Source organism: Planotetraspora phitsanulokensis (genome assembly GCF_016863295.1).
In the GTDB taxonomy this organism is placed as follows: Bacteria; Actinomycetota; Actinomycetes; order Streptosporangiales; family Streptosporangiaceae; genus Planotetraspora; species Planotetraspora phitsanulokensis.
Genome location: NZ_BOOP01000001.1, coordinates 171,240 through 227,809 on the forward strand (window position 1 = coordinate 171,240; position 56,570 = coordinate 227,809).

A 56,570-nucleotide genomic window follows, 5' to 3' on the forward strand; every position below is an offset into this window, starting at 1 on the left:
GGCGAAGTCGTCGTCGGGCACGGAGGACCCTCTGCCCGCGTCGTGCTCGACGAGGACCTGATGGCCCTTCCGTGCGAACTCGTGGACTCCCGCTGGTGTGAGCGCGACCCGGTACTCGTGGGTCTTGATCTCGCGGGGAACTCCGACCTTCATCCCTTCACTCTGGTTGGCCGCAAACGTCTACGTCAGGCGGCAACGCGCAAGCATTTGGCAGACATTCACGACAAATTGTCAATTGTTCCTGCAACTTACCTCGACATGATTGTCCGATTACCTGGCATTGGCATACCTGGGTAGGCTCTGCGATCGATGGCTGGGATCGAGGTAGGGATGCAGAACGCGGCCGTACCGGGTGACGGGCAGGCCGGTCCGCCGACTGGCGACGCCGGATCGTTCGAGGTGCCGGGCGGATCCGGATCCCCGGCCTCCGGGTCGACGGCGTCTTCCGGGTCCACGGCGTCTTCCGGAGCCGTGGCGTCTCCCGGGTCCACAAGGCCCGCCGAGTCCGGTGGGCAAGGGGCCGGCGCCGATGAGTCCCCGCGGCGCGAGCGCGACGGCGAGGCGCCGGGCGGCAGGCCTGCGGAGGGTTCCACCCCCGATGGACCGGGCGTGGCGAACCACGCGAACTCGAACACGTCGACGGCGGCGGGGCGCGAGGAATCGAAGAACGACGCGACCTCAGGCGAAGGCAATGGTGGCGGCGGTCGCCCCGCTGAAAACGGCCGACCGGGCGACCAGCTCGCCGAGAGCGGTCAATCGAGTGACAGTGGTCAATCAGGTGACAGCGGTCGGCCCGGTGGATCGGAAAGTGCCGGAGAGCCCGCAGAGGCCGTCGAGAAGCGCGGCAGATGGCGCGGTCGCCGTGGCAGTGGCCGCAATAAATCAGGCGATAACGCATCAATCCCCGACAAATCCGATAAACGGAAATGGGGACGCCGCAGGTCAGGCCCCGCCACGCCGGGCGTAGGCACAGGTGCGGCGGGTACGAGCGCCACAGGTGCTGCCGCGGGTGAGGCGACCACCGCCGCGCTGCCGTCGGTACCGAACGCCGCCCTGCAGCAGGCACCGTTCCCGGGGGTTCCCCTCCAGGGCGTCCCCCTTCAGCCGGCTCCCCTTCAGACACCGGATCCCCACGCGACGCGCCGGACGACGGTCATCCTCGTCATCGTCCTCATCGTGGTCCTCGCGCTGAGCGTCGTTCTCGGCGCGATCGCGGTCCTGAGCACCCAGAACCCCGACGCCCCTCCGCTGTCCGGGACGCCCGTCCTGAAGCTGAGCTCCCCGGTGCACTTCGCGCCGGTGACCGGCGTCCACGCGGCGCCCTGCGACGGCATGGAGGCCGTGCCCGACAACACCGGCACCACGTGTTACCAACTCGACCCCGGTGTGACGGTCACGACCGTGCAGAAGGTCGGATCCGTGGCCGAGCAGGACGGCACCTACTCCATCCGCCTGGTGTTGTCCCCGGTCAGCCGTCAGCAGATCGCCGATCTCACCCGCGAGACCGTGAGGCAGCAGCTGGCCATCGTCGTGGGGGACCAGGTGGTCGCGGCGCCCCGCGTCGCGCAGGCGATCACCCAGGACAGCCTCAGCATCGCCGGCTTCGACAAGGCGCAGGCGGACGCGCTCATGGCGCTGCTGTCAGGGCCCTCGTCCGGCCAGAGCCCCGCAGGCACCTCGCCGTCGCCGGGTCAGCCCACTCAGCCGGGGCAGCCCGGCCAACCCACTCAGCCGGGCCAGACGACCCCCGGAGCGCCGCTCCCTGGCCAGACCGGATCGTTCACGGACCCCGGCACGACGACGTTCACCACGCCGCCGGCGACCCCGCAGAGCTTCACCACACAGCCGGCTTCCAACGGGACGACGCCGGGGTCCGTGCGCTTCGCCGACTGCAGGCAGGCCAACGACAACGGCTACGGCCCGTACACCAGAGGCGTCCACCCGGAGTACTACTGGTACGTCGACGCCGACAACGACGGCGTCGCCTGCGACCCGGGCGACCTCGGCTGACCCGCGGGCCCCTAACGGCCCGGCGACCCCTCGACCCCAAGCGCCGCCCTCAGGCCCGAACCCGAGGCGTCCTCCGGCCGACCCTGAAGCGTCCTCAGCGGGCCGCCGGCACGAGCGCGATGTCCTCCGGGCGGATCGGGACGCGGGGCAGGTCCAGCCCCGTCGCCGCCCGCACGGCCGCGGCCACAGCGGGCGTCGAGGACAACGTCGGCGGCTCGCCCGCCCCGCGCAGGCCGTACGGGGCGTGCGGGTCGGGGTTCTCCAGGATCGACAGCCGCATGGGCGGCATGTCGAGGATGGTCGGGATCAGGTAGTCGGTGAACGAGGGGTTGAGCACCTTGCCATCCCTGACCTGGATCTCCTCCATGAGCGCCAGGCCGAGGCCCTGCGCGGTGCCTCCGTGGATCTGCCCTTCGAGAGCCAGGGGGTTGAGGATCCGCCCGACGTCCTGGACGGCCGCGAGTTCGACGACCTTGACCAGGCCCAGTTCGACGTCCACGTCGACGACGGCCCGGTGGACGCACAGCGCGAGCTGCACGTGCGAGTTCCCCTGCCCGGTGAGCGGGTCCATGGGGGACGTGGGCCGGTGGCGGTACTCCCGCGTCTCCTCGACCGGGCCGAACCGCTCCAGCAGCTCCTCGAGGGAGAGCCCGGGATGGGCGGCGCGCATCCGGTCGAGGCGTTCCCGCACGGCCTCGCAGGTGACCTTGACCGCGCCGCCCGTGACGTAGGACTGGCGGGACGCCGACGAGGAGCCCGCCGAGCCGACCGTGGTGTCGGCAGGAGCGACGGTCACCGTGTCGATGCCGAGCTCGGTGCGGGCGATCTGCGCCTTGACGGTGACGAGTCCCTGGCCCACCTCGGCGGCCGCGGTGTGCACCAGCACGTGCGGCTCACCCCCGAGGAGCTCCACGCGGACCCGGGCCGTCGAGTAGTCGTCGAAGCCCTCGGAGAAGCAGATGTTCTTGATCCCGACGCCGTACCCCACGCCCCGCCGCACGCCCTCGCCGTGCGTGGTCTGGGCGACGCCTCCGGGGAGGGACCGCAGGTCACTGACCGCCGGGGGCTCCCCGGGGCCCGGCATGGCGGCGAGCTGCCTCAGCATGTCGGCCAGGGGCGCGGGAGTGTCGATGATCTGGCCGGTGGCGAGTCTCGACCCCTGGGACACCGCGTTGCGGATCCTGATCTCGACGGGGGACAGGCCGCAGGCCTCGGCCAGCCGGTCCATCTGTGACTCGTACGCGTAGCACGCCTGCACGGCGCCGAACCCGCGCATGGCGCCGCAGGGCGGGTTGTTCGTGTACACGCCGTACGCGTCGATCATGATGTTGTCCACCTCGTACGGCCCGACGCCCAGAGAGGCGGCGTTGCCGACGACGGCGGGTGACGACGAGCAGTACGCCCCGCCGTCGAGGACGATCTCCGCCTTGACGTAGACGAGCCGGCCGTCGGCGGTCGCGCCGTGCTCGTACCGCATGCGCGCGGGATGGCGGTGCACATGCCCGAAGAACGACTCCTCGCGGCCGTACACGATCTTGACGGGCTTCCCGGTCCTGAGGGCCAGCATCGACGCGTGGATCTGCATCGACAGGTCCTCGCGGGCGCCGAACGCGCCGCCTACCCCGGCGAGCGACAGGCGCACCTTCTCCTTGGGCAGCGCGAGGCAGGGGGCGACCTGGTCCTGGTCGACGTGCAGCCACTGGGTGGCGATGTAGAGGTCCACGCCGCCGTCCTCGTCCGGTACGGCCAGGCCGGACTCGGGGCCGAGGAAGGCCTGGTCCTGCATGCCCACCTCGTACTCGCCCGTCACGACGACCGGCGCCTCGAAGGCCGACCCGACCCGGACGGGCTGGTGCCGCACGAGGTTGCCGTGGGGGTGGACGGGCGGGCAGGAGGGGTCGAAGGCGGCCCTGTGGGCGTCGACGACCGCCTCGCGGACCTCGTAGTCGACGACGATGGCGGCGGCGGCCCGGCGGGCGGTCTCCGGATGGTCGGCCGCCACGATCGCCACGGGCTCGCCCTGGTAGCGGACCTGGTCGATCGCGAGCACGGGCTGGTCCCTGTGGTCCAGGCCGTAGAACTTGTCGCCCGGCACGTCCTCGTGGGTCAGCACCGCGAACACTCCCGGCATGGCCAGCGCGGGGCCCACGTCGACGGAGCGGATCCACGCCGACGGATGCGGGCTGCGGAGCGTCGCCCCCCAGAGCATGCCGTCCAGCCACAGGTCCGAGGAGTACGCGAACTCCCCGGTCACCTTGAGCGTCCCGTCGGGCCGCAGCACGCTCTCGCCGACTCCCGAGCGAGATCCTGTCCTGATGACGGTCACAAGACGAAGTACATCAACCCAGGTCATCGAGGGCCTAGAGCCGGTGACATGAAACCGGAGCGCGGCAGATGCCGGTAATTGTAGGTTTCTCCAAATACGCTGTTTCATATGTTGCTGAGGGATTTGCTCGCCATGCCGGAGCTCCGGCTCAGCCTCCTCGTGGGCGAGTCGAGCCTCGACAGGGAGATCTCGGGCGCCCTCGTCACCGACCTGCCCGACCCGGGGCGGTATCTGGACGGCGGCGAGCTGGTGCTCACCGGCCTGATGTGGCGTCAGGGTCCCGCGGACTCCCCGGGGTTCGTCGACGTGCTGGTGCGCGCAGGGGTCTCCGCCCTGGGAGCGGGCGACGCCCGCCTCGGCCACATCCCGGATGACCTCGTCACCGCCTGCCGTGACAGGGGGCTTCCCCTCTTCAAGGTGCCCGTGGAGGTGTCCTTCGGCGCGGTGACGGAGATCGTGGGCACGGGACTCGCCACCGCCCAGGCGAGGGACCTGCGCGGGGCGCTCGGCCGGCGCCGCCGCATCGTGGCCGCGGTCGCCGAGGGGGCGGGCCTGGACGAGCTGGTCGCGCTCACGTCGGCCGAGCTGGGCGTCTCCGCCGCCGTGATCTCCGCGGCCGGGTCGGTCGTCGCCGGCGACCTCACCGAGGCCCATGCCGTACGGCTCGCACGCGACTTCCTCGGCGCGGAACGGCTACCCACGGTGATCACACGACCGGGGGAGGAGATCCGCACGCTCTTCGCGGTGGACCGTTCCCACCGCGCGTCCGGATGGGCCCTCGTGTGCCGGGGCGAGGTCGACGCGGAGACGGGCTTCGAGCTGGCCTCGTGCGTCGCGATGGAGCGCACGCGGATGGAGGAGGGCCGCCGGGTCGAACGGCGTCTGGCGGAGCAGCTCGTCGCCCTCGCCGGGTCGGGGGATGCGGACCCGTCCGAGTTGTCGGCGCGCCTGCGCACCTGCGGGATCGACACCGCCGAGCCGTACATCGTGGTGTCGGCGACGGCGGCGAGACGAGGGGCCGCCGACGGTCCCGGCCTTTCCGCACTCGGCGGACGGGTGCTGGAGGAGCTGCTCGATCGCCGGGTGGTCGCCGCCGCCGGCGAGGACGGGGCACTCTGCCTGGTCCCGCTCCGCGAGGAGACGGCGGAGGCCGTCGCCGCACGGTTGCGGCACCGGGTGGAGCTCCTCGCGGACGGACTGCCGGGCACCAGGGTGTCCATCGGCGTCAGCGGAGCCGTCGCGGGCGCCTCGGCCATCCGCGGTGGAACGGAGGAGGCCGGGCACGCGCGACGGATCGCCGACGCTCGTGGTGGGGGGGTGGTCACCAGCGACGAGATCTACACTCACGCCCTGCTGCTGGCGACGATGCCCGGGGACGTCCGCGCGTCATTCTCGCGGCGGCTGCTCGGGCCTTTGCTCGATTACGACCGTGCGCACCAGGCCGACCTGGTGCGCACGCTGAGTGTCTTCCTTGACTCCACAGGGTCGTGGAACGCGTGTGCGGAGCGCCTCCACGTCCATGTGAACACGGTTCGCTATCGGATTCGCCGGATCGAGGAACTGACCGGTAAGGATCTCACCAGCATGGCCGACCGGGTCGACCTGTTCCTCGCTCTACGCGCCGCCTGGTGATCTGTCAGGCGTCTGACGGAGTGTCACGCTTTGTAACAACTCAGCAGCACCAGACGTAGAAGATGGGCTTAGATGCAGACGTCTCTGCACTTGCGGCCGTAGCATTTCCTCCGACAGCCACGCTGGCTGCGAAAAGTACGGCTAGCAGAGAGACGATGAGGCGGGGGCGCATTGGTCGGCTCCTGTCGGTAATCGTCTAGCAGCGACATTCTTTCAGGGAGCGCCTGTGACCAGTCAAGATCTCGTCGGTCAGCGAATCAAGGCGATCCGTCGTCAGCGTGGTCTCTCCCAGGCTCAGCTGGCGCATCCTGAATTGTCGGACAGCTATGTGTCTCTTATCGAGAGTGGCAAGCGTACGCCCACCCCCGCGGTGCTGGAACTACTGGCCCAGAAGCTCGACTGCTCGCTCACCTATCTGATCAACGGCGTCACCGCCGAGCAGATGGAGGAGCTCCAGATGGGACTGCGGTTCGCGCAGCTCGCGCTGGAGAACGGCGAGGTCGACGAGGCGAGGCGGCGCTACGCGGACCTCCTCGCCGACAACAGCATCGCCGGGCTCTCCCAGCTCCGGCTGGACGCCGAGTACGGCTACGCGCGGGCCAGCGAGGCGAGCGGGGACCTCAGCGAGGCGATCACCGTGCTCAACCGCCTGATGGACGCCGAGGAGACCGCGGGCGCCACGGACCGGCGCGTCGCGATCGCCGTCGCCCTCAGCCGTTGCTACCGCGAGCGGGGCGACCTCGGGCTCGCCGTCGCGGTGGGGGAGAAGATCCTCGGCGACGCCGACCGCCCCGCGTGGACGGACGGCCTGGTGGAGCTCGGCGCGACCCTGCTCGCCGCCTACGGCGTGCGCGGCGACCTCCTGCGGGCGAGCCAGTTCGCGAACGAGTTGCTCGGCGCCGCGGACTCGCTCGGCACGCCCCGCGCGGTGGTCGCGGCGAACTGGAACGCCGCGAAGGTGGCCGAGCTCACCGGCCGGGGACAGGAGGCGATCGCGCTCGCCGAGCGGGCGCTCGCCATCCAGTCGGAGACCGGGGAGCCCCGCAACCTCTCGCGTCTGCGGCTCGCGTACGCCCTCATGCTCTTCAGCGTGCGGCCCGACGACGTGGAGCAGACCCGCGAGCTCCTCGTCCGCACGCATCGCGAACTCGCCGAGTCGGCGGCCAGCAAGGCGGACGTCGCCCGCTGCGCCGCGCTCCTCGCTCGCGCCGAACTGGCGCTCGGGCACCCGGAGCAGGCCGTGGAGCAGGCGCGGGCGGCGCAGGCCCTGCTCGACGACTCCATGCCCGAGCTCCGCGCCGAGGCCTACCTCGTGCTGGGCCAGGCCTACCGGCACCTCGGCCGCGAAGAAGAGGCGGAGACCGAGATCATCGCCGCGAGCACGTGGCTGGCGCAGGCGATTCCGTCCAGGACGGCGGCGTACGGCTGGCTGGAGGCGGGCGACGCGCACTATCAGATGGACGATCTCGAGGGCACCGTGGACGCCTACCGGAAGGCGCTCGCCTGCGCGGGCCTGTGAACTTCGGCTCACCTGCGCGCGCGGGGGCGTCCACACAGGATGGTATGGGCGCCCCGGGCCCCGCCGGCCGCTGAGATCGCCCGGGGTCGCGGGATCGGGGTGTGGACCGGCCACCCTCGTCGGTAGCCTTGGGGCTGTCATGAAAAGATCCCCGATTGCCGTAATGGCCGCGTTGCTGGTGACCGTCGTGCTGAGTCTGGGCCTGGCGGCTCCCGCTCAGGCGCACACCACGCTGAAGAGCAGCACACCGGCGAAGAACGCCGAGGTCGAGGGCCTCCGCAAGGTGACCCTCGAGTTCTCCGAGTCGGTGCGCTTCCCGACCCTGCTGGTACGCGGTGCGGGCGGCAAGCGCTACGAGAGCGGCCAGCCCGTCGTCAACGGGGTGAAGGTGAGCGTGGGCGTCGACGCGTCGATCCCCGCCGGCGCGTACACCATCGCCTGGCGGGTCGTCTCCGAGGACGGCCACCCGCTGACCGGGGAGATCCCCTTCACAGTGGCCGGCGAGTCGTCCCCGCCCGCCACGCGGACCCCGTCCGCGACGCCCACTCCCGCCGCGTCCGACACGGCGACCACGTCCGCCGCCCCCGCGCCGGCCGTCGCCGCCAGCCCCGCCGCGGACACTCAGCAGGACAAGCCGCTGATCCCCGGCTGGGTCTGGGTTGTCCTTTTCGGCGTCGGGGGGATCTTCCTCGGCATGTACATCAGCATGCGGAAGAAGAAGTGAACAGGACACTGCGGCTGACCGTCGCCGCCCTCTGCGCCGCGGCGGGAGCCCTCGTCATCGGGATGGTCGTAGGAGGCGCCGCCACCCCCCGCCTCATCCCGGGCCTGCCCGACCAGGGCACGCTGACGCGCTGGATGCTGCCCTTCTCGAAGCTGGGGATGGACGTCGCCGGCGTGCTGACCGTGGGCCTGCTGGCCATCGGCGCGGTCCTGCTGCCCAGTGACAAGGGCCTGCTCGGCAAGTCCGCGCAGGGGTATGTGAAGGCCGCCTCGTGGGCCGCGGTCGTCTGGGCCGTCGCCGCGGCCTCCGCGCTGGTCTTCAGCCTGTCGGAGACGCTGGGCGCGCCGGTGGGGGAGATCCTCGGCGGCAACGAGCTGACCAGCTACGCGAGCCAGGTTCCCCAGGGCATCGCGCTGACGCTTGTGGTGCTGTTCGCCGTCGCGATCGCCCTGTTCGCCCGTGGCGCGATCACCGCCGGATCCGCGGGGGGGCTGCTGGTCTTCGCCCTCGCGACGCTGCTGCCGCCCGCGCTGACCGGGCACTCGTCCTCCTCGCCCAACCACGGCCTGGCGACCACCTCGGTGGCCTTCCACCTGCTCTTCCTGGCGTTGTGGGTCGGCGGGCTCGGCATGCTCTGCGTCCACGCCCTGCGCGGCGAGCGTCAGCTCGACGTCGCCGCCGCCCGGTTCTCCCGCATGGCGTTGTGGTGCTTCGTCGGGGTGGGGATCTCGGGCGTCGCGAGCGTGCTCGCCCGCCTGTCGTCCATCGACCAGCTGTACACCTCGGCCTACGGGCTCATGCTGCTCGCCAAGACCGCCGCCTTCGTCGTCCTCGGGGTGATCGGCTGGCGCCACCGCGAGCGCACGCTGCCCCGGCTCGCATCGGGGGAGTCGCGGTCGTTCCTGCGCCTGACCCTCGGCGAGGTCGTGCTCATGACGGCCACCGTCGGGATCGCCGTGGCGCTGTCGCGCACCGCGCCGCCGCCGGCGAACGTCCCGATCGACCGGGCCTTCGACCTGCTCGGCTACCTGATGCCGCCCCCGGTCTCGCTGGCGAACCTGGTCACCCTGTGGTGGTTCGACCTGTTCTTCGCCGCGATCGCCGTCACGCTGGCGGGCCTGTACGCCGTCGGCGTGGTCCGGCTGCGCCGGCGGGGCGACTCATGGCCGTGGGGCCGGGTCGTCCTGTGGTTCACGGGCGTCGTCATCCTGGTCCTGGCGACGCAGAGCGGGATCGCGCGCTACGCGCCGGTCCTGTTCAGCGTCCACATGACCGAGCACATGATCCTTTCCATGCTGGTGCCGATCTTCCTGGTGCTGGGCGCCCCGGTCACCCTTGCGCTGCGCGCGCTCAAGCCGGCCGCACGGCGCGGCGACCGCGGGCCACGCGAATGGATCACGGTGATCCTGCACAGCCGGGTCATGAAGGTCGTCGCCCATCCGGCCATCGCCACGGCGATCTTCATCGTGTCGACGTACGCCCTGTACTTCACGCCGCTGTTCGCCTCCGCCATGGAGGAGCACATCGGGCACATCGCGATGACGCTGCACTTCCTGCTCAGCGGCTGCCTGTTCTTCTACGTGATCATCGGGGTCGATCCCGGGCCGCACAAGCTGCCGCATGTCGCCCGCCTGGTGCTCCTCCTGGTGACGATGCCGTTCCACGCCTTCTTCGGGGTCGCGCTGATGAGCATGGGCACGGTGCTCGCCTCCGACTGGTACGACCAGCTGGGCCGTACCTGGGGGGCGTCGTCGCTGTCCGACCAGGTCACCGGTGGGGGGATCGCCTGGTCCTTCGGCGAGGTCCCGACGATCATCGTGCTGCTCGCACTGGCGATCCAGTGGTGGCGCGACGACGACCGCATGGCCCGCCGCGAGGACAGGCGGGCCGACGCGGTCGCCGCGAAGACCGGCGGCACCGGGAACGCCGAGCTGGACGCCTACAACGACTACCTCGCCAAGCTGAACCAGCGGGACGCGGCCGCCGAGTAGCCCCCGGGAGCGGGCCGGGTCAGGGGAGCGTCAGGATCTCGTGGCCCGACTCGGTGACCACGATCGTGTGCTCGAACTGGGCGGTCCGCCTGCGGTCCTTGGTCACCGCGGTCCAGCCGTCGGGCCAGATGTCGTACTCGATCGTGCCGAGGGTGAGCATCGGCTCGATCGTGAACGTCATCCCGGGCACCAGGGTGACCGACAGCGACGGATCGTCGTAGTGGGGGACGATCAGGCCGGAGTGGAACGACGTCGAGATGCCGTGGCCGGTGAAGTCGCGGACGACGCCGTAGCCGAAGCGCCTGGCGTAGGCCTCGATCACGCGGCCCACGATGTTGAGCTGCCGCCCCGGGGCGACGGCCTTGATGGCCCGCATGGTGGCCTCGTGGGTGCGCTCGACCAGCAGGCGCGACTCCTCGTCGACGTCGCCCACGAGGAACGTCGCGTCGGTGTCCCCGTGCACCCCGCCGATGAACGCGGTGATGTCGACGTTGACGATGTCGCCGTCCCGCAGGACGGTGTCGTCCGGGATGCCGTGGCAGATGACCTCGTTGATCGAGGTGCACAGCGACTTGGGATAGCCCCGGTAGCCGAGGGTGGACGGGTAGGCGTCGTGGTCGCAGAGGAACTCGTGGCCGATCCGGTCCAGTTCGTCGGTGGTCACACCGGGCGCGACGTGCTTGCCGACCTCTTCCAGGGCCTGGGCGGCGATCCGGCCGGCGACGCGCATCTTCTCGATGGTCTCGGGGGTCTGCACATCCGAGCCGCCCTTCCTGGGCTCGGCTCTTCCCACGTACTCCGGGCGCTTGATGTGGGCGGGAACCTTGCGCGTGGGCGAGATTCGCCCGGGCCGGAGCAGCGTCGTCATGCCGCCAAGTCTAGTTGCGCTTCCACGGGGCACGATTAGCACGTGAGCGATCAATGGTGGTTCTGTCTCAAGCACATGCGCGTCGAGGGGGAGAAGGGATGCCCCAACAAGGACCGGCTCGGCCCCTACGAGTCCAAGGAGGCGGCTGAGCACGCCCTCCAGACCGCGTCCGAGCGGAACGAGGCCTGGAGGAAGCAGGACAAGGAGTGGGACGACGACTGACCGCCCGGGCCGACCGCGGTCAGGGCGCCGGCTCCAGCAGCGGGTGTCCCGGCTCCGCGGCCGGCTCGGGTTCGGGGGACCCCTTCCTGCGCGCGACCGCCCTGGCGGCGACGAGCCTGCCGAGGGTCACCACGCCGATGCCGCTCCAGACCATGTTGAGGATGGCGGACGGCCACGCCGAGTGGAAGCCGCTGTTGATCATCAGGGTGGCGGCGCCGCCGAAATTCAGGGCCTGGTACGGCAGGCCGTCGCCGGACATCTTCCCGGCCGACACCATCGCGTAGCCGTACAGCAGGGCGACGGCGCCGATGGTGCCGATGATGGTGATGAAAGTGGACATATGGTGCTACTCGCTATCAGTTACGTGGTTAATGCATCAATGATCCCGTTTGCTAGCAATGAAGTTCAAGTGAAGAAATCTTAAGTTGGGCGTAAGCTCTGCTGTATGGAAATCGACCCCCGGCGTCTGCGGATCCTGCACGAGGTGTCCCGCAGAGGCGGGGTCATGAAGGCGGCGGAGGCCCTCCATCTCACGCCCTCGGCGGTGTCCCAGCAGCTCGCGCAGCTCGAGCGGGAGGTCGGCCTCGCGCTGGTCGACCGGTCGCAGCGCCGGGCGACGCTGACCCCGGCCGGCCGGGTGCTCGCGGCCTACGCCGAGCGGATCGAGGAGCAGCTCGTCGAGGCCAGGCAGGAGCTCAACCGGTTCACCGAGCGGCTGTCCGGCCCCGTCACGGTCGCCGCCTTCCCCACGGTGATCCGCCACCTGCTCGTCTCCGCTCTGCGCACGCTGGCCGTACGGCATCCGCGCATCACCCCGGTCATCCACGAGCTGTTCGGCCCGGTCGCCGTGCAGGAGCTTCGCCTGGGCGGCGTCGACCTCGTCGTCACCGAGCGGGACATGAGCCAGCCAGCCGCGTCCCTGCCCTCGATGTCACGGCACCGGCTGTACGACGACGAGTACCGCATCGTCGCCCCGCCCGGCTGGGACGCCATTCCGGAGAGCGTCGACGACCTGGCCGGCCTGCCGTGGGTCGCTGGTGTGGCGGACCAGGCCTGCGGGCAGGCGCTGGAACGCCTGGCGCAGCTCCACGGGTTCGAACCCCGGCGGGTCCACGTCATCGCCGAGTTCCCCCCGACCCTCGGGCTCGTGTCGGCCGGTCACGGGGTGGCGATCGTGCCGTCCCTCGCCCTGCTCGACGTGCCTCCCGGCGAGGTCGTGGTGACCGAGATCCACGGGGTCGGCTCACGCCGGATCGAGGCGCTCACCCGCGTGAGCCGTACGACGTCGGGAGAGCCCGACCCGGTCCAGGGCGCCGTCATCGACGTCCTGCGCGAGGCCGCCGACGAGGTGGCCAAGCGCGTCGGAGAGCTCAGCCGGCCTCCGGAGCCGCGTGCGGGTTAGGCGATGGTCCCGCCTCAGCGCACCAGGTGCTGCACCAGATCCAGCAGCGTCCACTCTGGGCAGGTCGGCACCTGCACCTCGAGGCTGGGCGCGGAGGCGACCGCGGCCCGGAACGCGACCGACCGCTCGTCGATCAGCCGCAGCAGAACGGGGAGCTCCAGAGTCTTTGCCACGCTGACTGTCTAGCACCGTGCTCCGACAACGGGACAGCGATTTTCACAGCAGACGCGGCGGGCGCCGCGGCACTGGCCGCGCCCTCGGATGACGCGGTGTCCTCATTTTCGAACGATCAGTAAAGCGTGCGCCGGTCAGCAGCGCGCCGGTCAGGTCGTGGGGTCAGTCGCTCACCCGCGGGCCGGTGACCCGTTCGGCGAAACGGGCGAGCCGTTCGCGCAGCCCGGGGCGCCGGACGTCGCCGGCCGCCGAGCTCACCAGATGTTGCGCGGCGTCGAAGCTCACGAGCGCGTCATCGGGACGTACGGCTATCGCGTCGTGCGCCAGCGACTCGAGTTCGGGGTCGCCCCCGTCGACGGCGAGGATCGTGACACCGGTGCGCCGGGCGTCGTCGACCCGTTCGAGCAACGTGTCGGGTGCGCGCTGTTCCGCGATGACGAACAGGGTCTCGCCCCGGCCGGCCTCGCGGAGCCGGTCCATTCCCACCCGCAGATGGGCGGGCGCGGTCTCCGGCGGGGCCCAGCGGAGCAGGGTGGGGGTCAGCTGGGCGAGCCCCGACAACCGTGCCTCGTCGGACAGGTGCGCGGTCACGTGCCACGGCTCGTCGTCGGGGGTGCCGACGACGAGCAGCCCGCCGGGGGAGCGGGTGGTCCTGAGGGCCATGCCGAGCTGCCGGGTCTGCTCGAGCCACTCCGTCGAGGCGAGTATCTCGCGGAGCAGGCTCACCGACGCGGTGTCCATCCCGCAATGGTGCCTGACACCCGCCGGTGAAGTCCCGCGAATCAGGTCCTTGACAGCCCGTTACTCACGGGTAACGATCTGCCCACGGCGCCGTTCTTGGAAATTGATCCAATAGGCGAAGGGCAGCTCGATGAACCTGCGCGTTCGCGCCACCATGTCCATGATCGGGGCATTTCTCCTGCTGCCCGTGCTGGGCGGGACCGCACAGTCGACCACGGCCGGCGAACTCGTCGAGGCGAGTCCCACGACGGTCTACCTCGCGCCGGGAAGGCTCCTCGAGGTGCCCGTCAAGGCGTGGCACCTCCGTTATCGGTCGACGTCGGCGACGGGTACGGCGAACGTGGTGTCGGGCACGCTGCTCGTCCCCAGGACGCCCTATCCGTTCGGCAGGCGGCCCATCGCCGGGTACGCCGTGGGCACCCACGGCCTCGGCGACCGGTGCGCCCCGTCGAACGCGATGGCCCAGGGCACCGAGGCCGAACTGGCGATCATGAGCCTGATGCTGCTCAAGGGCTGGGCCGTCGCCGTGACCGACTACGAGGGTCTCGGCACGCCGGGAGATCACACGTACATGGCCGGCCTCTCGCAGGGCCACGCCGTGCTGGACTCGATCAGGGCGGCCACGCGCGTGGGCGAGGCGAAACTCTCCACCGAGGCTCCCGTCGTGGTGATGGGCTACTCGCAGGGCGGCTCGTCGGCCGCGTGGGCGGCGCAACTCCAGCCGTCGTACGCGCCCGAACTACGGCTCAAGGGGGTCGCGGCGGGCGGCGTGCCGGCCGACCTGCAGGCGGTCGCCGACAACCTCGACGGGACCTCCGACTTCGGCCTCGCGGCGGCGGCGGGACTGGGCCTGGACGCGGCCTACCCCGAGTTGTCGCTGGCGAGCCACCTGACCCCCGAAGGCTCGGCGCTGTTCACCGGCGCCCGCGACGACTGCGTCGCGGAGTTGCGGTCCGCGCTCTCCGGGCGGCGCCTGAGCGAGCTCACCACGGCCGACGTGATGCACCTGCCGGAGTGGCAGGCCCGACTGCGGGAGAACCGTCTCGGCGCGACCACCCCGCGCGTGCCGATGTACCTCTATCACGCGAAGGGCGACGAGATCATCCCGTACGGTGTGGGCGCGACGCTGAGGAAGGAGTACTGCGCCCAGGGCGCCAAGGTGCTCTGGACCGGCCTGCCGGCGGGAAGCCACGTCCTCGGCGCGGTCGAGGGAGGCCCGCTCGCCGTCGGGTGGCTGGCCGGCCGTGTCATCGGGCTCCCCGTCGTGAGCAACTGCTGAATTCCGGGAGGCCCGCGTCCGGCGCCCCGCCCACGCGGACGGCGCCGGACGCGGACCCGGCGGCTCAGGGGGTCGTCGCGGGCTGGCATGATCTGTCCCATGGCTGAGCGCACCGATTCCCCGCAGGCCCTTCCCGAGGTCTCCGCACTGTCGATCGGCATCCTGGGCGGCACGGGAGACCAGGGCAGAGGCCTGGCCCGCCGGTTCGCCCTCGCCGGGCACACGGTGCTGATCGGCTCCCGCAGCGCCCAGCGCGCGCAGGAGGCGGCCGAGGGCGTGGGCGCGCGGGGCGCGGAGAACGCGGTGGTCGCGGCGGAGGCCGACGTCGTGATCGTCGCGGTTCCGTGGGAGGGCCACAAGCAGTTGCTCGAGTCGCTCAGAGAGCCTCTCGACGGCAAGATCGTCGTGGACTGCGTGAACCCGCTCGGCTTCGACAAGCAGGGCGCCTACGCCCTGCCCGTGGAGGAGGGGAGCGCCGCACAGCAGGCGGCCGCCGTCCTCACCGGAAGCCGGGTCGTCGCCGCGTTCCACCACGTGTCGGCGGTGCTCCTGCTCGACCCCTCGGTGGACGAGGTCGACCTCGACGTGCTGGTGCTGGGCGACGACCGTGAGGCCACCGACGTCGTCCAGGCGCTGGCCTCCCGCATCGCCGGAGCGCGTGGCGTGTACGCAGGCCGGCTCCGCAACGCCGGGCAGGTCGAGGCGATGACGGCCAACCTGATCTCGATCAACCGCCGCTACAAGGTCCACGCGGGCCTGCGGGTCACGGACGTGTAGCACCGCGAGATGCCCATGACGGGCATCCGGCATTCACCCGATCTTCACCGGGAGTACGTAGGCGTTCATTACTTTCAGGCCCTATTGCCGAGTCTGAAAGGCATCAAGTGATACGTCCTTTGTCTGCCGGTCTGGCGCTCGCCGCGGCCCTTGTCATCCCCGCTACGGCGGCCACGGCCTCCACGCACCCCCACGGGGCCCACGACCCCAAGGGCCCGGTCGTCGTCTCCGACGTGACGATCCCCGCCCCCGCCCTCAAGCAGGTCCAGCGCTCGATCGCCGACGACCACGGCATCAAGCTCGGCGGCGTGGGCAGCGGGCTGTTCCCCGGCGACAAGCCGGGCGAGTTCTGGATGGTCACGGACCGCGGCCCGAACGGCCAGCCCACCGTCAACGGCGTGAAGGTCCGGACGTTCCCCGTGCCCGAGTTCGCCCCGGCGATCCTCAACGTCACCGTGAAGCACGGTAAGGCCGCGATCAAGGACTACCTGCCGATCGTGGGCGCGCACGGCAAGCCCGTGACGGGAATGTCCAACCAGAACGTCCACGACGAGACCCCGTTCACGTGGGACGGCCTGACGCAGCTGCCGTTCAACCCCAGCGGGCTCGACACCGAGGACCTGGTCCGCACCCGTGACGGCGACTTCTGGCTCGTCGACGAGTACAGCCCCTCACTGCTGCGCGTGTCGCGGACCGGCCGCGTCCTGGAGCGGTACGTGCCCAAGGGCCTGGGCCTCAAGGGCGCCGACTACCCCGTCATCGACACGCTGCCCGCGATCCTGGCCTCGCGTCAGCAGAACCGCGGCTTCGAGGGCCTGACCATGTCCTCCGACGAGCGCACGCTGTACCTCGCCGTGCAGAGCCCGCTCGCCAACCCCGACACGGCGACGGCCAAGACCTCCAAGATCTCCCGCATCCTCACCTTCGACCTGCGCTCGCGCAAGATCACGGGCGAGTACGCCTACAAGTTCGAGGACGTCACGACCTTCGACCCGAAGGTGAACGGCGACCAGAGCCAGATGAAGATCTCCGGTCTGGCCTACGCGGGCCGCGACCGCCTGCTCGTCGACGAGCGTACGGACAACGTCACGCGGGTCTACCAGATCAACCTGTCCCGGGCGAGCAACCTGCTCACGGGCGCGTACGACGACCCGAAGACCACGCCCTCCCTTGAGGCGCTGACCGACCTGTCCGCCGTCAGGCTTCCGGCCAAGTCGCTCGTCCTCGAGCCGAACGCCCTGGTCCCGTCGCTGCCCGGCAAGATCGAGGGCCTCGCCGTGCTCGACCGGTGGACCGTCGCGGTGGCCAACGACAACGACTTCGGCCTCGGCGACTTCGGTCCGGACGGCAAGCTGATCGACACGGGCGTGCCCAGCAGGCTCGTCACCATCAAGCTCGCCAAGCCGCTCGACCTGCACTGATCCGCCGGACGGCCGCCGGGTCCCCCGCAGGGCCGGCGGCCGTCCGCGTTCTTCATCCGGTGGCGGAGGCCACCAGCCAGTCGGCCACCTCGCCCGGAGCGCACACCTGGTGCAGGTGCTCACCCGGGATCCGGGCGACGGGCCAGCCGCGCTCCGCCGCCTCGGCCGCGATCGCGGCGTACGCGTCGCCGAACCACAGGTAGGCGCTTGTGAGGTGGTCCCAGCGTGAGGGCACGGGGATCTCCTCCAGGTAGTAGGCGAGCGGCAGCCGGGGCTGCTCGGTCACGACGACCCGCCGCGTGGCCTCGTCGGGGAACATCGCGGCCACGTCCTCCTCGGCCCACCAGTCCGTCCAGCGGGGCAGGACCCCTGACTCGTCCGTCATCGACCGCAGGAACGGCACGAACTCCGGCTCGGCCGCGGTGACCGTCCCCTGCCGTGGGGGCAGGGCAGCGTCGACGAACAGGCAGGTGGAGATCCGCCCGCGCAACGCGTCCGCGATGAGAGGGGCGAACAGGCCGGCGTTGCTGTGCGCCACGACCGTGACGGGCCCCTCGGGCGGCGCCGAGGCGACCGCCTCGTCCACCACACGCGGCCAGTACGGCCCCGGTCCTGCGGTCACGTCGACGAGCGAGGGCACCACGGCCCTGTGTCCCCGCGCGCGCAGCACCTCGGCCACGGGCGTCCATGTCGCGGGACCGACGGAGGGACTGTGGACGAGCAGGAAGGTGATGTCCATCACCACATTTTCGTCACCGTCGCGGGAGGGCGGCGTCGCGTGCGCTGCGGGCGTAACCCCCGATCCGGAGCCGCGATCAGCCCGTGCCCGAGGTCCCGCCGGCCTCGGGGGCGCTGAGGGGCGTGCGGCCGGCCCTACCGGCGGCGCCTCGACGTGGCCAATTCCACCGGATTGGATCTGACAATTTCCGCCCTCCTGGGTCATTCTGGTCGCTATGAGCTCTCTTCACCCGGAAACGCGAGTGGTCCACCTTCCCCTGCCGAAGCTGAACGGCAGCAGGCCGATTTCGGTGCCGATCTACCAGACCTCCGGGTTCGTCTTCGACGACCCTGCCGTCTTCGCCGACGGGATGGGCCGCCCCGACGGCGCCTTCGTCTACGGGCGGTTGTCGAACCCGACCGTCCGCTCGCTCGAGGAGGCCGTCGCCGGGCTCGAGGGCGGCGTGGGCGCGGTGGCGACCGGCTCCGGGATGGGCGCCATCAACACGGTTCTGCTGGGGCTGCTCCGGTCGGGCGACCACGTGATCGCCCAGACGGCGCTCTACGGCGGCACCGCCACCGTGTTCAAGGACCTGGAGGCGAGGTACGGCATCGCGGTCACCTATGTGCACGAAGCCGACCCCGCCGCGGTGCGCGCCGCGGTGCGGCCCGAGACGAAGCTGCTCTATCTCGAGACGATCGCCAACCCGATGACGCAGGTCGCCGACCTTCCGGGGATGAGCGCCGCCGCGCGGGAGGCCGGCCTGGTCACCGTCGTGGACAACACCTTCGCCTCGCCCCTGTTGTGCCGCCCGATCGAACTGGGCGCGGACGTGGTCGTGCACTCCACCACCAAGTACCTGTCCGGGCACACCGACGTTCTGGGCGGGATCGCGGTCGCCGCCACCGAAGAGTTGCACCGCAGGATCTGGACGCACTCGGTCGAACTGGGCGCGACCGCCGACCCGTTCGCCGCGTGGCTGACGCTGCGCGGCATGCAGACGCTGCCGCTGCGGATGGAACGCCACTGCTCCAACACCCGGCTGCTCGCGACCAGGCTCGCCGAGCACCCCGCCGTCGCCGCCGTGCACTGGCCGGGGCTGCCGTCGCACCCCTCCCACGAAGTGGCGGCCAAGCTGATGCCCGAGTTCGGCGGCGTCTTCTCCTTCGACCTGAAGGGCGGCCGGCCCGCCGGAGAGGCCTTCATGAAGGCCGTGCGGGTGGCGCTGCTGGCCCCGTCGCTCGGCGGCGTGGAGACGCTGATCCTGCACCCGGCCACCACCTCCCACCGGGGCCTCGACGTGGCGGGTCTGGCCGCCGCGGGCATCGGCGAGGGCACGGTCCGGGTGGCGGTCGGCATCGAGCACCCCGAGGACCTGTGGGCCGACTTCGAGCAGGCTCTCGACGGCCTGCCGCAGTGACCTGAGCGCGGATGTGGCGAGTCCCGGCGGCTTGGTGCTTCACTGACAGGCCGGCCGGGAGCGAAGTCCCGTACTGCGGTCCCCAGTGCCGTCGTACCCCGCCGGGGGGGATCGCGAGAAATGAGGAGACACCCATGACCGTCGTGCGACAGGACGTGGAGCGGGCCGCGGGGCGCATCGCCCCGCACGTCCGCAGGACGCCCCTTCTCCAGGCGGAGTCCCACCTCGTCCTGAAGCTCGAGAGCACGCAGCACTCGGGCTCCTTCAAGGCGCGCGGCGCGTTCAACCGCATCCTGGCGGCGGGGGAGGCCGCCGCGCTTCCCGCCGTCGGCGTCATCGCCGCGTCCGGCGGGAACCACGGCCTGGCCGTGGCGTACGCCGCCCGCGCCCTGGGCGTGCGGGCGGAGATCTTCGTGCCGGAGGTCAGCGCCCCGGTGAAGGTCGAGGGCCTGCGCCTGCTGGGCGCCCACGTCACCCAGGTGGGGGCGATCTACTCCGAGGCGTACGAGGCCTCGCAGAAGCGCGTGGCCGAGACCGGCGCGCTGGAGATCCACGCCTACGACCAGCCTGACGTGGTGGCGGGTGCGGGCACGGTCGCCGCCGAGTTGCTCGAGCAGGCCGACGTCGACACCGTCCTCGTGGCGGTCGGCGGGGGAGGCCTGGTCGCGGGGGTCGTGGCGGCGGTGGACGGCCGGGCCGAGGTCGTCGCGGTCGAGCCCGAGCGCATCCCCACACTGCACGCCGCCCTGGAGGCGGGCGAACCGGTCCAGGTGAGCGTGAGCGGTGTGGGCGCCGACGCGCTCGGGGCGAGCAGGGTTGGGCAGGTGGCCTTCGACACCGTCGCCGGACGGGTCTCCAGCGTTCTGGTGTCCGACGACGCCATCGTCGAGGCCCGCCGCGTGCTGTGGCGGGAGTCCCGGGTGGCGGCCGAATACGCCGGGGCGGCGGCGCTCGCCGCGCTGAGGTCCGGCGTGTACGTGCCGGCCGCGGGCGAGAGGGTCGCGGTCATCGTGTGCGGAGCCAACACCGACCCGGCGACGCTGGCCGGCTGACCGCACACGGATGCCCCGGGCACGGATGCCCGGGGCACGTGAGCGGGCCGCGGAGCCCTCCTCAGGCCACGTATGCGGTGGGGGAGGGCGGGGTCAGCGGTAGCTGTGCTCCGGCGCGGGGAACACGCCGGTGGACACCTCGTCGGCGAAGCTGCGCACCGCGCGCTCCATCTCGCCGGCCAGGTCGAAGTACTTCTTGACGAACTTCGCGGGGTGGGACGTGAGCCCCATGAGGTCCTGCCAGACGAGGACCTGCGCGTCGGTGCCGGGGCCGGCCCCGATGCCGATGGTGGGGATGCTCAGCGAGGCGGTGACCCGCTCGGCGAGTTCGCTCGGCACGCACTCCAGCACGACCGAGAACGCGCCCGCGTGCTCCAGCGCCTTGGCGTCGGCCATCAGCTCGTCGCCCGCCTGGCCGCGTCCCTGGACGCGATAACCCCCGAGCACGTTCACCGATTGCGGGGTCAGGCCGAGGTGGGCCATGACCGGGATCCCGGCCGACACGAGCATCTCCACCTGGGGGAGCACCCGGTGGCCGCCCTCGAGTTTCACGGCGTGCGCCCCCGACTCCTTCATGAAGCGGGCGGCCGTCTCCAAGGCCTGCTGCGGCGAGGCCTGGTAGGAGCCGAACGGCAGGTCGGCGACCACCATCGCCCGTGACGACCCGCGGACCACGGCGGCGGTGAGCGGGAGCAGGTCGTCGACCGTGACGGGCAGCGTCGAGTCGTAGCCGTACACCACCATGGCGGCCGAGTCGCCGACGAGCAGCACGGGGATGCCCGCGTCGTCGAAGACCCTGGCGGTCATGGCGTCGTACGCGGTGACCATCGGCCACCTCTCGTGCCGCTCCTTGGCGGCCGCGATGTCCCGGACGGTGACTCTGCGGCCGGACGATCCGCCGTAGAGCATGCCGGCCGAGCCGGACGCGGATGGGTTGCTGGGTACAGCGGAAACAGAGGACATGGCTACCTCCAAGGCCTCGTGGCGCCCCTATGGCGTCCCCGGACAGTCAGATCATCGCATGTCGCCTCTGCCTGGAACACCCCCGGCCGTACCGGTAATCCCGCGCTCGTCCGGGCCCCTGCCGGGCCGCCGCCGAGCCCGATCGTCGACCGGGTGTCCGGTCAGGGATCCGGTGTCGGAAATGTCGGGGGTGCAGTGCACAATGCCATGCGGAGGTAATCAACCAAGATGGCGATTGAACCTTACCGGCGGGTGCTGGCCCTGCCGGGCGTGCGTGCGTTGATGCTGGTGGGCCTGGTGGCCAGGATCCCGCTCACCGGCACGGGAATCACGCTGACGCTGCACGTGGTCAACAGCCTGCACCTCGGTTTCCTCGAGGCGGGGCTCGTCGGCGCGGCGAGCATGATCGGCTCCGCGGTCGGCTCCCCCCTCGCGGGGCGCATCGTCGACAGGCGGGGGCTGCGGCCGGTCATCGCCGTCACCACGGTCATCCAGTTGTGCTTCTGGTGCGTCGCGCCGTCGCTGCCCTACCACGCGCTGCTCGCGGGAGCGGCGGTCGCGGGGGTGTTCAGCCAGCCGGTCTTCGGGGCGATCAGGCAGTGTGTGGCGGCCATGGTCCCGGCGGAGGACCACAGGACCGGGTTCGCCCTGGACTCGATGGCCGTCGAGTTGTCCTTCATGGTCGGCCCCGCCCTCGCGGCCGCCGCGGTGACCTCCTTCTCCAGCACCGCCACGATGTACGCGGTGGGGGTCGGGCTGGTCGGCTCGGGGGTCGCGCTGTTCCTGCTCGACCCGCCGACGCGGTCGCCCGAGGAGGCGGACAGGGAGACGAAGGGGTCGGTGCCGTACCGGCAATGGGTCGGGTCGGGCCTGATCACGCTGCTGGTGATGGTGTCGGCGTTGACGTTCGTCCTCACCGCGACCGAGCTTTCGCTGGTCGCGACCATGCAGGAAAGCGGCGCCACCTCGTGGACGGGGCTGGTCATCGCCCTGTGGTGTGGCTACTCCCTGGTCGGCGGCTTCGTCTACGGCGGGCTGTCCCGGGGCCTTTCGCCGCTGGGCCTGATCGGCGGCCTGTGCGCGCTGACCGCGCCTCTCGGGCTCGTCGGAGGCGGGTGGTGGTGGTTGTGCCTCGCGCTGATCCCGGCCGGGTTCCTGTGCGCGCCCGCCCTGTCCGCCAGCGTCGACGCGGTCAACCGGCGTGTGCCCGCCACGGCCCGCGGCGAGGCGATGGGCCTCCACGGCACCGCGCTGACCGTCGGCGTCGCCTGCGCGGGGCCGATCGCGGGCGCCATCGTCGACGCCTACGGCCCGGGCTGGGCCTTCGCCGCCTCCGGCTCGGCCGGAGCCGTGCTGGTTCTCGCCGCACTGCCGTTCTGGCGTGATTCCGGCCACACCGCGACGGAGCCGATGCCCGCCTGACCAGGGGGTCCCCGTGTGGGCTGCCCCGCCAGATCCATAATATGAAACGACACCGTTGCGTATCGAAATAAACAACGCTACGCTGCCGTTGCGAAACTCTAGCGTATCGAAAATCTCAATGGGGGATCAGTGGACGCACACGCGGGGCATCCGCGTCGCTGGCAGATCCTCGGCGTGATGGTCTTCAGCCTTCTGGCCGTGGTTCTGGACAACACCATTCTCAACGTGGCGATCAAGACGATCGCCGACCCGGTCCAGGGCCTGGGTGCGACCCAGAGCCAGCTGGAATGGGCGATGAACTCCTACACCCTGGTCTTCGCCGGCCTGCTGTTCACCTTCGGAGTGCTCGGCGACCGGTTCGGCCGTAAGAAGATGCTGCTGATCGGCATGGTGCTGTTCGGCCTGGCATCGCTCGCCAGCGCGTACGCGCAGGACCCGACGCAGCTGATCGGCGCGCGGGCGCTCATGGGCCTCGGCGGCGCGGCCATCATGCCGGCGACCCTGGCGATCATCTCGAACGTCTTCCCCATTCACGAGCGCGGCAAGGCGATCGGCATCTGGGCGGGCGGCGTCGGCATCGCGGTCGCGATCGGCCCGATCACCGGCGGCATCCTGCTCGCGCACTTCTGGTGGGGTTCGGTCTTCCTGGTCAACGTTCCCATCGTGCTGATCGCCCTGGTGCTCAACACCGTGATCGTCCCGGACTCCAAGGACCCGAACAGGGGCGGCCTCGACCCCGTCGGCGTCCTGCTGTCGATCGTGGGCCTGATCGCCCTCGTCTACGGGATCGTCCGGATCAGCGACCTCGGCACCGTCGCCGACGTCTCGGTCATCGTGCCGACCCTGGTGGGCGTCGCGATCCTCGCAGGCTTCGTCTGGTACGAGCGGAAGATCACCCACCCCGCCTTCGACGTGCGGAACTTCCGCAACGCGGGCTTCTCCACCGCGATCGCCAGCGTCGGCCTGGTCTTCTTCGCCGCCATGGGCGTGATGTTCTTCCTCGCCTTCTACTGGCAGATCGTCCGCGGATACAGCCCGCTGCAGTCCGGCGCGCTGGTGCTCCCGTTCGCGGCGGCCCAGCTGATCTTCGCTCCGCAGAGCGCGAAGATGGTGCAGAAGTACGGCTCCAAGGCGGTCGGGACCGTGGCCATGCTCGTCATCGCCGCCGCGCTCGCCTGCTACGCGCTGGTGGACGTGGACACGCCCGTCTGGCTCATCCTCATCCTCGGCTTCGTCCAGGGCGCCGCGATGGCCAACATCCTTCCTCCGGCGACCACCGCCATCATGAACGCCCTGCCCCGGGAGAAGGCCGGCGTCGGCTCCTCGATGAGCAACGTCGTGCGGCAGGTCGGCGGCACGCTCGGCATCGCCGTCCTCGGCGCCGCCCTGTCGGCCAGCTACCGCGGCGACATGGAGGACAAGGTCTCGGCCCTGCCCGAGCAGCTCCGCGGTCCGGTCAGCGAGTCGATCTCCGGTGCGGCGGGCGTCGCCGAGCACCTGGGCGCGCAGGGGGCGAGCCTCATGAAGGCGGCCGACGCGGCGTTCGTCACCGGCATGCACTGGGCGGCCCTCGGGTCCGCGGTGGTGGCGCTGGTGGGGGTGATCGTTGTAGGACTGTGGATGCCCGGCCGTTCCGCGGAGGCTGCTCCGGTGACGGCGGGTGAGCCGGAGAAGAAGGAAGCGGCGGTAGCGTGATCGGGCGATGACGATGCAGCAGACGGATGGGGCGGTTCGTCCCGCGGGCCGCCCCCGCAGCGAGAAGGCGGAGAAGGCGATCATCGAGGCCGCCCTCGACATCCTCGGTGAGGGCAGCGGCGTGTCTGAGCTGTCCATCGAGGCGATCGCCGCCAGGGCGGGCGTCGGCAAGACGACGATCTACCGGCGCTGGTCCAACAAGGAGGATCTGGTGGTCGACGCGCTCGCGTCGCTCAAGCCGCCCATCGCTCCGCTCAAGGGCGAGTCCGTCCGCGACGACCTGGTCGCCTACCTGCAGGTGGTCCAGTCGGAGTCCAGCCATGTGCGGACCCGCTGCATCATGAACATCGCAATGAGCCAGTCGGACCGGCATCCCCGCGTGGCCGAGAGGTTCCACGAGATCGCCATCAAACCCCGCCAGGAGATGCTGAGCGCCGTCCTGGAGCGGGGCATGGCGAACGGCGAGCTCCGCGCCGACCTCGACGTTCCGATGGCGATGGCCATCTTGTCCGGCACGATGATGTGGCGGACGAAGTGGGCGGACGACACACTGCCGGCCGACCTCGCCGAGCAGATCGTCGACGAGGTGCTGCGCGGGTTCCGTCCGCGCTGAGACGAGCTGAGGTCAGGCCGCCCCAGGTCCAGGCCTCCGCACGAGCCCCCGCCTGGCGCGGGCTCGCCACCTGGCACCGACTCTCGGGCCCGGTCCGCTCAATGCGGCCGGGCCCTCGCCGTACGACGCCGAAGGCCCGGGCCCGTGCCGTACGGCGAGGCACTCAGAGCCGAGGGGCCGTGCCGTACGGCGAGGCGGCCGGGGTCACCCCAGGGTCTCGCGCCAGCGGTTGGTGATCGGGAGACGGCGGTCGCGCCCGAAGTTCTTGGGCGTGATCTTCGGTCCCGGGGGATACTGCCGACGCTTGTACTCGGCCAGGTCGACCAGCCGGATGATCCGCGTGACCAGCTCGGGGTCGTGTCCGGCGGCGACCAGCTCGTCGCGGCCCATGTCGTTTTCCACGTAGTCGCTCAGCAGCCGGTCGAGCACGTCGTACTCGGGGAGTGAGTCGGTGTCCCGCTGGTCCGGCCGGAGCTCGGCGCTGGGCTCCTTGGTGATGGAGTTCTCCGGGATCGGCGGCGGCCCCGGCTGGGCGTTGCGCCACTCGGAGAGCCTCCACACCATCGTCTTGAGCAGGTCCTTGATCGGCGCGTACCCTCCGGCGGAGTCACCGTAGAGCGTGGAGTAGCCGGTGGCCAGCTCGCTCTTGTTGCCGGTCGTCAGCACCAGGTGGCCGTGCTCGTTCGACAGGCTCATCAGCAGCATGCCGCGCACCCGGGCCTGCAGGTTCTCCGCTGCGAGGCCGTGGAGCTCGATCTCCTTCTCGAAGGCGGTGACGATGTCCGCGATCGGCACGATCCGCGCGTTGAGCCCCTGCCGGCGCACGAGCTCCTCGGCGTCGGTGATCGAGTGGTCCGACGAGTAGCGCGAGGGCATCAGCACCACGTTGACGCGTTCCGAACCGATGGCGTCGGTGGCGATCGTCGCGGTCAGAGCGGAGTCGATGCCGCCCGACAGGCCGAGGATGACCGACTGGAAGCCGTTCTTCCGCACGTAGTCCCGCACGCCGAGGACGAGGGCGTTGTAGACCTCGGCCAGGTCGTCCAGCCGCTCGGCGACCACCGGCGGCTCCGGGTCGTACGGCTCGACGGGCGTGGCCGACAGCAGCAGCCGCTCCACCGTCATGACCGTGCCGTCATGGGCGTCGACCGTGAGCTCGCCGAGCTCGCCGAAGGCCTCGGGCAGCTCGAGGTCGGTCACCAGGAGCTCCTCCGTGAACTGCGCCGCACGGGCGACCAGCTCTCCCGAGGCGTCCACGATGAGGGAGTCGCCGTCGAAGACCAGCTCGTCCTGCCCGCCGACCATGTTGACGTAGGCGAGCGCGCAGCCGGCCTCGCGGGCGCGGCGCGCGCACAGCTCCAGCCGGACGTCGTCCTTGTCCATCTCGTACGGCGAGCCGTTGGGCACCACGAGCAGCCCCGCGCCCGTCTCGGCCACGACCGACACCGGGCCGCCCTCCTGCCAGAGGTCCTCGCAGATCGCGATGGCCACGTCGACCCCGTGCAGCCGGATGACGGGCAGCCGGTCGCCGCGCACGAAGTAGCGGTACTCGTCGAAGACGCCGTAGTTGGGCAGGTGGTGCTTGGCGGACCTGATCACGACCCGGCCCTGGTACAGCACCGCCGCGGCGTCGAGCGGCGCGCCCTTGGGCTGGCCGACCCGGGGGGCGACATCGGCCCGGTCGAGGTAGCCCACCACCACGGGAAGCTCGCCGAGGCCCTCCTCCGCCAGCCGCTCCGCCACCGAGGACAACGTCGCGACCGACGCCTCGACGAACGAGGAGCGCAGCACCAGGTCCTCCGCCGGGTACCCGGTCAGGAACAGCTCGGTGAAGACCACGAGATGGGCACCCCGGTCGGCGGCCCGCCGGGTCCACTGGAGGAGCATGTCCGCGTTGCCGGAGAGGTCGCCGACAACAGGGTTGGTCTGGGCGAGGGCGATACGGAGTTGAGCCACGGTGACCAGCCTAGAACGTCCCGTTTGTTGTCGTCAAAGCGACGATAAGTGGATTTATCGTCATATGCGAGGGGTCATTCGGCCGGTGCGACCTCCTGGACGCGGGACCGGCGCCGGATGACCGGGCCGAGCACGAGCTGACCCGCGGCGGCGACCAGTGCCAGCCCTCCGACGACCAGCCAGAGGAGTATCGGGCTCACGGCGAGCAGGCGGGTTCCGGCGAGGGGCGCCAGCATGCCTCCGCCCGACCAGGCCAGGCCGTACAGACCCGAATAGCGGCCGCGCAGGTGGGCGGGGGCGAGCGTGGCGACGATCGCGCCGGCCACGCCCGCGGTGACGACCTCGCCCAGCGTCCAGACGGCGACCGTGACGGCGTAGCCGGGCGTGGAGGAGACGAACGCGGTGAGCGCGAGACCGACTCCGACGACCGAGAACCCGACGGCCAGCACGGCGCTGGGGTCCCGGCGGGACATCCAGGTGTTCGTCAGCGGCTGGACGATGACGATCAGCAGTCCGTTGACCGCCATCGCCATGCCGTACGCGCTGGTGGGCATGCCCTGCTCGCTCATGGCGAGCGGCAGGGTCGTGTACGCCTGGAGGTAGACGAACGCGAAGATCAGCGAGATGACGAAGAAGGCCACCATCGCCTTGTCGCGCAGCACGTCGGCGAACCGGCCGGGTGTGGCCTCCGACCGGTCGGGCCGCGTCTCGGGGATCGCCCGCCAGACCAGCACGCCGAAGATCAGGCAGGTGACGGCGTCGATCCAGAAGAGCGTGGTGAACCCCGCTTCGGCGAGCCAGCCGCCGGCGACCATCGCGATCGAGAAGCCGAGGTTGACGGCCCAGAACAGCAGTCCGAACGCGCGCGGCCGGTCCTCGGGGGAGACGAGGTCGGCGACCAGGGCCTGGGACGCGGGCCGGTAGGCGTCGACGACGAGGCCGAGCACCAGCATGGCCACCGTGATGCCGTGGACGCTGGTGGTGTACCCGAGGGCGATGAACGTGACGGCGGTGGCGACCATGGCTCCGGCCAGCGTCACCCGCCGGCCGAAGTGGTCGGCCAGCCAGCCCGCGAAGGGCTGCGACAGCAGCGACCCGACGCCGAACATGGTCATCACCAGGCCGGCGGCGGCGAGTGACATGCCGCGCGCCTGCGTGAGGTAGATGCCGATGAACGGCTCCACCATCGTGCCGAGGCGGTTCACGAGCGTCCCGGCGAAGAGCACCCAGAACGGGCGGGGGAGCCCGCCAGTCGCGGACCGGAGGAATCCGGGTGATTCGGTCACAGTAGTCACAGGTCAAGCCTTTGCCATCGGCCGCCGGAGATGCCAATCTTTTAGCGATGGCTAAATGGTCCGTTGGTGTGGGGGAGTGGCGGTGGCGATCGAGTGGCGGTTCACGCCGGACGACGTGGCCCGGCTGAGGTTCGCGTTCTCGCCCATGTGGGAGCTGGTGACCAGCCTGCGGGTTCTGCGGTCCCCGGCGCGCCACTCGCTGCACCTGCCGTGGCTCCGGGCCGTGCGGCCACGCCTGCGCGGCATGGACCTGACCGAGCTGTTCGCGCTGGTGCCGGTCAAGGGCTACATGCCCGACTTCCTGACGCCCCCGCCGGACACCCCGCTGCCCGACTTCATGGCCGAACTCGACCGGGTCAGGAACGTCCCTCCGCACACGGCGGCGGAAGAGGCGGCCTGGGTGCAGAGCGCCGACCCGGAGGCCGCCGCCCGGTTCCGTGACGATCCCGTCGCCGGCGTCCAGCGGGTGGCCGACCGGCTGCACGAGTACTGGAAGGCCGCCCTCGAGGAGTTCTGGCCGGCGATCCACGGGGTGCTCGAGGGCGACGTGATGTGGCGCTCGCGCAGGCTCGCCGCCGGGGGCGTCCGAGAGCTGTTCGAGGACCTCCACCCGTCGGTCGCCTGGCACGGGAACCGGCTGGTCACCGACAACCGCCACCACGACTACTCGGGCGACATCACCGGGGACGGCCTGGTGCTCGTCCCCAGCGCATTCAACTGGCGGGCGGTCTCGATCATGTACGAGCCGTACCAGCCGATGCTGAGCTATCCGGCGCGGGGGGTCGGCAACCTCTGGTCGGCCGGCGCTCCCTGCACGCCGAACGCGCTGTCGGCCCTCATCGGCCGGTCCCGGGCCCGGGTCCTCGTGGCGCTGGAGGACCCGGTGTCCACCACCGCCCTCGCCCGGCGGCTCGACCTCACCCCCGGAGCCGTGAGCCAGCACCTGACCGTCCTGTCCGACGGCGGCCTGGTGACCCGGCGGCGGCTGGGGCGCGAGGTGCTCTACCGCCGGACGGCCGTGGGCGACGCCCTCGCCTACGGCCCCTAGCCCGCACTTGGACGGATGGTCCGCTCACAATCCCTCGTAACCCCTGTGAAACACACAAGAGGCACACTGGTAGTCGACCCGACATGTGTCTCGAGAGGTATGCCTTGGACCGCCAGCAGGAGTTCGTTCTCCGCACGCTCGAAGAGCGCGATATCCGATTCATTCGGCTGTGGTTCTCGGATGTGCTCGGCTTCCTGAAATCGGTCGCGATCGCCCCGGCCGAGCTGGAGGGCGCCTTCGCCGAGGGCATCGGGTTCGACGGCTCGGCGATCGAGGGCTTCTCCCGGGTCTACGAATCAGACATGCTGGCCAAGCCCGACCCGTCCACGTTCCAGGTCCTGCCCTGGCGCAGCGAGTCCCCGGGTACGGCGCGCATGTTCTGCGACATCCTCATGCCGGACGGCTCGCCGTCCCACGCCGACCCCCGCTGGGTGCTCAAGCGCACGCTGGCCAAGGCGGCGGACATGGGCTTCACGTTCTACACGCACCCCGAGGTGGAGTTCTTCCTGCTGCGTGAGCGGCCGGAGCAGGGCGGCAAGCCGCAGCCGATCGACGAGGGCGGCTACTTCGACCACACCCCGCACAGCGCCGGGCACGACTTCCGCCGCCACGCGATCATGATGCTGGAGTCGATGGGGATCTCGGTGGAGTTCAGCCACCACGAGGGCGCCCCCGGCCAGCAGGAGATCGACCTGCGCTACGCCGACGCGCTGACGACCGCCGACAACATCATGACCTTCCGCCTGGTCATGAAGGAGGTCGCGCTGGAGCAGGGCGTCTGGGCCTCGTTCATGCCGAAGCCGTTCACCGAGTTCCCCGGCTCGGGCATGCACACGCACATGTCGCTCTTCGAGGGCGACCGTAACGCCTTCTACGAGCCGGGCGCCGACTACCAGCTCTCCAAGATCGGCCGATCCTTCATCGGCGGGCTGCTGAAGCACGCCTCCGAGGTCACGGCCGTCTGCAACCAGTGGGTCAACTCCTACAAGCGGCTCTGGGGCGGCGCGGAGGCCATCGCGGGGGCGGGCGGCGAGGCCCCCTCGTACGTCTGCTGGGGCCACAACAACCGTTCGGCCCTGGTTCGCGTGCCGATGTACAAGCCCCACAAGGGCGGCTCGACCCGGATCGAGTTCCGCTCGCTCGACTCCTCGTGCAACCCCTACCTGGCGTTCGCCGTGATCCTGGCGGCCGGGCTGAAGGGCATCGAGGAGGGCTACGAGATGCCTCCCGGCGCCGAGGACGACGTCTGGGCCTTGACCAGCGGGGAGCGGCGCGCCCTCGGCATCCAGCCGCTGCCGCAGTCGCTCGACGAGGCGATCTCGGTGATGGAGCACAGCGAACTGGTCGCCGAGACGCTGGGGGAGCACGTCTTCGACTTCTTCCTGCGCAACAAGCGGGCCGAGTGGGCGGAGTACCGCCGCCAGGTGACCGAGTACGAGCTCGGCCGCTACCTGCCGGTCCTGTAGTCCGCGGTCTTCCGCTTCCGGGACGGGCGTCCGCGCCCGTCCCGTGACATAGCCGTTCCCTGATGCGGCCGCTCCCCGGTGCCGGCCCTGGTGTCGAACTGTCATCACCACGACACAGCCCGCTAACGGCTGTGACATTCGTGGCTGATCTGCTGCGTTCGGACGGAAGAGTAAAATGTGGTCGTTTGTTATGCATGATGCGGATAGACCGTAATAAGACTCACATGGGCTGGGGGGCAGGGGGAGAGTGCGGCCTATTGACCTTCTCCCCTTCCTGGAGGGAAGGGGTTCCCACGGTCGCCCGTGGGAGTTCCTGCAGGTGGCGCAGCGCCTGCTGAAGCGGAACGCTGGACACCTCGTTGAGGAACGCCAGCTCCGGCGAACGCTTCCATTCGGTCAGCGCGGCCGACGACTGCACGTAGGAGACCCTGCGGCCTTCCATCGTGTAGGTGCGGGTCCGCTCTTCAAGTGCCTTGTTGTAGACGAGGCGGACGCAGCCGAACGTCCGGGCCAGCTCTTCAGCTTGCTCCGGGGTCGGGTAGAAGCGGAACTTGAACGCCCGCTTCACGGTCTGCGACATGCCCAACACTCTAAGACACGACCAGGCAACACTGAACGCGTGTTCGAGATTATTTCGTGCGGCACCACGCCGCGTTTCCTCCCCCGCCTGAAGGCAGGGGTTTCCACATTCAAGGAGATTTGATGACGGCAGTTGCGGGGTTGCGGACAGTGTTGTCCGTGCCGGAGCGCTTCCGAGGACCTGAGGGCACCGCCAACGGCGGGTGGATCGCGGGGACGTTGGCGAGTTCGCTCACCGGTGGTGGGCAGGACTCGGCGGTGGAGGTCACCCTGCACAAACCGGTCCCGCTCGAGACCGAGGTCACGATCGAGCACGTCGGCAACACCGTCACGTTGAACCTCGGTGACCAGCACCTGGCGGAGGCCATCCCGGTCGCGCTCGGCCGCGGCGCGGGAGGCGGCTCGGCGGAGGAGCTGACGCCGCCGCCGTTCGTGCCCTTCAACGACGCCGCGCGGGCGGAGGACGGGTTCCGCGGACGGTACCGGCACCCCATCGCGGGCTGCTTCGCCTGCGGCCTGCGCGAGCCGGGCGACGGGCTGCGGATCTTCCCCGGGCCGGTCGCGGGAACGGATCTCGTCGCCGCCGGCTGGCGGGTTCCCGTGGGGGTGACCGACGAGCACGGGGTCGTCCCCGACTCGATCATCTGGGCGGCTCTCGACTGCGCCACGGGCTGGGTCCAGTACGGCTCCTCCGAGGAGTCCGGGACGGGGTCCGTGCAGCCGGTGGAGTCCGCGCTGCTCGGCCGGCTGACCGGCCAGGTGTTCCGCCGGGTGTACCCCCTCGGCAGCTACTCCGTCGTGGCCCGGGCGATCGGGCGCGAGGGCCGCAAGCTCCACGGGGTGAGCGCGGTGTACGAGGTGGACGGCACCCTGGTGGCCGCCGCCAGGGCGACGTGGATCACCCCCCGCCCCGCCTGACCCTCCCGCGTGATCAAGCACACCTTCGGGCGCAGGCCATCCGGCCTGCGCCCTCCGTGTTTGTGATCATGCGCAAGGGCGGAGGTCAGCCGGTGGTGAGGTGGTCGGCCACCACCGCCGCGCACCGCGGCTCGAAGATGATCGTGTAGTGGTTGCAGTCCTCGACGAGCTCATGCCGCATCCGGGGGAGCCGCTCCCGCCATGTGGCGGTGATGTCGTCGGGAAGCAGACCCACCTCCTCGTTCAGCAGGCCCCGCGGCGCGCGCAGGAGGGTCAGCGGCGACTCGATCGCCTCGAGCGCCGCCCCGATCGTCTCGACCTCGATCCGGAGCCAGCGCCCGTCCTGCCGTACCGCGTCCTCGCGCGCCCGCGAGCGTACGGCGCCGTCGAGCCCCTCGCCGTCGGCGTCGTAGCGGACGTACTCCTCCACGTCGGGCGTCCAGTGGCCGACGAACCCGGGATGGGCGCGGAAGAAGTCGAGATAGGCCTCCACGCTCGGATAGGTCATCTGGAGCCGCGCGAGGGCGGGGCCGAGGCCGGCCTCCAGCGCCGCGTCGGCGTCCACCCCGAGCGGCAGGGGCAGCGGCAGCCCGCCGTCGACCAGCACGACCCGGGCGTAGCGGCGCCGCGCGCCGTGCAGGGTGGCGATGTACGCCCCCATGGAGTGACCGGTGAGCACGCTCGTCTCGTCTGCTCCCACGTGCTGCGCGATCAGCTCGAGGTCCTCGGCGTGCCGGGGCAGGCCGTACGGGCCGGGGACGTCCGCGCTGTGACCGCGCCCGCGCAGGTCGGGAGCGATGAGGGACCACCCGGGCGGGAGCGCGTCGGCCACCGTGCGCCAGGCCATGAGGGAGGCGGTGATGCCGTGCGCGGCGATGATCAGGCGCGGCCCCTCGCCGAACCTGGCGATCCGCAGGTGACCTCCCGGAACGGCCACATCATCAAATTTCATGATTCGGACTTTACGGCACGCCGTTCCCGGAGTGTCATGCCCTGAGCCCTGTCTCTAAGCTCGCCTCATGCGGGAACGAGTCACTGTCATCGAACACGAGGCCGAGGCGGGCCTCGGCTTCTTCGCCGACTGGTTGCGGGACGCCGGAATCGACTACGAGGTGGTCCGGCCGTACAAGGGCGACCCGGTCCCGGAGATCGCGGAGCGCGGGCTGGTCGTCCTCGGCGGTGAGGCGTCCGCGTGGGACGACGAGGGGTACGGCTGGCTGCCGGCCACGAGGGCGCTGCTCGCCCGCTCGGTCGAGGACGGCGTGCCGACCCTCGGCATCTGCCTGGGAGCCCAGCTCATGACCATCGCCTGCGGCGGCACGGTCGAGCGGGGCGACGCCGGCCTCGAGATCGGCCTGTGCGAGGTGGCGACGCTGCCCGAGGCCGCGGACGATCCCCTGTTCTCCGCGCTGCCCGCCCGGCCCCTGCGCGCGGTGCAGTATCACTACGACGCCATGACCGCGCTGCCTCCCGGCGCCGTACGGCTGGCGACCGGCGGCCAGTACCCCAACCAGGCCTACCGGCTGGGAGCGAACGCGTGGGCCGTGCAGTTCCACCCGGAGGCCACGGCGGCCGTCTTCGAGACCTGGACCAGCGGGGGCGACCTGCCCCCGTCCCAGGCCGGCGAGCTGAACGCCCAGGTGGGAGCGGGAGAGGAGGAACTGCGCGCGACCTGGCGTCCGCTCGCCGAGGCGTTCGCCGCGCAGATCCTCGAGCGGTCCGCCACGGGAGCGCGCGACGCCGCGGCGCCCTCGTCATGAGCGAACCGGTCGCGGGGAACACGCTCCGAGTGCGCGTGCATTCCGCGTGATGGGCTGATTACGCTGAGAAACCGCTAAGGACGGCGTGTGGGCTCGCGGGTTACCGTGTGCGCGGTTGCGAGCGCGGCTGATCCAGGCGAGGAGGCTTTCATCCCATGTGTACCGTTACGGGGAAAGCTCACCGCGGGAGGCCGGCGTGATCGACGCCGGCATCGAGGAAGGAACGGTTAACACGGCGCCCCGGATCCAGACCACAGCCGGCCGCCTGGCCGCCCTCGGCTTCGCCGACGGTGCGCGGGCCGAGCGGCTGCTCGACGCGCTCGGCCCCGAGGCCGTGGGCGACTTCGACCTGCTCGACGACCTCGTCGCGGCGGCCGACCCCGACCTCGCGCTGAGCTCGGTGGCCCGTCTCGTCGAGCGCGACCCGAGCGTGCTCGGCGCGTTCAGGGACGACCCGGTGCTGCGCCGCAGACTGTTCGGCGTCTTCGGGCTGAGCGCCGCCCTCGCCGACCACGTCGTCCGGCACCCCGGCTGCCTGCGGTTCGTCCAGGCCGCGGAGCGGCCCACCGACCGGGAGCTCCGGGAGGAGTTGCTGCTCGCCGTCGGCGCCGACCCGGAGGACGCCGAGCCGATCGCGGACGGCCCGCCGCCGTCGGCGCCCGAGGCCGGGACGGGAGACAAGGGCGCCGCCCTGGACGCGCTGCGCGTGGCCTACCGAAGCAGGCTTCTGCACATCGCCGGGCGGGACGTGGCGGGCGACGCGACGCTCGCCGAGACCGCCGCCACGCTCGCCGACCTGGCCGGCGCGGCCCTCGACGCCGCCCTCGCCATCGCGAGGGCGGAGACCCCCGACTCCGGCGACGTACGGCTGGCCGTGATCGGGATGGGCAAGTGCGGCGCACGCGAGCTGAACTACATCTCCGACGTGGACGTCGTGTTCGTGGCGGAGCCCAAGGACGGCGTCGACGAGACCAAGGCGCTGCAGACGGCCACCCGGCTCGCCCAGGCGATGATGAAGGCCTGCTCGACCAGCACGCCCGAAGGATCCCTGTGGGAGGTGGACGCCGGCCTGCGTCCCGAGGGGAAGATGGGCCCCCTCGTGCGGACCCTCGACAGCCACCTCGCGTACTACCGCCGATGGGCCAAGACCTGGGAGTTCCAGGCCCTGCTCAAGGCCAGGCCGATCGCGGGTGATCTGGAGCTGGGGCAGGCGTACGTCGCGGCCGTCAACGAGATGGTGTGGCAGGCCGCCGCCCGCCCCCACTTCGTCGAGGACGTCCAGGCGATGCGCCGCCGCGTCGAGGCCCACGTCCGGGCGAGCGAGGCGGAGCGCCAGATCAAGCTCGGGCCGGGAGGCCTGCGGGACATCGAGTTCGCCGTGCAGCTGCTCCAGCTCGTGCACGGCCGTTCGGAGCCCCTGCTGCGGCGCCGCGCGACGCTCTCCGCCCTGGCGGCCCTGTCCAGAGGCGGGTTCGTCGGCCGGGACGACGCCAAGGCGCTGGCCGAGGCGTACACCTTCCTCCGCCAGGTCGAGCACATGATCCAGCTCTACCGGCTGCGCCGTACACACGTGGTGCCCTCCGACACCGCCGATCTCCGCAGGATCGGCCGGGGCCTCGGCATGACCACCGACCCGGTCGGCGAGTTCACCACGACGTGGAAGCGGCACGCGCTCGAGGTGCGGCGGCTGCACGAGAAGCTGTTCTACCGCCCGCTCCTGCAGGCGGTCGCCCGGCTGCCGGAATCCGAGGCCCGCCTGTCGACCGCGGCCGCGACGGCCCGGCTCGAAGCCCTCGGCTACGCGGACCCGGAGGGCGCGCTGCGCCACATCGCCGGCCTGACCAGCGGGGTCTCCAGGCGTGCGGCCATCCAGCGCACACTGTTGCCGGTCATGCTGGGCTGGTTCGCCGACGCCCCCGATCCGGACGCCGGCCTGCTCGGCTTCCGGCAGGTCAGCGACAAGCTCGGGAGCACGCCCTGGTACCTGCGGCTGCTCCGGGACGAGACCGCCGTCGCGGAGCGCCTCGCCCGGGTGCTGGGTACCAGCCGCTACGTCACCGGCATGCTGCTCCACGCCCCCGAGGCGGTCGGGATGCTCGGCGAGACGAGCGAGCTCGCCGTACGGCCCGCGTCGACGATGGCGGGGGAGGCGGCGGCCGCCGTCAACCGCCACGGCGCAGACGCCGAGACCGCCGTCACCGCCATCCGGGCGCTGCGCCGCAAGGAGCTGCTGCGTACGGCTTGCGCCGACCTGTTCGGGCTGATCGACATCGAGGAGGTCGGCGGGGCGCTGTCGTCGCTGAACGACGTGACCATTCAGGCCGCCCTGGACGCGACCATCAACAAGGTCTGCCAGGGCAGGCGGGAGGACTTCCCCACCCGTCTGTCGGTGATCGCGATGGGCCGGCTGGGCGGGATGGAGAGCTCCTACGCCAGCGACGCCGACGTGATGTTCGTCCACGCCCCGCGCCCGGGGGTGGCGGAACGGGACGCCACGGTCGCGGCCCAGACGGTGGCCGAGGAGATGCGCCGGCTGCTCGCACAGCCCGCCCCCGACCCGCCGCTGCAGATCGACGCGGGGCTCCGGCCGGAGGGACGGCAGGGGCCGCTGGTCCGCACGATCGCCTCCTACCGGGCCTACTACGAGCGCTGGTCGTCTCACTGGGAGGCGCAGGCGCTCATGCGGGCCCGATTCTGCGCCGGAGACGCCGAGCTCGGCGCCGAGTTCATGGACCTCATCAACCCGATGCGGTATTCGCCTGAGGGCATCTCCATGGAGGCCGTCAGGGAGATGCGCAAGCTCAAGGCCCGGATGGAGGCCGAGCGGCTGCCCCGGGGCGCCGACCCGGCCCTCCACACCAAGCTCGGCAGGGGCGGGCTCAGCGACGTCGAGTGGGTGGCCCAGCTCATCCAGCTCAGGCACGCGGGCGCCGTACCGGCACTGCGGACGACGCGGACCCTCGACGCCCTGCGGGCCGCGGTGGCGGAGGGACTGCTGGATCAGGCCGACGAAGCCGTGCTCGCGGAGGCGTGGCGGTTCGCCTCGCGCGTCCGCGACGCCATCATGCTCGTGCGCGGCCGGGCCGCCGACAGCATTCCCGGAGCGGTGAAGGAGCGGGTTCTGATCTCCCGGGCGCTCGGATACCCGCCCGACGGATCCGAGGACTTCATCGAGGACTACCGCCGCGCCACCCGAAGGGCGCGGGCCGTCGCGGAACGCCTCCTGTACGAGGACTGAGCGGGCCGGCCTTTTCCCCAATACGCATTTTTCGGGAAATTGTCATGCGGCGTTCGCGTGTTCGTGGGACGATCCGTGAGATATGCGCCGAGCCCTTGGGGCCATCGGTGCCTAAGGGTCAGATCGTGATTATCTGAAGCGTTGCGCCCAGAGGTTGCCACGGTGTATCAACGGTGCGGGTGATCTCATTGATCTCGTATTACGTAGACCTGGCAATCGGTCTCATTCTCGCCTTCCTGTTGTTGTCGTTGCTGGTCAGCGGACTCAACGAGGGCATCGTCAGGCTGCTCGGAATTCGCAGCAAGTTCTTATGGGCATACCTTCGCGACACGCTCGACGGCGCTGAGACCGGGGAAAAGCCCTCACTCTTCATCCGGCTGCTGGAACGGCTGCTCGACATGCTGAAGGGTCTCGGGCGCAGGCTGCGGGCCCCGCTCATGGACCTGTTGCCGCCGTCGGGGGAGGGACGCTCGCGGCTGCCCGCGACCGTGCTCGGCGTGTTCGCCAAGCTGCCCTTCGGCACCGACCCGCGGCCCGCCTTCAGCCCGTTGCCGGCGCCGTCCCAGAGCCCGCCGCTCGCCGCCGCCCCCGACTCGGTCGCGGCGGCGGAGGCCGTCCAGGCGGATCCTGCTCCCGCGGGGGCACCGGCGGGCGCGGCCCCGCCCCAGACCGCCGTCTCCGGGCAGGCGTTGCCGGCGGACGGCACAGGCGACGGCGTCGTCACCGCCGAGATCGATCCGGCGGATCCCGCGCATGGAGCCGATCAGGCCGACGACGAGGAGCGGGCGCCCGCCGCGCAACCGACGGAGAGCGCCACCGCGGCAGCCGAGCCGATCACGGAGCCGGGGGAGAGCGCGGCCGAGCCGGTCGCGCAGCCGGGGGAGGGCGTCGCGGCCCAACCGGTCGCCCAGGTGGTGTCGCCCGGGCAGGGCAAGTCGATGGCAGAACTGCTCCACGAGCGGCTCCAGGAGATCGACCACTCCAGGCGCGGCAAGACCAGCATCGCCGACATCCCGCCGGCGCGCTTCGCCGTGGCGCTCATGGAGATCGCCACCGAGCACGGCGGCGTCGAGCCGCTGATGCGCGACCTCGACCAGCTCAAGAGCCCCCTCTACCGCCCGCTCAAGGCCGTCTGGGACAAGGCCGACGAGGACATGGAGGCATTCCGGCGCGGCGTCGAGGAGTGGTTCGACGGCGAGATGCAGCGGCTTTCCATGCTCTACAAGCGATACGTCCGCTGGGTCGTCGCGCTGCTGTCCCTGGTCGTGACGCTCGGGTTCAGCATGGACGCCCTCGAGTACGGCAAGACGCTGCTCAACGACAACGCCTACCGGAGCGCCGTGACGGCCTTCGCCCAGTCGGGGGAGCAGGCCCTCAAGCCCTTCCAGGACCAGTGCGCGCCGGGCCAGGACACCTACACGTGCGTGACCGAGGTGCTGAGCACCCCGGCCTTCGTCAAGATCTTCGCGAACGCGCCGGTGAGCGTGACCATGAGCAGCGGCGACGACGGCCCGCAGTGGGAGTGGCACGGCGGCGGCTGGTGGGACCGTCTCTCCTCACCCGGCCACTGGCCCGGATTCCTCCTCACCCTGGTTGCCGTCCTGTTCGGGGCCCCCTTCTGGTGGGACATGTTCCGGCGGGTCACCGGCCTCAAGTCCCGCGTCAGCGGCGCCGTCACCAAGCAGTAGGCCATCGCGTGCGGCGGCCGCTCTCCCAATGGGGGGCGGCCGTTTCGCCGGTCCGGGGCGACCACCTAACCGGGCGGAAGGGCAAGGGCGAGGAGTTCCCGGGCGAGGATCTCAGGGTGCGTCACCATCGCGAGGTGACCCACGCCCTCCAGTGTGATCACCTGGACACCGCGCCGACCGGCCAGTTCGGCGGTCTCGTCGAGGATCGGGAGGCCCGCGCAGTGCACGAAGGTCGCGGGAATGGCCTCGCGCGCGGCGTCGTCGACGGCGGGCAGCGGCTCCTCCACCGTACGCCTCGGCACGGGGGTGACCCGCTCCTCCACCCACCGGCGATCACTTTCGTCGTCCATGCCGAAAAGGGCGGGATCCACGGGTGAGGCCATCCAGGGCAGGCCGGGCGGAGACTGGCTGAAGTGCTCTCTCATGAGGGGGATCAGGTCGAACGCCGACTGGCCCGACCGCGGCAGGAGGGCGTCGACGTAGCACAGCCGCCCGATACGCCCGGGGATGAGCCCGCCCGCCCCGGCGATGACCATGCCTCCGTAGCTGTGCCCCACCAGGATCGCGTCGGTCACGTCCTGCTGCTCCATCAGGTCCACGATCTCGCGGATGTGGACCGACAGGCCAAGGTGGGGAGCGGCCAGGTGGCGGCGTTCGGCCATGCCGGCCAGGGTGGGCGCGAACACCCGATGCCCGGCCTCCTCGAGCGCGGGCCGCACGCGCTCCCAGCTCCACCCTCCGAGCCAGGAACCGTGTATCAGCACGTACGTCGCCATGCGTCCCTCATGACCGGTCGTTCCCTATGAGTGACGCATGGCCTACTTGGGGGCCGGTTCCGTCAGGCCCAGGCCGAGCTGGCTGAAGAGCTCGAGCTGGTCGAAGTATTCGCGATGGGTCTGGATCTTGCCGTTCTCGACGAAAGTGGAGCATGTGCTGCGAAGGGTGATGGGCCGGCCCGTGCCTTTCAGCTCACGCCCGTCCGGCAGGAGGAGGGGTCCGGTATGCGTCCCGGTCATGGTCCACTCCGTGACCGCGGGATTCTCGCAGTCGCCGAGTTCGAACCACGGCGTGAGGTGAAGGTCGGGGAAGCTCTTGAACAGCTGCTCGTAGATCCAGGAGATCTGCTCAAGCCCTTCTGCCACGCCTGACGGCGTCACGTAGACGGCGTCCGGACTGTAGCAGTCGAGCACCGCCTGCAGGTCGTGAGCGTTGATCGCCTTGCCCAAGCGGTGTTTGAGATCCCAGTAAGTAGCCATCGAATGCCCCTCGCCGGTGTCGGGGGCCGCCGGCGCCCGTCGATCGGATCGAGATCGGCGCTGCCCCAGCGCCCGATAGGCGCCCGGTTTGAACTAAAAATGACAAATTTATGCTAGCCAGCAGGGAGTCATAGGCAGATTATGGCGGCGTTAGCCGCATACCAAGGAAGATGTCTCGTTTTTCTCATTGGTCATGCCGGTCACATCTCCTCCGCCCACCTCGGTCTGCCGTCCGCGAAGCGCGTGCCCGCCACGGTCCCGGACGGAGACGAGGCATTCAATCCGTCTCGGACTCGGCGGGTGGTTGTTCGATCGGGAAGAAGATCGGGCTGAGCAGATATTGGGTGCGATCCGGCGCCGGCTCATTGGACAGCCAGGGGAGGAGGACGCGACGCAGGTCGCCGATCATCTGTTCCAGTTCGCCGCGGTCGAGCCAGACTGCGTGCTGCCGGTAGCCGACGAGATCCGCCGCCGGGTCGGAGTTCTCGCGGTCGAGGTAGGCGTTGAACTCGGCGGCGAGGACGGCCATCGAGGTGGCGAACACGCGCCGATGGTCGTCGGGCGACAGCGCCGCGACCGCGTCGGCGTCGACGACGATCCGATCGAGGCGGAGCCGGTATCGGCGTTCCACCGCGCCGCGCACACGTCTCTCACCGGCCACTTCCAGGATTCCGCCGGCCGTGAGGACGTCGACGTGCCGATAGACCATGGCCTTCGAGGCGTCGGGGATTCGGGCGCACAGCTGAGCGGTGGTGAGCTCCCGCCCCCCGCGCATCGCGTGCACGATGCGCAGCCGCACCGGATGAGCCAGCAGTTCCAGGCTTTCCACGTGCACAACATTCTCATACCGTGCTACCGTTCGCAAAAAATGAGAATGGTAGGGGCGGAATGACGAGGGAGACGGACCCGGTGGCGGTCGCCACGACGGTCGTCGAGATGGCGCAAAACGGGCGCTACGGGGAAATCGAGGAGGTGTTCGCTCCGCCCCTGCGTGCGGTGGTGTCCGCCGACACACTGCGAGTCGCCTGGGAGGCCCAGATCTCCACAATGGGACCCATCGTCTCGGTCGGGACGCCGATCAGCGAGCCGGCCAAGGCGGGGCTGGTCCGGGTGAGCATCCCGGTGGCGTACGAGCAGGGCGGGCTCACGGTGGTCACGTCGATCGACGAGGCGGGGCTGCTGCAGGGCCTGCAACTCGCCCCCGCACTGACCGCGGAATGGAGCCCGCCGCCCTACGCCCGCGGCAAGCGGTTCGACGAGCACGAGGTCACCGTGGGATCCGGCGCCATGGCCGTGCCCGGGACGATGAGCGTGCCGCGCGGACGCGGCCCCCGGCCCGCGGTGGTGCTGCTCAGCGGCGGCGGGCCATTCGACCAGGACGCCACCAGTGGCCCCAACAAGCCGCTCAAGGACCTGGCCTGGGGGCTGGCCAGTCGTGGCGTGGCGGTGCTGCGCTTCGACAAAGTGACCCACGCCCACGCCGATCAGGTGGCCGCGCAGCCCGGCTTCACCATTCGCGATGAGTACGTCCCGCACGCAGTGGCCGCCGTCCACCTGCTGCAACGCCACCCCGCCGTAGACGCCGCGCGGGTCTACGTGGCCGGCCACAGCGCAGGAGGCAAGGTCGCCCCGCGCGTCGCCGCCGCCGAACCGTCCGTGGCCGGCCTGGTGCTCCTGGCCGCGGACGCCGAGCCGATGCCCCAGGCCGCCGTCCGCGTCGTCCGCCACCTCGCCTCGCTGGATCCGGGTCCCGCCATGCAGGCCGCCGTCGAGATGATCACGCGCCAGGCCGCGATGACCGACAGCCCCGACCTGTCGCCTGACACCCCCGCCACGGACCTGCTGTTCGGCTACACGGCCGCGTACTACCTGGACCTGCGCGACTACGACCCGGTCGCGACCGCCTCCGCGCTCGACAGGCCCATGCTCATCCTCCAGGGCGGCCGCGACTTCCAGGTGACCGTCGCCGACGATCTTTCGCGGTGGCGGGCGGGCCTCGCTCACCGGCCGGACGTCACGATTCGCGTCCACGACGCCGACGACCACATGTTCTTCTCCGGCTCAGGCCCGTCCGCGCCCTCGGATTACGAGTCGCCCCAGCACGTCGATCCGGCCGTGGTCGCCGACATCGCCGGCTGGCTGGCTCCCCGGCAGGGGATGCTCGCCCGGCTCGCCTCCGTCGTCACCCGCTGACCTGTGGCGCCCCGGACGAAGAACCGGCGCGGGGCGTACCCGCCCGCGCCGGTGCGACCGCCTGATTCCGCCCCGAGTCAGCTCAGCGCCTTGCGCATGAGCGGGACGTCGACATAGGACTCCATGCGGACGATCTTGCCCTCGCGCACCTGCCACACGTGGACCTCGGGGACGTCGAAGGGGACGGAGCCGTTCGTGGTCGTTCCCGCGGTCCGGCCGACCTCCACGACGTGATCACCGGCTTCGATGAACCGCTCGAGGGTCACCTTGGAGTCGATGTGCTGGAGCAGCCCGGTGAAGAAGGTGACCGCTCCGTCGTGCCCCTTGTAGTTCCCGCCCCAGGGCAGCAGCTCCGACTGGTAGATCTCGACCTCGGTGTCGAAGAGCTCGGCGATCACGTTGAAGTCGTGCGTTTCGAAGGCGTCGTAGAGCCGCCTGATAATCTCGACGTTGTTTTCGGTCATGGCTGTCCCCCAAGAGAAAACGGGCTGAAGAGAAGACGGTGTAAGGGCCCGGAGAACCGTCACAAGAAGTCTTCAGATCGCCGTCAGGGCGCACAAGTGGGCTCGGGATTGTCGGAAGGAAGCAGCCGCGATGTTCGGAAAACCCGGGCGACCGGCCGAGGATCGGGTCGCCCGTCAGCAGGAGATCTTCCTCGCGGTGGCACCGCTGATCAGCGCGTACGGCGTCAAGGAGATCACCATGGCACGGGCGGCGCGGGCCGCGCGGATGTCGGTCGGCGGCCTGTACCACTACTTCCCGAACAAGCGGGAACTCCTGCTGTTCGGGCTCTCGCCCGCCAACCTCGAACGTCTCTGCTCGACGTTCCGTGACCGGAACGGCCACCTGGCCGAGACCGATCCGCAGGCCTATTTCGCGGCCAGCCTGGACTCGCTGACCGCCGCCGCAGGCGCCTTCGTCACCCCCTCGGTGCTCGCCGCCACCCATCTCGGCGTCGACACGTTCCGCGCCCTCCTCGACGAGGCGCTCGAGACCGAGATCATCGGTCTCGTCGACACCATCCGGATCGTTCATCCGGGCATCGACGACGCGTCCGCGGTCGCCCTCAACCGCGCCCTGCGCCGCCAGTGCGTCAGCGCGCTGCTCGATCCTCAGATCACTTCAGCGGAGCTGCGGGCCCAGCTCGAGGGCCTGGTCGTCGGGTTCGCCGGCATCGCCGGATCGGCCGCGTGAGGGTACGCCGCCGGACCTCCCCTTCGCGGTAGCCTGCACGCCTTGATCCGCGGCCGGTCGCAGGGGCAAGGGGAGAGGATGGGCATTCGCATCAACGGGATTGTCATGGACGCCAACGAACTCGACTCGCTCGCCCGCTTCTGGAGTGAGTTGCTGGACCTGCCGATCACCCGCCGGGAAGAGGACTGGATCAGCCTCGGCCCGGATCTCGCTCTCCAACGGGTCTCCGAGCCGAAGACCGTCAAGAACCGCGTTCATGTCGACCTCGTCGCCGACGATTTCACCGCGGCGACCGCCCGGGCAGCGGAGCTTGGAGCCACCCCGGCGGGAGACATCCAGGAGAACCTCTGGCAGGTCTGGCAGGACCCGGAAGGCAACGAATTCTGCATCTGCAGATCGTGACCTCCCACGACGATCCGGTACGGCCCCGCCGCGCTCGGCACACATCCGGGTAGCCGGGCACACCGGCAAGACGCCGCTCACGGACGACGACGGCGCCCAGACGGGCCCGTCGAAGCCGTCATTCCTAAGGAACTGGGTCCCTCTCCGACCGGTCAGTCGGGTGGGGAGACAATCCGGGACGTGTACTTCAGTGAGCAGGACGAGATGGCGGCCGAGCAATTGGCCGCCCAGGTGTACCGGAGATTGCGCGAGGGCGGCCTTCAGGCCGAGCCGGTAGTAGAGCTCGCCTGTCTGGTGGAGGAGTCCGGCTTGAGCGGCCCCGCCGTACGAGAGATCTTGGAGCGCCGGACGACGGAGCTGACTCCTGCCGATGTCGCCCGGCTCGGACGGGGTCTGCTTGACGCAATGGACTTCGAGCCAGGCTTCGACCTGGAGCCCGGCCGGTGGGCCACCCTGGAAACAGCATTGAAGATCGTGGAACGCGACCTCTACGCCTCAGGAATCGAGGGGGCACTGGGAATCACGATCCCGGACTGGGACGACAGCGGATGCGCGCGGGTGGAGTTCCGCGGCGCTTGCGGCTCACCTCCCATCCGGCCGAGCAGTGGTCGAGACGTCGACCTCGCGATTTCCGATGTCGCTGACGCGGCCCAGGACATCGTCATGGAGCTTGTGTGGGGTGTGTGGCCCACCTGTCCCGAGCATCGGCTTGGCTTACATGCCGCTCTGGTGGAGGGCGTCGCCGTATGGCAGTGCGCAGGTGCGGGCACTCACACTGCGGCCGCGATCGGCGACCTCGGCCTGGGCACTCGCCAGGCTCGTCGTGACCGGTCAAAGCAAGAACGGGCGTGAGACTCGGTCATGTGACCTGGGCCGCGCTGTCGCGACGCATTCTGCGATCTCGCCTCTGCGGCCGTGTCAGCACCCGATGTCCCGCTCACGGCTCGCCCTCACGCCAACGCTGTAGTCCGTCCCGGTGCCGGAGCTGTTGCTGTCAGAAACTCCCACGTTAAGGTACGCGTTGACACCATCAATTTCTTTGGTGAAGCAAGAGTATTCAAATGAGTGCGCGATCGGTTTCCACCCATCTGCCAGGGCGGCCTTTTCATAGAACGGCAGAATCGCGAAAGGCTCGGTTGAACGGTAACCCTGCCAGGCCTGTGCGAATCCGTCGTCGTCGTCGCATCCTGAGTCGCCGTCCGTAAATCTGAAGTCAGCTGGATGGACGTCAAGGATGGGCAGGGCTTTCAAGGTGCCAACGAGCTGTTCGTTGCCTGCTTGGCACCCGGGAACGAGGGTGTTGACGACGATAGCCGCGCTCGCCACCAGACCGGCCAGCACGATGGCGCTCGCAGCGACGATTGCGATGACGACGGGGGGTTTCATGGTCGGGATCGTAGTTGCACGCCGGTCCGGACCATGCTGCCTCTCCATCCCGTTTGGCATATCGACCCACCGCGGAGCGGCGACAGGCCGGCGACAGAGGCGTAAGCACAGCACGACGTGTCCCTGTGCCTGCACCGCGGCAATTGCCCGCCGGGGAAATCAGAGCTCCGGGCAGACGTATTGCCGCTACGTGCCTTGGCTCATGACACGCACACTACGGGCGTGAGTACTTGCCGTCCGGCGTTCCTTGCGCCGGGTCCGCCGGAGGGTGCAATGCGAAAAGCCCGTGGCAAGGTGCAGGACCTTCCCACGGGCTTCGATTTCACGACGTGCGGGGGCTGGGCGATCATCTTCGTCTTCAGGGAGTGATGTCCAGGTATCCGGGGCCTGTGGCAACCCTCGTGCTCATCGCGTTGACCTCGGCTCCAAGCCATCAGCTCTGGTCGTCGTCCGTCATTGTCGGTCGCCTCCGGACGGCCCGCAGACGGCCCACGGTCGGCCCTAGGAGATCCTGCGGCGGTAAGTGACCGTGGCGAAGATGTACGCGACGACGAGGATGCCGACGCACCAGGAGAGGGCGATCCAGATGTCGGTGCCGACCGGCTGCTGGGTGAACAGGTTGCGGATGGCGTTGACGATGGACGTCACCGGCTGGTTCTCGGCGAAGGCGCGCACCGGGCCGGGCATGGTGCCGGTGGGCACGAACGCCGAGCTGATGAACGGCAGGAAGATGAGCGGGTAGGAGAACGCGCTCGCGCCGTCCACACTCTTCGCGGTGAGGCCGGGGATGACGGCGATCCATGTCAACGCCAGGGTGAACAGGATGAGGATGCCGGCGACCGCGAGCCAGGCCAGCACTCCCGCCGACGAGCGGAAGCCCATGAGGAGGGCGACGAGCACGACGACCACGAGCGAGATCAGATTGGCGATCACTGAGGTCAGCACGTGCGCCCACAGGACGGACGACCGTGCGATCGGCATGGACTGGAATCGCTCGAAGATGCCGCCCTTCATATCCAGGAAGAGCCGGAATGCGGTGTAGGCGATGCCCGAAGCGATCGTGATGAGCAGAATGCCGGGCAGCAGGTAGTTCACATACGAATCCGACCCTGAGTTGATCGCGCCGCCGAACACGTAGACGAACAGCAGCATGAAGGCGATCGGCATGATCGTGGTCGTGATGATGGTGTCCATGCTGCGCGTGATGTGGCGCAGGGATCGTCCCAGCAGGACGGCGGTGTCGCCGAAGAAGTGCTTGCTCATCGCTGTTCCTCACTCATCCGTGCCGGCGTCGCGTCATCGTGGGCGTCGCTGTCCTTGCCGTCCTTGCCGCCGGTGCCGACGAGCGTGAGGAAGACGTCCTCGAGGGTCGGCTGCTTCTCGACGTATTCGACCTTGGCGGGCGGCAGCAGCTGCTTGAGCTCGGCCAGGGTGCCGTTCACGATGATCCGGCCCTCGTGGAGGATCGCGATCCGGTCGGCGAGCTGTTCGGCCTCGTCCAGGTACTGAGTGGTGAGCAGCACCGTCGTCCCCCGGCCGGCGAGTTCCTTGACGGCCTGCCACACCTCGATGCGCGCCTGGGGGTCGAGCCCGGTTGTCGGCTCGTCGAGGAAGATGACCGGCGGATTCCCGATGAGGCTCATCGCGATGTCGAGGCGGCGGCGCATGCCCCCCGAATACGTCGATACCTTCCGCGCACCCGCCTCGGTCAGCGAGAAACGCTCGAGCAGGTCGTCGGCGATCGTGCCCGGATTCTTGAGGTGCCGTAACCGGGCGACCAGCACGAGGTTCTCCCGACCGCTGAGGATCTCGTCGACGGCGGCGAACTGTCCGGTGAGGCTGATGGACTCCCGTACGTCCGCCGGTTGCGTGGCGACGTCGAAGCCGTTGACGCTGGCGGTCCCCGCGTCGGCCTTGAGCAGTGTGGACAGGATTTTCACGACCGTGGTCTTGCCCGCCCCGTTGGAGCCGAGCAGGGCGAAGATGCTGCCGCGCGCCACGTCGAAGTCCACCCCGCGCAGCACCCGCAGTTCCTTGTACGACTTCTCCAGGCCCTGCACGCGGATCGGGGGGCTCTGGACCTGATTGGTTGTCATCCGGATATCCGTTCTCTCGTTACGTTTCGTCGCCCGCGGCGCGATCGATGGCGTCGGTCAGCCGTTCCCGCTCCCGGCTGATCCACTGACCCTCGGGGTAGTTCCGGAGAAACTCCTCGGCGAAATCCACGGGGTTTTCTCCGACGACTTCGCGGATCGGGATCCCGTCCGCGGCGCTCTGCTCGAAGAGATCGGCGAGATCCTCCAGCATCGCCAGCAGGCTGTCCGCCTTCCCCGGCCCGAAGTACAACATGTACCGATGCAGCGCATCGATCGCCGTGTGATAGCTCGCGGGAAGCTGCTCCGTGCGCGCCTTGTACTGCCGGTAGCGCTTCTTGTCCTCGAGCGGCCCCGTGAGCACCTCCAGGTACTGCCGGTAGCGGCTCTTCGGCTCGTTCGACTCTTCGGCCATGGCTACTTGCCTCCTTCGCGGAGCTGTTCGAGCCGTTCCGTGAGGAAGCTCCAGGTCCTCCAGAACTCTTCGAGATGCTCCCGACCCTGAGCGTTCAGGGAGTACACCTTGCGCGGCGGCCCCTTCTCGGACGGGACCTTCTCCACGTCGACGAGGCCGCGCTGCTCGATCCTGACGAGCAGCGCGTAGACGGTGCCCTCGGCGATGTCGGAGAAGCCCTGATCCCGCAGCCACGCCGTGATCTCGTAGCCGTACGCGGACCGGCCGAGCAGGATCGCGAGGACCACGCCCTCCAGCGTTCCCTTGAGCATCTCCGTCAGCTGCTTGCCCATGGAACACCTCCCTTCAGCTACTCAGTAATAATGACTACTGGTACATAGTAACGCTGAATAGTGGCGGCGGCGCAAGCCCCACGTGAGACCCGAATGGAAACAGCGCCGGCGGCGCTAGGCTGCTGTGTCGTGCAGGAGACGCGTCTCGACACTGCTCGGATCCGGGCGGCTCGCCGGGTGATCGACCCGATTTTTCTCGACACTCCGCTGTACCGCTGTGAGGCGCTGGAGCCCGACCTCGGGTGCACGGTGAGCATCAAGCTTGAAACCGCGAACCCGGTCCGCAGCTTCAAGGCTCGCGGCACCGAGGTGGTCGCGAGCCTGCTCGCCGACAAGGGCTCGCCCGCCGTGGTGTGCGCCAGCGCGGGCAACCTCGGCCAAGCCCTCGCGTGGTCCGGTCGCGGCCGGGGGCTCGACGTCACCGTCGTGGCGTCCCGCTTTGCGCCTGCGGCCAAGCTCGATCGCATCCGCGGATTGGACGCCAGATTGGAACTGGTGGACGGCGACTTCGACATGGCTCGCGAGCGGGCGGCGGCCGTCGCGCTGTACAACGGCATCCGGCTGGTCGAAGACAGCCTGGACATCGAGACCTGCGAGGGTGCGGCGACCATCGGCCTGGAACTGGTGGACACCGTGCCGTCGTTCGACGCAGTCCTGATCGCTCTCGGCGGCGGGGCGCTGGCCACCGGCGTGGGTCATGTGGTGAAGGCCTGCGCGCCCGAAGTCGAGGTGATCTGCGTCCAGCCGCTGGGCGCACCGGCGATGACACACTCGTGGCGCCAACGGCGCGTCGTCACGACCGACTCGACCGACACCATCGCCGACGGAGTCGCCGGCCGGCGTCCCATCCCGGCCGTCCTGGACGACCTCCTCCTGGTCGCCGACGACGCCGTCCTGGTCCAGGAGGCGTCGATCATCGCCGGCATGCGGATGCTCCTCGACCACGCGGGCCTCGTCGTCGAACCGTCGGCCGCGCTCGGCATCGCGGCGATCCTCGAAGACCGTGACCGCTTCGCCGGCCGACACGTAGCCACCATCGTGTGCGGCAGCAACGTCGACATGGACGCCTATCACCGCTGGGTCGGTGCGGCTCCCATCCACAGGTGATCCCGGAACGGCTCGGGCCGTATCGAAAGTGGATGGAAAGTCGGGAGGACGGGTTCCATGCGCTCCGACTGCTTACCGATGGTGTCGATGTGTGGAGCCTCGCGGAGTTCACGGGCCGCACGGCTCAGGAGATCACACGTCGTAGTGGAGCTTGAGCTCGCACCTGCCACTTCGCCACATGCGCCGATGACGCCGAGTAGCGCCCTGACCAGGCAATACGGCTCTCAACGTCTCCCGTCGACTTCCGACGTTTACGGCCTCAAACGGAACTGAAACGGAACTGTCGGCGTCGACATTCGGGCTTCCTCAGGCCGAGCGCCCTTCGATGAAGTCGCCGACGGTAACAGCAGCAAGCCTTAGAGCCTGCTGACAAAGGATCTGGACGCTGAAGCCGGGACAGGGATGCCCTGGTCGAGCCCCTCTTCGAGCGATACGCCTGCGGACAGAGCGGGCTCCTGATAGCTGAGGTGTTCTTTACGCAACTCGGCAACCAGGAGCCCGCTACCGGTCTTGCCCAGTCCCGACCGGCGCGGCACGGTTCTGGAACTCCTGGCCGCCCGGCCCTGGCGTGCCTGGAGAGGGACCGAGTTGGCCGCCACCCTCAGAATCGAGAACATCAACTGCTTTCGCGCCCAACTGTCCCAATGGTCCCACCAGGGCTCCATCAACAAGATCGGGCCAGCCCTCTACGGTCCCATGCCCACGAGCACTTAAGCTTTCGTCAGCCGGCTCGGAGTCCTGGAGCTACGGCTAACCACCGCTCAGCTGATCAGTGGGTACGTCGGTGAGGTGCCAGGACCTATATACGGGTGATGCCGGGAGAGCCGCTACACTCCCGTGGCCCCATCGATGCGCTCCCGGATCAGGTCGGCGTGCCCGGTGTGCTGCGCGTACTCCTCCAGGAGGTGGATGTAGATCCAGCGGAGGCTGACCTTGCCGGTCGGCGCCCGGGGGTCGTCGGCCAGCTCCTCGAGGTCGATGTCCGCAACCGCGGCGTCGCAGGCAGCCGTCTCCGCGAGGAAGGCGGCGTAGTCCGCCTCGGCGTCGGCGTCGGCCACCAGGTCGAAGTCGCCGTCTTCGTACTCCTTCGTGATGTGCAGCTCGGGCAAGTTTTCGTGCAGGAACTTCTCCCGGAACCACCAGCGCTCGACTTCCGTCATGTGTCGCAGGAGGCCGAGCAGCGTCAGGTTGGACGGCTCCACGGAGGCGGTCTTCAGTTGCTCGGAGGTGAGGCCGGCGCATTTGCGCAGCAGGAACACCCGGCGGAGCTTCAACCAGTTATCCAGCATCTCGCGTTCGCCACAGGCCATGTCCGTCCGAGGTCCCCGCTCTACGTCAGGTGCTGTCCACGTCATGTCACCATCATGACGACCTGCGCAACCGATTTTGCGGGGTACGCGCGTATCTTGCCCGCCGCCGGGTGTATCGCTCGAAGATGGGGCTCGACCAGGGCATCCCTGTCTCGGGCCTCAGCGACCAAATCCTTTGTCAGCAGGCTCTTAGAGCGTGTTTGAGATGGGTGGCGGGTTTCAGCCGATGGTGTAGCGGGGCTGTCGGCGGGCGGGTTCGCCTCGGGTGATGCGACGGGTCATGCCAGCGATGGCGGCCCAACGGATAATGGCTTCGGAGACCTGGGGGTGGCGTTCGTAGTCGCGGGCTAGGCGTCGGCAGGCGGTGAGCCAGGCCAACGTCCGCTCGACAACCCACCTGCGGGCGATGACGTTGAATCCCCGCTGGTCGGCAGGCTTGCGGACGACCTCGATCGTGGTGCGCAGGGTCTCTTTCGCCCAGTCCACCAGACGGCCGGCGAAGCCCTGATCGGCGAACACGTACCGGATCGGCGTGGTCAGATACGCCCCCAGCAGGGCTGACTTGGCGCCATCGCGGTCTTGCCAACTGGCGGCCATCACCGCAACGGTGACCAGCAGTCCGGTGGTGTCGGTCACGATGAACCGTTTCCTGCCGTTGATCTTCTTTCCGGCGTCGTAGCCGCGGCTGTCTCGCCCGACGGTGTCGGCGCCTTTGACGCTCTGGGAGTCGATGATTCCCGCCGAGGGCTCGCCTTCGCGGCCCGCCTGCTGACGGGCCTTGATCCGTAGCTCGGCCAGCAATCTGGTGGTGACGCCTGCCTGTTCCCACTGGTTGAAGTACCAGTACACCGTCTGCCACGGCGGCAGGTCAGTAGGCAGATATCGCCACGGGCAACCGGACCGCACCACGTACAAGATGGCGTTGACGACCTCCCGGCGCGGATGCTTTTCCGGCCGGCCGCCGGAGTTCGGATCCGGCAGCAAGGGCTCGATTAACTCCCACTGCGCGTCGGTCAGGTCTGAGGGGTAACGACCAGGGGGCACTCGACCACCCTGGCGACAAATCGGACAGCCGTCACACCGCCACGCCGGAGATCAACGATCTTCTCAAACACGCTCTTAGAAGCCCCCTGAGTTCCAGGAGCACATGATCGACGACGGTATACGTGACGCGCACCGACCAGTGCTCAATCGCCGGATGGTCGCACGGGCAGGGGTAGACGGAGGACGAAGCGTGCGCCTCTGTCGCTGTCCTGGATCGTCAGTGTGCCACCGTGGCTTTCGGCGATCTGCCGTGCGAGGGGGAGGCCGAGGCCGGCTCCGCCGGCATCCCTGCTGCGGGCGGTGTCGAGCCGGGTGAACCGCTGAAATACCGTTTCTCGCTGATTCGTGGCGATTCCGGCGCCGTCGTCGATTACTTGGAGTTCCGCGACCTTCCCCTGGAGCGGCGGGTCGCTGTCCGCGTACCGTACGGAGACGGTGATCGTAGAGGAGGCGTGCCGCTGGGCGTTGTCGATCAGGCTGCCGACCAACTGGCGCAGCCGCGGCCGGTCACCTCTAACGATCACTCCCGGCTCCAGATCGCGGGCCATTTTCCTGCTCATCTGGTGATTGTTCAGCTCCGTGGTGACGAGTTCGGCCAAGTCCAAGATTTCCCGCTCGAGGGGTACGCCCGCGTCCAGTCGAGTGAGCGTCAGCAGGTTGGCGGCGATCGACTGGAGACGCTCGACGCTCGGAAGTACGGCGTTACACAGTGTGCTGAGGGCGACCTCTTCAGGTGCAAGGAGGGCGTCCTCGATCTGGGCGCGGATGGCGGTGATCGGGGTGCGCAACTCGTGGGAGGCGTCCGAGCAGAACCGCCGTTGCTGTTCCAGCACGTCCTCCAACCGGTCGAGGGTTTGATTGACGCTCCGGGCCAGCCGATAAATCTCGTCCTTGGGTACGGGGACCGGGACCCGGCGGCCCATGTTGGTGCTGCGGATGTGATCAAGCTGAGCCCGGATGGCATCCACGGGTCTGAGCGACCTTGTGACGGTGCGCCGCGCTCCGTAAGCCGCTGCGATCATGAAGAAGATCGTTCCCGCTACCAGGAGGGCCGTCACAACCGGATAGGCATAGAGCGGCAGAGTCGGCGCCGCACTGTAGATCGTCCAATCACCGTTGCGGTACACCTGCTGCGCGACGATGACGTGGCAGCCGCCGGATGGAAAGACGGAGTGGCAGACGACGGCGCTTGCCGCCTGGTGAGGGCTTTTCGGAAAGAAGTGCGCCATGACGGGCTGGTGTTGCATGTCCCGGGTCGCAGCGACCACCTTTCCGTGAGGATCAACCACCTGAACCGGACGGATCAGCTTGTTTGAGATTGGTGGCAGCGGATTGACCAACTCTCCACGATCGACGTAGTAGCCGACCACATCACCCACCGCGCTCACCTCATTGGTGAGATTCTGGGTGGCCACCTTGTTGATCACAAACAACAGGATGATGGAAAACAGAATGCAAAGCGCACCTACCGCCGTAGTGGTGAACAGCGCCAGGCGGGCTCTAAGCGAGCGCTCCTTCAGCATCGTGTCGCCTCATTTCGTGTGTTTGGACTGGTCGGCGAAGAAGGAGCACATCGGCCGTCCGTGTGGTGACGTCTCGCGCTCCCAAGTCCAGGGGCCTCTTTCTCGAACACCGCCCCGCGATGTATGGCAACGGCGAACAGGCAGATGATCATGTGCTGTCGAGGCCAAGGAGCTCGGTTCCATCTCCGGAGTCTGGAAGTCGGGGGTGCTTCGTCTCCAGAGCCGGCAGGCGAAGGACGAAGCGTGCACCTCGTGGCGAGTCTTCAACGTCTAACGTCCCTCGGTGGGCGGCGACGATCTCTCGCGAGATGGCAAGGCCCAGTCCGGTTCCGTTTGGATCTTTCTGGCGTCCGTCATCCAGGCGGACGAAGGGTTTGAAGATTCGTTCGCGGTTGCAAGGCGCGATTCCATCGCCATCGTCGGTCACCGACACGACGACGTGGCCGTCTACGCGTGTCGCGCTGACCTCGACCCGAGTGTCGGCGTGACGTTGTGCATTGACCACCAGGTTGTTCAGTACGGCGCTCAGTTGCGACCCGCTCCCCAAGACCTTCAGGTCATCCTCAATGCGGGTGAACACCGGTACGTCACGGCACGTAGTGATCAGTTTGTCGCGTATCAGCGCACAGACGTCGACGGGTTCAGGCGCAGCAGCTGTTCGGACCCTGGCGAACATCAACATGTCGTCGATCACTGTGCGTAATCTCTCGGTCGTCGACAGACTCCTGGTGATCGCCGCGCGCGGATCGACCTCGTCTGGATACAGCAGTGCCTCGTCGAGCTCAGCTTGCAGGGCGGTCAAGGGCGTTCGGAGTTCGTGGGAAACGAGCGAGGCGAAGTGCCGCTGATGCTCTACAGCCGCTTCCAGGCGGGCCAGCGTGTGATTGAAGGTGCGGGCCAGTTGTCCGATTTCGTCGTCTTGAGGCGGCTCGGGCACCCGCAGCTGCAGGTCCCTTACGGTGATCTCGGATACTTGGGCACGGATGTCCGCCACCGGGCGGAGTGTCTTGCCCACCACGACCCAGATGATCCACGTTGTCAGGATGATCGCTAACACGACCATAGTCAGAATGAGGAGCCCCAGCCGGGCGTGGGCCAGGATGAATGGCTCTAGCATTCCTGCGTAGACGACATGGGGATCGCCTCGCCAGAGCAGTAAGGCCTCCTGCGGTGAGACTCGGATCGCTGTCACCAGGATGCAGTGGCCGTGCAAGCATCGCTCGAGATGAAGAGCATGGTTGCTGTACATGGGACGGGCCTCGCTTAACGGTGACCACCCCAACGCCGCCGGAGAGGCCGCCTCAACGCGTCCGTGGGAGTCCACGAGCTGGAGGAGCGGGACGTTCACCGTCGAACGCGGCGCCGGCACGTGGCCAGGCTTCATTCGGGCGATCCAATCGCTCGCCGCGCGTGTCGTGAGCACCCACATCGGGCTTTCGATCGTCTTACTGATAGCGATGTCGAGGGCGACCCCGATCGCACTGAAGACGAGCAACGCGAAGAGCGCGGCCGCAGCCGTGAACCGTACGCGGATTGAGGAAAGTCGTTGATGAAGTCCCATTGATTCGTCCTCGAATCGTGGCCCCCGCTTCCGTGGCAACATCGCTACGCGACGTCCCCAGCGCCGGAGACACGTTCCGTACCTCTCGAAAGTCGTATGTGGGGCGGGCATCGATACATCAGGCGATCACCCGTCATGCGGACCTCGCCGATGAACACACCTGAGTCGTCAGCGCATCTGTCGTGCGGAACGCCGGCACGCTGATCATTTCTCGATGAACCTGCGGGCTACCTGCGGAAGTACATCGTCTGTTGTCGCGCTGCAGCTGGTATGAGTATACGGACTACAGCTTTCTGTATACATTCCAGCTGGCATGTAAACGGAGAGCCTGCTACCGGGAAACCTGCTGCAGCCCAGAACCGGGACCGTCCCCCCACCTGGGCCGGGACCTATGCGCGGATCTGTCTGGCGGCCTGGATGGCGGCGGCCTTCGTCGGCATGGTCTTCACACGGATGCGACGAACAGCGGAGGTCTGAAGCCTCGGCGTCGACGCCGAGCCTCACCCCTGTCCACCCCGTCTAAGACGTACAGAAAGTTCTCACAGAGTGTCGTCCGGATCGTCCCTCCAGGCAGTAGTGATCGGTGGAGTGATCCGAACGGAGGTCCTAGATGGCGAATGATTTCGCCGAGTACGTCGCACATCGACACGACCGGTTGTGCCGGACGGCGTACCTGCTCACCCGGGACTGGGCGGTGGCAGAGGATCTCGTGCAGACCTCACTGGCCAAGGCCTGGGCAGTGTGGCGCAGGATCGAGGGAGATCCCGACCGGTACGTCTACCGGATCATCGTCAACACGCACACCTCCTGGTGGCGGAGGAGATGGCGGAGAGAGGTGCCCACAGACGAGGTCCCAGAACGATCCGAACATGATTTCTCCGGGACCGTAGTCGACCGCGACACCCTGTGGGCGGCTATCGGCTCCTTATCGAAGCGGCAACGCACGGTGATCGTCCTGCACTATTTCGACGAGCTGACCATGCAACAAGTGGCCGACACTCTCGGATGCTCACTGGGAACCGTGAAGACGCAACTCAGCAGGGGACTGGCACGGCTACGCGTGACTCCAGAAGTCCAGGATCTGCTACCGGAGGCGACGAGATGAGGCACGTCACCGAGAACGACCTGCGCACCGTCCTGGCCGAACGCGGCGCCGATGGCCCGGGCCGGCCTTTTCACGTGGCCGAGATCGTGAAACAGGGACGCAGGATGCGCCTGCGCAAGCGCGTCGCCGCCGGCGCGACACTGGCCGGGATAGCCGCGGTCATCACTGGCATGTTCGGTATCGCCCTGCCCCTAATCGACAGGGAGACCACAGCGTCCCAGCCCTCCCTACGCTTGCCCGCCAGTGTCCAGATGCCCGAAAGAATGGAAGGAGCTTTGGGCATCTTGTCGCTGATCCATTCAGAGGCTCACCCGTTCGTGGGACAGAGGGTGAGGGTGACATTCCGGCCGACCAGCGACAACACCGGCAGGACCATTCGATGCGCCGACCCTAGGGACTGGGTGTTGGTAAGAACTGCGGACGGTGGGAGCGAGTTCGGCCGATGTGGTGCCCGGACCGGCGCCCAGGGCAGCGGTCTTGATACCCAACGATTTGAGACATCCTCGGGATGGGTGGGAGAAGCACAAAACATCGACATCTGGGTGTTCCCCGCTGACGCGCCGGTCGCCGAAGGTCCTACAGGCCCGCAGTACGGGAACTGCAAGGTCCATGACCCGAAGCAGGGCACGTGCGACGGCAGGTTCACGGCAAAGACGATCACCACGAACCCGGAACGGCTCGCGGCTGTGGTCGGCCGCCAACCAGGCCTGTGGTCCGTGGGGATCTACGACA

General features: G+C 69.3%; 52 protein-coding genes and 1 pseudogene (2 of these 53 cut by a window edge). 28 read left to right on the forward strand and 25 right to left on the reverse strand.

The features are described from left to right. A protein-coding gene (gene ald, locus Pph01_RS00805) for an alanine dehydrogenase (RefSeq protein WP_204070933.1) crosses the window boundary here: on the reverse strand, window positions 1-153 show its 5' portion. The gene continues 966 nt to the left of window position 1, outside the view; only the first 153 of its 1,119 coding nucleotides appear in the window; the start codon lies at window positions 151-153; its stop codon lies beyond the left edge, outside the window. A gap of 1,023 nt (window positions 154-1,176) precedes the next feature. Here ald and Pph01_RS00810 point away from each other — a divergent pair. After that, complete coding sequence (locus Pph01_RS00810; RefSeq protein WP_204070934.1) at window positions 1,177-2,010, forward strand: excalibur calcium-binding domain-containing protein; 834 nt, start codon at window positions 1,177-1,179, stop codon at window positions 2,008-2,010. Window positions 2,011-2,104: 94 nt separating this feature from the next. Here the strand turns inward: Pph01_RS00810 and Pph01_RS00815 are convergent, their stop codons facing one another. Beyond that, window positions 2,105-4,363, reverse strand: coding sequence for a molybdopterin cofactor-binding domain-containing protein (locus Pph01_RS00815; RefSeq protein ID WP_204070935.1), 2,259 nt, complete (start codon window positions 4,361-4,363; stop codon window positions 2,105-2,107). Window positions 4,364-4,444: 81 nt separating this feature from the next. Here Pph01_RS00815 and Pph01_RS00820 point away from each other — a divergent pair, with 81 nt between their 5' ends. From Pph01_RS00820 to Pph01_RS00835, 4 genes are all read left to right on the forward strand, one after another. After that, a complete protein-coding gene (locus Pph01_RS00820; protein ID WP_204070936.1) occupies window positions 4,445-5,968 on the forward strand; it encodes a PucR family transcriptional regulator in 1,524 nt (507 codons plus the stop codon). A 226-nt stretch (window positions 5,969-6,194) separates the two neighbouring features. After that, window positions 6,195-7,487 (forward strand): helix-turn-helix domain-containing protein, encoded by a 1,293-nt coding sequence (locus Pph01_RS00825; protein WP_204070937.1) that lies wholly within the window; start codon window positions 6,195-6,197, stop codon window positions 7,485-7,487. A 139-nt stretch (window positions 7,488-7,626) separates the two neighbouring features. Then, window positions 7,627-8,211 (forward strand): copper resistance CopC family protein, encoded by a 585-nt coding sequence (locus Pph01_RS00830; protein WP_204070938.1) that lies wholly within the window; start codon window positions 7,627-7,629, stop codon window positions 8,209-8,211. After that, complete coding sequence (locus Pph01_RS00835; protein WP_239116322.1) at window positions 8,208-10,202, forward strand: bifunctional copper resistance protein CopD/cytochrome c oxidase assembly protein; 1,995 nt, start codon at window positions 8,208-8,210, stop codon at window positions 10,200-10,202. The genes Pph01_RS00830 and Pph01_RS00835 overlap by 4 nt, the downstream gene beginning before the upstream one ends. Window positions 10,203-10,221: 19 nt before the next feature. Here the strand turns inward: Pph01_RS00835 and map are convergent, their stop codons facing one another. Next, window positions 10,222-11,070 carry a type I methionyl aminopeptidase gene (gene map, locus Pph01_RS00840; protein ID WP_204070939.1) on the reverse strand — a complete coding sequence of 283 codons (849 nt, stop codon included), beginning with the start codon at window positions 11,068-11,070 and terminating at the stop codon, window positions 10,222-10,224. A gap of 42 nt (window positions 11,071-11,112) precedes the next feature. Here map and Pph01_RS00845 point away from each other — a divergent pair, with 42 nt between their 5' ends. Next, window positions 11,113-11,292 (forward strand): hypothetical protein, encoded by a 180-nt coding sequence (locus tag Pph01_RS00845; RefSeq protein ID WP_204071321.1) that lies wholly within the window; start codon window positions 11,113-11,115, stop codon window positions 11,290-11,292. Window positions 11,293-11,311: 19 nt separating this feature from the next. Here Pph01_RS00845 and Pph01_RS00850 read toward each other — a convergent pair whose 3' ends face one another. Further along, complete coding sequence (locus tag Pph01_RS00850) at window positions 11,312-11,632, reverse strand: CBU_0592 family membrane protein (protein WP_204070940.1); 321 nt, start codon at window positions 11,630-11,632, stop codon at window positions 11,312-11,314. 105 nt (window positions 11,633-11,737) lie between these two features. On the opposite strand from Pph01_RS00850, the gene Pph01_RS00855 reads away from it, so the two are divergent. Then, window positions 11,738-12,694 carry a LysR family transcriptional regulator gene (locus Pph01_RS00855; protein ID WP_204070941.1) on the forward strand — a complete coding sequence of 319 codons (957 nt, stop codon included), beginning with the start codon at window positions 11,738-11,740 and terminating at the stop codon, window positions 12,692-12,694. Between the two features lie 14 nt (window positions 12,695-12,708). On the opposite strand, the gene Pph01_RS00860 is transcribed toward Pph01_RS00855, so the two are convergent. Then, window positions 12,709-12,867: a maleylpyruvate isomerase N-terminal domain-containing protein gene (locus Pph01_RS00860; protein WP_204070942.1), complete on the reverse strand. Its 159-nt coding sequence runs from the start codon at window positions 12,865-12,867 to the stop codon at window positions 12,709-12,711. Window positions 12,868-13,030: 163 nt separating this feature from the next. Further along, on the reverse strand, window positions 13,031-13,609 hold the full coding sequence (locus Pph01_RS00865) for a hypothetical protein (protein ID WP_204070943.1): 579 nt from the start codon (window positions 13,607-13,609) through the stop codon (window positions 13,031-13,033). 130 nt (window positions 13,610-13,739) lie between these two features. Between Pph01_RS00865 and Pph01_RS00870 the strand changes: the two genes are divergently transcribed. From Pph01_RS00870 to Pph01_RS00880, 3 genes are all read left to right on the forward strand, one after another. Continuing rightward, window positions 13,740-14,888, forward strand: coding sequence for a lipase family protein (locus Pph01_RS00870; protein ID WP_204070944.1), 1,149 nt, complete (start codon window positions 13,740-13,742; stop codon window positions 14,886-14,888). 99 nt (window positions 14,889-14,987) lie between these two features. Beyond that, window positions 14,988-15,665 (forward strand): NADPH-dependent F420 reductase, encoded by a 678-nt coding sequence (gene npdG / locus Pph01_RS00875; RefSeq protein WP_204070945.1) that lies wholly within the window; start codon window positions 14,988-14,990, stop codon window positions 15,663-15,665. Window positions 15,666-15,784: 119 nt separating this feature from the next. After that, a complete protein-coding gene (locus tag Pph01_RS00880; protein WP_239116323.1) occupies window positions 15,785-17,086 on the forward strand; it encodes an esterase-like activity of phytase family protein in 1,302 nt (433 codons plus the stop codon). 52 nt (window positions 17,087-17,138) lie between these two features. On the opposite strand, the gene Pph01_RS00885 is transcribed toward Pph01_RS00880, so the two are convergent. Beyond that, window positions 17,139-17,825 (reverse strand): alpha/beta hydrolase, encoded by a 687-nt coding sequence (locus Pph01_RS00885; RefSeq protein ID WP_204070947.1) that lies wholly within the window; start codon window positions 17,823-17,825, stop codon window positions 17,139-17,141. Window positions 17,826-18,039: 214 nt separating this feature from the next. Between Pph01_RS00885 and Pph01_RS00890 the strand changes: the two genes are divergently transcribed. Both Pph01_RS00890 and Pph01_RS00895 read left to right on the forward strand, forming a co-directional pair. Then, window positions 18,040-19,224 (forward strand): trans-sulfuration enzyme family protein, encoded by a 1,185-nt coding sequence (locus Pph01_RS00890; RefSeq protein ID WP_204070948.1) that lies wholly within the window; start codon window positions 18,040-18,042, stop codon window positions 19,222-19,224. Window positions 19,225-19,358: 134 nt separating this feature from the next. Beyond that, entirely contained in the window at window positions 19,359-20,276 is a 918-nt protein-coding gene (locus tag Pph01_RS00895; protein ID WP_204070949.1) for a serine/threonine dehydratase, read from the forward strand. A gap of 93 nt (window positions 20,277-20,369) precedes the next feature. Here the strand turns inward: Pph01_RS00895 and panB are convergent, their stop codons facing one another. After that, entirely contained in the window at window positions 20,370-21,239 is an 870-nt protein-coding gene (gene panB / locus Pph01_RS00900) for a 3-methyl-2-oxobutanoate hydroxymethyltransferase (RefSeq protein WP_204070950.1), read from the reverse strand. Between the two features lie 228 nt (window positions 21,240-21,467). Between panB and Pph01_RS00905 the strand changes: the two genes are divergently transcribed. The 3 genes from Pph01_RS00905 to Pph01_RS00915 all read left to right on the forward strand — a co-directional run bounded on the left by Pph01_RS00905 (window position 21,468) and on the right by Pph01_RS00915 (window position 24,969). Next, window positions 21,468-22,661: an MFS transporter gene (locus Pph01_RS00905; protein ID WP_204070951.1), complete on the forward strand. Its 1,194-nt coding sequence runs from the start codon at window positions 21,468-21,470 to the stop codon at window positions 22,659-22,661. A 129-nt stretch (window positions 22,662-22,790) separates the two neighbouring features. Beyond that, complete coding sequence (locus Pph01_RS00910) at window positions 22,791-24,356, forward strand: MFS transporter (protein WP_204070952.1); 1,566 nt, start codon at window positions 22,791-22,793, stop codon at window positions 24,354-24,356. 7 nt (window positions 24,357-24,363) lie between these two features. Next, window positions 24,364-24,969: a TetR/AcrR family transcriptional regulator gene (locus tag Pph01_RS00915; RefSeq protein WP_204070953.1), complete on the forward strand. Its 606-nt coding sequence runs from the start codon at window positions 24,364-24,366 to the stop codon at window positions 24,967-24,969. Between the two features lie 204 nt (window positions 24,970-25,173). Here Pph01_RS00915 and Pph01_RS00920 read toward each other — a convergent pair whose 3' ends face one another. Continuing rightward, window positions 25,174-26,925 (reverse strand): NAD+ synthase, encoded by a 1,752-nt coding sequence (locus Pph01_RS00920; RefSeq protein ID WP_204070954.1) that lies wholly within the window; start codon window positions 26,923-26,925, stop codon window positions 25,174-25,176. Between the two features lie 74 nt (window positions 26,926-26,999). Beyond that, window positions 27,000-28,220, reverse strand: coding sequence for an MDR family MFS transporter (locus Pph01_RS00925; RefSeq protein ID WP_204070955.1), 1,221 nt, complete (start codon window positions 28,218-28,220; stop codon window positions 27,000-27,002). A gap of 82 nt (window positions 28,221-28,302) precedes the next feature. Here Pph01_RS00925 and Pph01_RS00930 point away from each other — a divergent pair, with 82 nt between their 5' ends. Beyond that, the gene (locus tag Pph01_RS00930; protein ID WP_239116324.1) at window positions 28,303-29,268 is read left to right on the forward strand and encodes an ArsR/SmtB family transcription factor; all 966 of its coding nucleotides are present in this window, start codon (window positions 28,303-28,305) and stop codon (window positions 29,266-29,268) included. A gap of 104 nt (window positions 29,269-29,372) precedes the next feature. Then, a complete protein-coding gene (gene glnA2 / locus Pph01_RS00935; protein WP_204070957.1) occupies window positions 29,373-30,734 on the forward strand; it encodes a gamma-glutamylpolyamine synthetase GlnA2 in 1,362 nt (453 codons plus the stop codon). A 313-nt stretch (window positions 30,735-31,047) separates the two neighbouring features. Here glnA2 and Pph01_RS00940 read toward each other — a convergent pair. Further along, window positions 31,048-31,314, reverse strand: a pseudogene (locus Pph01_RS00940) (helix-turn-helix domain-containing protein); the annotation flags it as partial. Window positions 31,315-31,436: 122 nt separating this feature from the next. Between Pph01_RS00940 and Pph01_RS00945 the strand changes: the two are divergent. Continuing rightward, on the forward strand, window positions 31,437-32,231 hold the full coding sequence (locus Pph01_RS00945; protein ID WP_204070958.1) for a hypothetical protein: 795 nt from the start codon (window positions 31,437-31,439) through the stop codon (window positions 32,229-32,231). Window positions 32,232-32,316: 85 nt separating this feature from the next. On the opposite strand, the gene Pph01_RS00950 is transcribed toward Pph01_RS00945, so the two are convergent. After that, window positions 32,317-33,183: an alpha/beta hydrolase gene (locus Pph01_RS00950; protein ID WP_204070959.1), complete on the reverse strand. Its 867-nt coding sequence runs from the start codon at window positions 33,181-33,183 to the stop codon at window positions 32,317-32,319. Window positions 33,184-33,250: 67 nt separating this feature from the next. Here Pph01_RS00950 and Pph01_RS00955 point away from each other — a divergent pair, with 67 nt between their 5' ends. From Pph01_RS00955 to Pph01_RS00965, 3 genes are all read left to right on the forward strand, one after another. Next, window positions 33,251-33,991, forward strand: coding sequence for a type 1 glutamine amidotransferase (locus tag Pph01_RS00955; protein WP_204070960.1), 741 nt, complete (start codon window positions 33,251-33,253; stop codon window positions 33,989-33,991). 196 nt (window positions 33,992-34,187) lie between these two features. Continuing rightward, window positions 34,188-37,229, forward strand: a complete 3,042-nt coding sequence (locus tag Pph01_RS00960; protein WP_373315605.1) for a bifunctional [glutamine synthetase] adenylyltransferase/[glutamine synthetase]-adenylyl-L-tyrosine phosphorylase — start codon at window positions 34,188-34,190, stop codon at window positions 37,227-37,229. Window positions 37,230-37,408: 179 nt separating this feature from the next. Further along, the gene (locus Pph01_RS00965) at window positions 37,409-38,917 is read left to right on the forward strand and encodes a hypothetical protein (RefSeq protein ID WP_204071322.1); all 1,509 of its coding nucleotides are present in this window, start codon (window positions 37,409-37,411) and stop codon (window positions 38,915-38,917) included. 65 nt (window positions 38,918-38,982) lie between these two features. Here Pph01_RS00965 and Pph01_RS00970 read toward each other — a convergent pair whose 3' ends face one another. The 3 genes from Pph01_RS00970 to Pph01_RS00980 form a co-directional block, all read right to left on the reverse strand. Continuing rightward, on the reverse strand, window positions 38,983-39,693 hold the full coding sequence (locus tag Pph01_RS00970; protein ID WP_204070961.1) for an alpha/beta fold hydrolase: 711 nt from the start codon (window positions 39,691-39,693) through the stop codon (window positions 38,983-38,985). Window positions 39,694-39,735: 42 nt separating this feature from the next. Beyond that, the gene (locus Pph01_RS00975; protein WP_204070962.1) at window positions 39,736-40,173 is read right to left on the reverse strand and encodes an ester cyclase; all 438 of its coding nucleotides are present in this window, start codon (window positions 40,171-40,173) and stop codon (window positions 39,736-39,738) included. Between the two features lie 277 nt (window positions 40,174-40,450). Next, complete coding sequence (locus tag Pph01_RS00980) at window positions 40,451-41,008, reverse strand: helix-turn-helix domain-containing protein (RefSeq protein WP_239116325.1); 558 nt, start codon at window positions 41,006-41,008, stop codon at window positions 40,451-40,453. Between the two features lie 53 nt (window positions 41,009-41,061). Here Pph01_RS00980 and Pph01_RS00985 point away from each other — a divergent pair, with 53 nt between their 5' ends. Continuing rightward, window positions 41,062-42,366 (forward strand): alpha/beta hydrolase, encoded by a 1,305-nt coding sequence (locus Pph01_RS00985; protein WP_204070963.1) that lies wholly within the window; start codon window positions 41,062-41,064, stop codon window positions 42,364-42,366. A 77-nt stretch (window positions 42,367-42,443) separates the two neighbouring features. Here Pph01_RS00985 and Pph01_RS00990 read toward each other — a convergent pair whose 3' ends face one another. Further along, complete coding sequence (locus Pph01_RS00990) at window positions 42,444-42,830, reverse strand: nuclear transport factor 2 family protein (protein WP_204070964.1); 387 nt, start codon at window positions 42,828-42,830, stop codon at window positions 42,444-42,446. 130 nt (window positions 42,831-42,960) lie between these two features. On the opposite strand from Pph01_RS00990, the gene Pph01_RS00995 reads away from it, so the two are divergent. The 3 genes from Pph01_RS00995 to Pph01_RS01005 all read left to right on the forward strand — a co-directional run bounded on the left by Pph01_RS00995 (window position 42,961) and on the right by Pph01_RS01005 (window position 44,814). Continuing rightward, entirely contained in the window at window positions 42,961-43,560 is a 600-nt protein-coding gene (locus Pph01_RS00995; RefSeq protein ID WP_204070965.1) for a TetR/AcrR family transcriptional regulator, read from the forward strand. Between the two features lie 42 nt (window positions 43,561-43,602). Further along, entirely contained in the window at window positions 43,603-43,962 is a 360-nt protein-coding gene (locus tag Pph01_RS01000; RefSeq protein WP_239116326.1) for a VOC family protein, read from the forward strand. Between the two features lie 180 nt (window positions 43,963-44,142). Next, window positions 44,143-44,814: a hypothetical protein gene (locus Pph01_RS01005; RefSeq protein WP_204070966.1), complete on the forward strand. Its 672-nt coding sequence runs from the start codon at window positions 44,143-44,145 to the stop codon at window positions 44,812-44,814. Window positions 44,815-44,880: 66 nt separating this feature from the next. Here the strand turns inward: Pph01_RS01005 and Pph01_RS01010 are convergent, their stop codons facing one another. The 5 genes from Pph01_RS01010 to Pph01_RS01030 all read right to left on the reverse strand — a co-directional run bounded on the left by Pph01_RS01010 (window position 44,881) and on the right by Pph01_RS01030 (window position 48,188). Next, window positions 44,881-45,348: a hypothetical protein gene (locus tag Pph01_RS01010; RefSeq protein WP_204070967.1), complete on the reverse strand. Its 468-nt coding sequence runs from the start codon at window positions 45,346-45,348 to the stop codon at window positions 44,881-44,883. A gap of 501 nt (window positions 45,349-45,849) precedes the next feature. Continuing rightward, the gene (locus Pph01_RS01015; RefSeq protein WP_204070968.1) at window positions 45,850-46,611 is read right to left on the reverse strand and encodes an ABC transporter permease; all 762 of its coding nucleotides are present in this window, start codon (window positions 46,609-46,611) and stop codon (window positions 45,850-45,852) included. Further along, the gene (locus Pph01_RS01020) at window positions 46,608-47,444 is read right to left on the reverse strand and encodes an ABC transporter ATP-binding protein (RefSeq protein WP_204070969.1); all 837 of its coding nucleotides are present in this window, start codon (window positions 47,442-47,444) and stop codon (window positions 46,608-46,610) included. Before Pph01_RS01020 ends, Pph01_RS01015 begins: the two co-directional genes overlap by 4 nt. A gap of 19 nt (window positions 47,445-47,463) precedes the next feature. Then, a complete protein-coding gene (locus Pph01_RS01025; RefSeq protein WP_204070970.1) occupies window positions 47,464-47,856 on the reverse strand; it encodes a DUF1048 domain-containing protein in 393 nt (130 codons plus the stop codon). A gap of 2 nt (window positions 47,857-47,858) precedes the next feature. Beyond that, window positions 47,859-48,188 carry a PadR family transcriptional regulator gene (locus Pph01_RS01030; RefSeq protein ID WP_204070971.1) on the reverse strand — a complete coding sequence of 110 codons (330 nt, stop codon included), beginning with the start codon at window positions 48,186-48,188 and terminating at the stop codon, window positions 47,859-47,861. A gap of 129 nt (window positions 48,189-48,317) precedes the next feature. On the opposite strand from Pph01_RS01030, the gene Pph01_RS01035 reads away from it, so the two are divergent. After that, window positions 48,318-49,295, forward strand: coding sequence for a threonine ammonia-lyase (locus tag Pph01_RS01035; RefSeq protein ID WP_239116327.1), 978 nt, complete (start codon window positions 48,318-48,320; stop codon window positions 49,293-49,295). Between the two features lie 827 nt (window positions 49,296-50,122). On the opposite strand, the gene Pph01_RS01040 is transcribed toward Pph01_RS01035, so the two are convergent. From Pph01_RS01040 to Pph01_RS01055, 4 genes are all read right to left on the reverse strand, one after another. Beyond that, entirely contained in the window at window positions 50,123-50,650 is a 528-nt protein-coding gene (locus Pph01_RS01040) for a DinB family protein (RefSeq protein WP_204070973.1), read from the reverse strand. Between the two features lie 174 nt (window positions 50,651-50,824). Further along, the gene (locus tag Pph01_RS01045; protein ID WP_373315607.1) at window positions 50,825-51,649 is read right to left on the reverse strand and encodes an IS5 family transposase; all 825 of its coding nucleotides are present in this window, start codon (window positions 51,647-51,649) and stop codon (window positions 50,825-50,827) included. Between the two features lie 143 nt (window positions 51,650-51,792). Further along, complete coding sequence (locus Pph01_RS01050) at window positions 51,793-53,172, reverse strand: sensor histidine kinase (protein WP_204070974.1); 1,380 nt, start codon at window positions 53,170-53,172, stop codon at window positions 51,793-51,795. A 148-nt stretch (window positions 53,173-53,320) separates the two neighbouring features. Beyond that, the gene (locus Pph01_RS01055) at window positions 53,321-54,733 is read right to left on the reverse strand and encodes a sensor histidine kinase (protein ID WP_204070975.1); all 1,413 of its coding nucleotides are present in this window, start codon (window positions 54,731-54,733) and stop codon (window positions 53,321-53,323) included. A gap of 610 nt (window positions 54,734-55,343) precedes the next feature. Here Pph01_RS01055 and Pph01_RS01060 point away from each other — a divergent pair. Continuing rightward, window positions 55,344-55,838, forward strand: coding sequence for a SigE family RNA polymerase sigma factor (locus Pph01_RS01060; protein WP_204070976.1), 495 nt, complete (start codon window positions 55,344-55,346; stop codon window positions 55,836-55,838). Then, window positions 55,835-56,570, forward strand: the 5' portion of a protein-coding gene (locus Pph01_RS01065) for a hypothetical protein (protein ID WP_204070977.1). Its footprint extends 17 nt past the window's final position; only the first 736 of its 753 coding nucleotides appear in the window; the start codon lies at window positions 55,835-55,837; its stop codon lies off the right edge, out of view. The genes Pph01_RS01060 and Pph01_RS01065 overlap by 4 nt, the downstream gene beginning before the upstream one ends.

What these genes read in the sequence shown, in the direction of transcription:
- Pph01_RS01025 (WP_204070970.1), bottom strand. Translation starts at nt 47,856, where the DNA reads ATGGCCGAAGAGTCGAACGAGCCGAAGAGCCGCTACCGGCAGTACCTG.
- Pph01_RS00855 (WP_204070941.1), top strand. Translation starts at nt 11,738, where the DNA reads ATGGAAATCGACCCCCGGCGTCTGCGGATCCTGCACGAGGTGTCCCGC.
- Pph01_RS01050 (WP_204070974.1), bottom strand. Translation starts at nt 53,172, where the DNA reads ATGCTGAAGGAGCGCTCGCTTAGAGCCCGCCTGGCGCTGTTCACCACT.
- Pph01_RS00970 (WP_204070961.1), bottom strand. Translation starts at nt 39,693, where the DNA reads ATGGCGACGTACGTGCTGATACACGGTTCCTGGCTCGGAGGGTGGAGC.
- Pph01_RS00990 (WP_204070964.1), bottom strand. Translation starts at nt 42,830, where the DNA reads ATGACCGAAAACAACGTCGAGATTATCAGGCGGCTCTACGACGCCTTC.
- Pph01_RS00890 (WP_204070948.1), top strand. Translation starts at nt 18,040, where the DNA reads ATGAGCTCTCTTCACCCGGAAACGCGAGTGGTCCACCTTCCCCTGCCG.
- Pph01_RS01010 (WP_204070967.1), bottom strand. Translation starts at nt 45,348, where the DNA reads ATGAAACCCCCCGTCGTCATCGCAATCGTCGCTGCGAGCGCCATCGTG.
- Pph01_RS00820 (WP_204070936.1), top strand. Translation starts at nt 4,445, where the DNA reads ATGTTGCTGAGGGATTTGCTCGCCATGCCGGAGCTCCGGCTCAGCCTC.
- Pph01_RS00830 (WP_204070938.1), top strand. Translation starts at nt 7,627, where the DNA reads ATGAAAAGATCCCCGATTGCCGTAATGGCCGCGTTGCTGGTGACCGTC.
- npdG (WP_204070945.1), top strand. Translation starts at nt 14,988, where the DNA reads ATGGCTGAGCGCACCGATTCCCCGCAGGCCCTTCCCGAGGTCTCCGCA.
- Pph01_RS00885 (WP_204070947.1), bottom strand. Translation starts at nt 17,825, where the DNA reads ATGGACATCACCTTCCTGCTCGTCCACAGTCCCTCCGTCGGTCCCGCG.
- Pph01_RS00995 (WP_204070965.1), top strand. Translation starts at nt 42,961, where the DNA reads ATGTTCGGAAAACCCGGGCGACCGGCCGAGGATCGGGTCGCCCGTCAG.
- Pph01_RS01055 (WP_204070975.1), bottom strand. Translation starts at nt 54,733, where the DNA reads ATGGGACTTCATCAACGACTTTCCTCAATCCGCGTACGGTTCACGGCT.
- Pph01_RS00870 (WP_204070944.1), top strand. Translation starts at nt 13,740, where the DNA reads ATGAACCTGCGCGTTCGCGCCACCATGTCCATGATCGGGGCATTTCTC.
- Pph01_RS00955 (WP_204070960.1), top strand. Translation starts at nt 33,251, where the DNA reads ATGCGGGAACGAGTCACTGTCATCGAACACGAGGCCGAGGCGGGCCTC.
- Pph01_RS00815 (WP_204070935.1), bottom strand. Translation starts at nt 4,363, where the DNA reads ATGACCTGGGTTGATGTACTTCGTCTTGTGACCGTCATCAGGACAGGA.
- Pph01_RS00915 (WP_204070953.1), top strand. Translation starts at nt 24,364, where the DNA reads ATGACGATGCAGCAGACGGATGGGGCGGTTCGTCCCGCGGGCCGCCCC.
- Pph01_RS01040 (WP_204070973.1), bottom strand. Translation starts at nt 50,650, where the DNA reads ATGACGTGGACAGCACCTGACGTAGAGCGGGGACCTCGGACGGACATG.
- Pph01_RS00850 (WP_204070940.1), bottom strand. Translation starts at nt 11,632, where the DNA reads ATGTCCACTTTCATCACCATCATCGGCACCATCGGCGCCGTCGCCCTG.
- Pph01_RS01015 (WP_204070968.1), bottom strand. Translation starts at nt 46,611, where the DNA reads ATGAGCAAGCACTTCTTCGGCGACACCGCCGTCCTGCTGGGACGATCC.
- Pph01_RS00950 (WP_204070959.1), bottom strand. Translation starts at nt 33,183, where the DNA reads ATGAAATTTGATGATGTGGCCGTTCCGGGAGGTCACCTGCGGATCGCC.
- Pph01_RS01030 (WP_204070971.1), bottom strand. Translation starts at nt 48,188, where the DNA reads ATGGGCAAGCAGCTGACGGAGATGCTCAAGGGAACGCTGGAGGGCGTG.
- map (WP_204070939.1), bottom strand. Translation starts at nt 11,070, where the DNA reads ATGACGACGCTGCTCCGGCCCGGGCGAATCTCGCCCACGCGCAAGGTT.
- Pph01_RS01060 (WP_204070976.1), top strand. Translation starts at nt 55,344, where the DNA reads ATGGCGAATGATTTCGCCGAGTACGTCGCACATCGACACGACCGGTTG.
- Pph01_RS01020 (WP_204070969.1), bottom strand. Translation starts at nt 47,444, where the DNA reads ATGACAACCAATCAGGTCCAGAGCCCCCCGATCCGCGTGCAGGGCCTG.
- panB (WP_204070950.1), bottom strand. Translation starts at nt 21,239, where the DNA reads ATGTCCTCTGTTTCCGCTGTACCCAGCAACCCATCCGCGTCCGGCTCG.
- Pph01_RS00975 (WP_204070962.1), bottom strand. Translation starts at nt 40,173, where the DNA reads ATGGCTACTTACTGGGATCTCAAACACCGCTTGGGCAAGGCGATCAAC.
- Pph01_RS00865 (WP_204070943.1), bottom strand. Translation starts at nt 13,609, where the DNA reads ATGGACACCGCGTCGGTGAGCCTGCTCCGCGAGATACTCGCCTCGACG.
- Pph01_RS00905 (WP_204070951.1), top strand. Translation starts at nt 21,468, where the DNA reads ATGGCGATTGAACCTTACCGGCGGGTGCTGGCCCTGCCGGGCGTGCGT.
- Pph01_RS00985 (WP_204070963.1), top strand. Translation starts at nt 41,062, where the DNA reads ATGACGAGGGAGACGGACCCGGTGGCGGTCGCCACGACGGTCGTCGAG.
- Pph01_RS00945 (WP_204070958.1), top strand. Translation starts at nt 31,437, where the DNA reads ATGACGGCAGTTGCGGGGTTGCGGACAGTGTTGTCCGTGCCGGAGCGC.
- Pph01_RS00895 (WP_204070949.1), top strand. Translation starts at nt 19,359, where the DNA reads ATGACCGTCGTGCGACAGGACGTGGAGCGGGCCGCGGGGCGCATCGCC.